At 58.3% G+C, this 56,953-nt stretch carries 52 protein-coding genes, 1 tRNA gene and 3 pseudogenes (1 of these 56 cut by a window edge); 30 read left to right on the top strand and 26 right to left on the bottom strand.

Features of this window, described 5'->3' with window-relative positions; translation table 11 throughout:
* A protein-coding gene (gene rlmE, locus KUL77_RS11285; protein WP_297147175.1) for a 23S rRNA (uridine(2552)-2'-O)-methyltransferase RlmE crosses the window boundary here: on the bottom strand, nt 1-408 show its 5' portion. 246 nt of this gene lie to the left of the window's left edge; the window shows 408 of its 654 coding nt (coding positions 1-408); it begins with the start codon at nt 406-408; its stop codon lies beyond the left edge, outside the window.
* 63 nt (nt 409-471) lie between these two features.
* Here rlmE and yhbY point away from each other — a divergent pair, with 63 nt between their 5' ends.
* The 6 genes from yhbY to KUL77_RS11255 all read left to right on the top strand — a co-directional run bounded on the left by yhbY (nt 472) and on the right by KUL77_RS11255 (nt 5,585).
* The gene (gene yhbY, locus KUL77_RS11280; RefSeq protein WP_297147172.1) at nt 472-777 is read left to right on the top strand and encodes a ribosome assembly RNA-binding protein YhbY; all 306 of its coding nucleotides are present in this window, start codon (nt 472-474) and stop codon (nt 775-777) included.
* A gap of 4 nt (nt 778-781) precedes the next feature.
* Nucleotides 782-1,156 (top strand): Mth938-like domain-containing protein, encoded by a 375-nt coding sequence (locus KUL77_RS11275; RefSeq protein WP_297147169.1) that lies wholly within the window; start codon nt 782-784, stop codon nt 1,154-1,156.
* A gap of 131 nt (nt 1,157-1,287) precedes the next feature.
* Nucleotides 1,288-1,716, top strand: coding sequence for a nucleoside diphosphate kinase regulator (gene rnk / locus KUL77_RS11270; protein ID WP_297147166.1), 429 nt, complete (start codon nt 1,288-1,290; stop codon nt 1,714-1,716).
* 134 nt (nt 1,717-1,850) lie between these two features.
* Nucleotides 1,851-4,034 carry a M1 family metallopeptidase gene (locus tag KUL77_RS11265; protein WP_297147163.1) on the top strand — a complete coding sequence of 728 codons (2,184 nt, stop codon included), beginning with the start codon at nt 1,851-1,853 and terminating at the stop codon, nt 4,032-4,034.
* An 11-nt stretch (nt 4,035-4,045) separates the two neighbouring features.
* Complete coding sequence (locus KUL77_RS11260) at nt 4,046-4,936, top strand: hypothetical protein (RefSeq protein ID WP_297147160.1); 891 nt, start codon at nt 4,046-4,048, stop codon at nt 4,934-4,936.
* A gap of 175 nt (nt 4,937-5,111) precedes the next feature.
* Entirely contained in the window at nt 5,112-5,585 is a 474-nt protein-coding gene (locus KUL77_RS11255) for a response regulator (RefSeq protein WP_297147158.1), read from the top strand.
* A gap of 3 nt (nt 5,586-5,588) precedes the next feature.
* On the opposite strand, the gene KUL77_RS11250 is transcribed toward KUL77_RS11255, so the two are convergent.
* A complete protein-coding gene (locus tag KUL77_RS11250) occupies nt 5,589-6,269 on the bottom strand; it encodes a glycine zipper 2TM domain-containing protein (RefSeq protein ID WP_297147155.1) in 681 nt (226 codons plus the stop codon).
* A 192-nt stretch (nt 6,270-6,461) separates the two neighbouring features.
* On the opposite strand from KUL77_RS11250, the gene fusA reads away from it, so the two are divergent.
* Nucleotides 6,462-8,510 (top strand): elongation factor G, encoded by a 2,049-nt coding sequence (gene fusA, locus KUL77_RS11245; protein WP_297147152.1) that lies wholly within the window; start codon nt 6,462-6,464, stop codon nt 8,508-8,510.
* 30 nt (nt 8,511-8,540) lie between these two features.
* On the opposite strand, the gene KUL77_RS11240 is transcribed toward fusA, so the two are convergent.
* Complete coding sequence (locus tag KUL77_RS11240) at nt 8,541-9,005, bottom strand: SET domain-containing protein-lysine N-methyltransferase (RefSeq protein ID WP_297147149.1); 465 nt, start codon at nt 9,003-9,005, stop codon at nt 8,541-8,543.
* Between the two features lie 179 nt (nt 9,006-9,184).
* Between KUL77_RS11240 and KUL77_RS11235 the strand changes: the two genes are divergently transcribed.
* Genes KUL77_RS11235 through KUL77_RS11215 form a run of 5 tightly spaced genes read left to right on the top strand, consistent with a single transcriptional unit; the run spans nt 9,185 to nt 14,386 of the window.
* On the top strand, nt 9,185-9,637 hold the full coding sequence (locus tag KUL77_RS11235) for an SUF system Fe-S cluster assembly regulator (protein WP_297147146.1): 453 nt from the start codon (nt 9,185-9,187) through the stop codon (nt 9,635-9,637).
* A 10-nt stretch (nt 9,638-9,647) separates the two neighbouring features.
* On the top strand, nt 9,648-11,093 hold the full coding sequence (gene sufB, locus KUL77_RS11230; protein WP_297147144.1) for a Fe-S cluster assembly protein SufB: 1,446 nt from the start codon (nt 9,648-9,650) through the stop codon (nt 11,091-11,093).
* 45 nt (nt 11,094-11,138) lie between these two features.
* Nucleotides 11,139-11,894, top strand: coding sequence for a Fe-S cluster assembly ATPase SufC (sufC, locus tag KUL77_RS11225; RefSeq protein WP_297147141.1), 756 nt, complete (start codon nt 11,139-11,141; stop codon nt 11,892-11,894).
* Entirely contained in the window at nt 11,891-13,147 is a 1,257-nt protein-coding gene (gene sufD, locus KUL77_RS11220) for a Fe-S cluster assembly protein SufD (RefSeq protein ID WP_297147139.1), read from the top strand. Before sufC ends, sufD begins: the two co-directional genes overlap by 4 nt.
* Before the next feature lie 3 nt (nt 13,148-13,150).
* On the top strand, nt 13,151-14,386 hold the full coding sequence (locus tag KUL77_RS11215) for a cysteine desulfurase (protein ID WP_297147136.1): 1,236 nt from the start codon (nt 13,151-13,153) through the stop codon (nt 14,384-14,386).
* Nucleotides 14,387-14,425: 39 nt separating this feature from the next.
* Here KUL77_RS11215 and KUL77_RS11210 read toward each other — a convergent pair whose 3' ends face one another.
* The 6 genes from KUL77_RS11210 to KUL77_RS11185 all read right to left on the bottom strand — a co-directional run bounded on the left by KUL77_RS11210 (nt 14,426) and on the right by KUL77_RS11185 (nt 24,462).
* Complete coding sequence (locus tag KUL77_RS11210; protein WP_297147133.1) at nt 14,426-16,522, bottom strand: methyl-accepting chemotaxis protein; 2,097 nt, start codon at nt 16,520-16,522, stop codon at nt 14,426-14,428.
* A gap of 122 nt (nt 16,523-16,644) precedes the next feature.
* A complete protein-coding gene (locus KUL77_RS11205) occupies nt 16,645-19,308 on the bottom strand; it encodes a methyl-accepting chemotaxis protein (RefSeq protein ID WP_297147130.1) in 2,664 nt (887 codons plus the stop codon).
* A gap of 188 nt (nt 19,309-19,496) precedes the next feature.
* Nucleotides 19,497-19,925 (bottom strand): phosphate ABC transporter substrate-binding protein, encoded by a 429-nt coding sequence (locus KUL77_RS11200; protein ID WP_297147127.1) that lies wholly within the window; start codon nt 19,923-19,925, stop codon nt 19,497-19,499.
* A gap of 13 nt (nt 19,926-19,938) precedes the next feature.
* Entirely contained in the window at nt 19,939-21,123 is a 1,185-nt protein-coding gene (locus KUL77_RS11195; RefSeq protein ID WP_297147124.1) for a hypothetical protein, read from the bottom strand.
* Between the two features lie 288 nt (nt 21,124-21,411).
* Nucleotides 21,412-23,049, bottom strand: a complete 1,638-nt coding sequence (locus KUL77_RS11190) for a phosphoethanolamine--lipid A transferase (protein WP_297147120.1) — start codon at nt 23,047-23,049, stop codon at nt 21,412-21,414.
* Between the two features lie 87 nt (nt 23,050-23,136).
* Nucleotides 23,137-24,462: a DEAD/DEAH box helicase gene (locus tag KUL77_RS11185; RefSeq protein WP_297147117.1), complete on the bottom strand. Its 1,326-nt coding sequence runs from the start codon at nt 24,460-24,462 to the stop codon at nt 23,137-23,139.
* A gap of 311 nt (nt 24,463-24,773) precedes the next feature.
* Here KUL77_RS11185 and KUL77_RS11180 point away from each other — a divergent pair, with 311 nt between their 5' ends.
* Nucleotides 24,774-25,124 carry a hypothetical protein gene (locus KUL77_RS11180; protein ID WP_297147115.1) on the top strand — a complete coding sequence of 117 codons (351 nt, stop codon included), beginning with the start codon at nt 24,774-24,776 and terminating at the stop codon, nt 25,122-25,124.
* 5 nt (nt 25,125-25,129) lie between these two features.
* Here KUL77_RS11180 and KUL77_RS11175 read toward each other — a convergent pair whose 3' ends face one another.
* Nucleotides 25,130-26,503, bottom strand: coding sequence for an MBL fold metallo-hydrolase (locus tag KUL77_RS11175; protein ID WP_297147112.1), 1,374 nt, complete (start codon nt 26,501-26,503; stop codon nt 25,130-25,132).
* 57 nt (nt 26,504-26,560) lie between these two features.
* The gene (uvrB, locus tag KUL77_RS11170; protein ID WP_297147108.1) at nt 26,561-28,609 is read right to left on the bottom strand and encodes an excinuclease ABC subunit UvrB; all 2,049 of its coding nucleotides are present in this window, start codon (nt 28,607-28,609) and stop codon (nt 26,561-26,563) included.
* A 177-nt stretch (nt 28,610-28,786) separates the two neighbouring features.
* On the opposite strand from uvrB, the gene KUL77_RS11165 reads away from it, so the two are divergent.
* Nucleotides 28,787-29,317, top strand: coding sequence for a GspH/FimT family pseudopilin (locus KUL77_RS11165; protein ID WP_297147105.1), 531 nt, complete (start codon nt 28,787-28,789; stop codon nt 29,315-29,317).
* Between the two features lie 68 nt (nt 29,318-29,385).
* Nucleotides 29,386-29,462: transfer RNA gene (locus KUL77_RS11160), tRNA-Asn, on the top strand.
* A gap of 43 nt (nt 29,463-29,505) precedes the next feature.
* Here the strand turns inward: KUL77_RS11160 and KUL77_RS11155 are convergent.
* The gene (locus tag KUL77_RS11155; RefSeq protein WP_297147102.1) at nt 29,506-29,841 is read right to left on the bottom strand and encodes a hypothetical protein; all 336 of its coding nucleotides are present in this window, start codon (nt 29,839-29,841) and stop codon (nt 29,506-29,508) included.
* The gene (locus KUL77_RS11150) at nt 29,838-30,380 is read right to left on the bottom strand and encodes a MarR family transcriptional regulator (protein ID WP_297147099.1); all 543 of its coding nucleotides are present in this window, start codon (nt 30,378-30,380) and stop codon (nt 29,838-29,840) included. The genes KUL77_RS11155 and KUL77_RS11150 overlap by 4 nt, the downstream gene beginning before the upstream one ends.
* Nucleotides 30,381-30,541: 161 nt before the next feature.
* On the opposite strand from KUL77_RS11150, the gene KUL77_RS11145 reads away from it, so the two are divergent.
* The 9 genes and pseudogenes from KUL77_RS11145 (at nt 30,542) to KUL77_RS11105 (ending at nt 34,882) form a co-directional block, all read left to right on the top strand.
* Entirely contained in the window at nt 30,542-30,790 is a 249-nt protein-coding gene (locus tag KUL77_RS11145; protein ID WP_297147096.1) for a DUF1778 domain-containing protein, read from the top strand.
* Nucleotides 30,787-31,194 (top strand): type II toxin-antitoxin system VapC family toxin, encoded by a 408-nt coding sequence (locus KUL77_RS11140; RefSeq protein ID WP_297147093.1) that lies wholly within the window; start codon nt 30,787-30,789, stop codon nt 31,192-31,194. The genes KUL77_RS11145 and KUL77_RS11140 overlap by 4 nt, the downstream gene beginning before the upstream one ends.
* Nucleotides 31,191-31,550 carry a hypothetical protein gene (locus tag KUL77_RS11135; RefSeq protein ID WP_297147090.1) on the top strand — a complete coding sequence of 120 codons (360 nt, stop codon included), beginning with the start codon at nt 31,191-31,193 and terminating at the stop codon, nt 31,548-31,550. The genes KUL77_RS11140 and KUL77_RS11135 overlap by 4 nt, the downstream gene beginning before the upstream one ends.
* 21 nt (nt 31,551-31,571) lie before the next feature.
* Nucleotides 31,572-32,228 (top strand): annotated as a pseudogene (locus tag KUL77_RS11130) (DNA methyltransferase); the annotation flags it as partial.
* Nucleotides 32,229-32,282: 54 nt separating this feature from the next.
* Nucleotides 32,283-32,675 (top strand): annotated as a pseudogene (locus tag KUL77_RS12615) (DNA methyltransferase); the annotation flags it as partial.
* A 335-nt stretch (nt 32,676-33,010) separates the two neighbouring features.
* Nucleotides 33,011-33,631 (top strand): hypothetical protein, encoded by a 621-nt coding sequence (locus KUL77_RS11120; RefSeq protein WP_297147084.1) that lies wholly within the window; start codon nt 33,011-33,013, stop codon nt 33,629-33,631.
* A 293-nt stretch (nt 33,632-33,924) separates the two neighbouring features.
* Nucleotides 33,925-34,092 (top strand): hypothetical protein, encoded by a 168-nt coding sequence (locus tag KUL77_RS11115; protein ID WP_297147081.1) that lies wholly within the window; start codon nt 33,925-33,927, stop codon nt 34,090-34,092.
* A 56-nt stretch (nt 34,093-34,148) separates the two neighbouring features.
* On the top strand, nt 34,149-34,478 hold the full coding sequence (locus KUL77_RS11110; RefSeq protein WP_297147079.1) for a hypothetical protein: 330 nt from the start codon (nt 34,149-34,151) through the stop codon (nt 34,476-34,478).
* On the top strand, nt 34,475-34,882 hold the full coding sequence (locus KUL77_RS11105; protein WP_297147076.1) for a type II toxin-antitoxin system VapC family toxin: 408 nt from the start codon (nt 34,475-34,477) through the stop codon (nt 34,880-34,882). Before KUL77_RS11110 ends, KUL77_RS11105 begins: the two co-directional genes overlap by 4 nt.
* A 48-nt stretch (nt 34,883-34,930) precedes the next feature.
* Here KUL77_RS11105 and KUL77_RS11100 read toward each other — a convergent pair whose 3' ends face one another.
* Nucleotides 34,931-35,893 (bottom strand): LysR substrate-binding domain-containing protein, encoded by a 963-nt coding sequence (locus KUL77_RS11100; protein WP_297147073.1) that lies wholly within the window; start codon nt 35,891-35,893, stop codon nt 34,931-34,933.
* Between the two features lie 150 nt (nt 35,894-36,043).
* Here KUL77_RS11100 and cysG point away from each other — a divergent pair, with 150 nt between their 5' ends.
* Complete coding sequence (cysG, locus tag KUL77_RS11095) at nt 36,044-37,501, top strand: siroheme synthase CysG (RefSeq protein ID WP_297147071.1); 1,458 nt, start codon at nt 36,044-36,046, stop codon at nt 37,499-37,501.
* Between the two features lie 28 nt (nt 37,502-37,529).
* On the top strand, nt 37,530-38,489 hold the full coding sequence (cysK, locus tag KUL77_RS11090; protein ID WP_297147068.1) for a cysteine synthase A: 960 nt from the start codon (nt 37,530-37,532) through the stop codon (nt 38,487-38,489).
* Between the two features lie 186 nt (nt 38,490-38,675).
* Here the strand turns inward: cysK and KUL77_RS11085 are convergent, their stop codons facing one another.
* Nucleotides 38,676-40,079, bottom strand: coding sequence for a mannose-1-phosphate guanylyltransferase/mannose-6-phosphate isomerase (locus KUL77_RS11085; protein ID WP_297147066.1), 1,404 nt, complete (start codon nt 40,077-40,079; stop codon nt 38,676-38,678).
* A 52-nt stretch (nt 40,080-40,131) separates the two neighbouring features.
* On the opposite strand from KUL77_RS11085, the gene KUL77_RS11080 reads away from it, so the two are divergent.
* Together KUL77_RS11080 and murU are read left to right on the top strand one after the other, a co-directional pair.
* A complete protein-coding gene (locus KUL77_RS11080; protein ID WP_297147063.1) occupies nt 40,132-41,139 on the top strand; it encodes a phosphotransferase in 1,008 nt (335 codons plus the stop codon).
* Nucleotides 41,136-41,840 carry an N-acetylmuramate alpha-1-phosphate uridylyltransferase MurU gene (murU, locus tag KUL77_RS11075; protein ID WP_297147061.1) on the top strand — a complete coding sequence of 235 codons (705 nt, stop codon included), beginning with the start codon at nt 41,136-41,138 and terminating at the stop codon, nt 41,838-41,840. The genes KUL77_RS11080 and murU overlap by 4 nt, the downstream gene beginning before the upstream one ends.
* Here the strand turns inward: murU and KUL77_RS11070 are convergent.
* The 7 genes from KUL77_RS11070 to KUL77_RS11040 all read right to left on the bottom strand — a co-directional run bounded on the left by KUL77_RS11070 (nt 41,837) and on the right by KUL77_RS11040 (nt 51,599).
* A complete protein-coding gene (locus tag KUL77_RS11070; RefSeq protein WP_297147058.1) occupies nt 41,837-42,634 on the bottom strand; it encodes a ferritin-like domain-containing protein in 798 nt (265 codons plus the stop codon). The two genes, murU and KUL77_RS11070, sit on opposite strands and share 4 nt — an antisense overlap.
* Nucleotides 42,631-44,088: an amidophosphoribosyltransferase gene (gene purF, locus KUL77_RS11065; RefSeq protein WP_297147056.1), complete on the bottom strand. Its 1,458-nt coding sequence runs from the start codon at nt 44,086-44,088 to the stop codon at nt 42,631-42,633. The genes KUL77_RS11070 and purF overlap by 4 nt, the downstream gene beginning before the upstream one ends.
* Before the next feature lie 27 nt (nt 44,089-44,115).
* Nucleotides 44,116-45,120, bottom strand: a complete 1,005-nt coding sequence (locus tag KUL77_RS11060; RefSeq protein ID WP_297147053.1) for an SPOR domain-containing protein — start codon at nt 45,118-45,120, stop codon at nt 44,116-44,118.
* Between the two features lie 61 nt (nt 45,121-45,181).
* Entirely contained in the window at nt 45,182-46,444 is a 1,263-nt protein-coding gene (gene folC / locus KUL77_RS11055) for a bifunctional tetrahydrofolate synthase/dihydrofolate synthase (protein ID WP_297147049.1), read from the bottom strand.
* A 15-nt stretch (nt 46,445-46,459) separates the two neighbouring features.
* Nucleotides 46,460-47,110, bottom strand: coding sequence for a histidine phosphatase family protein (locus KUL77_RS11050; RefSeq protein WP_297147046.1), 651 nt, complete (start codon nt 47,108-47,110; stop codon nt 46,460-46,462).
* Between the two features lie 121 nt (nt 47,111-47,231).
* Nucleotides 47,232-49,385: a S46 family peptidase gene (locus tag KUL77_RS11045; RefSeq protein ID WP_297147296.1), complete on the bottom strand. Its 2,154-nt coding sequence runs from the start codon at nt 49,383-49,385 to the stop codon at nt 47,232-47,234.
* Nucleotides 49,386-49,448: 63 nt separating this feature from the next.
* A complete protein-coding gene (locus KUL77_RS11040) occupies nt 49,449-51,599 on the bottom strand; it encodes a S46 family peptidase (RefSeq protein WP_297147043.1) in 2,151 nt (716 codons plus the stop codon).
* Between the two features lie 159 nt (nt 51,600-51,758).
* On the opposite strand from KUL77_RS11040, the gene tdh reads away from it, so the two are divergent.
* Nucleotides 51,759-52,781 carry an L-threonine 3-dehydrogenase gene (tdh, locus tag KUL77_RS11035; RefSeq protein ID WP_297147041.1) on the top strand — a complete coding sequence of 341 codons (1,023 nt, stop codon included), beginning with the start codon at nt 51,759-51,761 and terminating at the stop codon, nt 52,779-52,781.
* An 85-nt stretch (nt 52,782-52,866) separates the two neighbouring features.
* Here the strand turns inward: tdh and KUL77_RS11030 are convergent, their stop codons facing one another.
* Nucleotides 52,867-53,568, bottom strand: coding sequence for a TorF family putative porin (locus KUL77_RS11030; RefSeq protein ID WP_297147038.1), 702 nt, complete (start codon nt 53,566-53,568; stop codon nt 52,867-52,869).
* 147 nt (nt 53,569-53,715) lie between these two features.
* Here KUL77_RS11030 and kbl point away from each other — a divergent pair, with 147 nt between their 5' ends.
* Nucleotides 53,716-54,924, top strand: coding sequence for a glycine C-acetyltransferase (gene kbl, locus KUL77_RS11025; RefSeq protein ID WP_297147035.1), 1,209 nt, complete (start codon nt 53,716-53,718; stop codon nt 54,922-54,924).
* 3 nt (nt 54,925-54,927) lie between these two features.
* On the opposite strand, the gene KUL77_RS11020 is transcribed toward kbl, so the two are convergent.
* The 3 genes and pseudogenes from KUL77_RS11020 to KUL77_RS11010 all read right to left on the bottom strand — a co-directional run.
* Complete coding sequence (locus tag KUL77_RS11020; protein ID WP_297147032.1) at nt 54,928-55,677, bottom strand: pseudouridine synthase; 750 nt, start codon at nt 55,675-55,677, stop codon at nt 54,928-54,930.
* Nucleotides 55,674-56,150: a hypothetical protein gene (locus KUL77_RS11015; RefSeq protein WP_297147029.1), complete on the bottom strand. Its 477-nt coding sequence runs from the start codon at nt 56,148-56,150 to the stop codon at nt 55,674-55,676. Before KUL77_RS11015 ends, KUL77_RS11020 begins: the two co-directional genes overlap by 4 nt.
* A 208-nt stretch (nt 56,151-56,358) precedes the next feature.
* A pseudogene (locus KUL77_RS11010) lies at nt 56,359-56,953 on the bottom strand (OmpA family protein); the annotation flags it as partial.

Here is a 56,953-nt window from a genome sequence, read left to right as displayed (position 1 = left end):
AGTCATACCACTCTTATTGGGGGCCATATCGGATAACACAAGATCCACCGACTCACCATTCAGCATGGCCTGTAGCTGCGATAGAACGTCATCTTCCCTGAAGTCACCGTGAAGGAACTCCACCCCGGCCAGCGAGGGCATTTCCAAAATATCGCTGGCAATGATGCGGCCCGGGCGGTTGGCGTCTAGCCGGTCGAGCTCTTGGCGTACCCACTGCGACCACCCACCGGGGGCGGCCCCTAGGTCCACCACCACCATGCCGGGTTTGAGCAGATGATCGCGTTCAACCAACTCCTCCAGCTTGTACGCCGCGCGCGAGCGCATCCCTTCCGCCTGCGCTTTTTTGACGAAGGGGTCGGAAAAATGCTCTTTAAGCCAACGCTGACTGGATTTACTGCGGGTGGCCATGGCCGCTACACGGGGGAAGGCCCATCATGATAACCTGCAGGCCCCTTATAAGACGCTTATTGCATGCCAATTGCCCTAACTAACGCCCAAATCCGCTTTTTGCGCGGCCAGGCGCACGACCTGAACGCGATGCTGCAGGTTGGAGGCAAAGGTATTAGCGATGCACTGGTGGCCGAAGTGGCACTGGCACTGGAGCATCACGAGCTGATTAAAGTAAAGGTGGCCGCAGAAGACCGCGAGCAGCGCGACGCTATGATCGTCGATCTTGCCGCCCGCGCCGACGCCGTGCTGGTGCAGCGTATCGGCCACACCGCCGTGTTGTACCGCCCCTCCCAAGACAAACGTCGGATCGTTCTTCCGCGCACCTAACGCCATGCAGCTCAACCTCGAACGCCCGGACTATCAGTACACGCTGCGCGGTGCCAACGGCAGCAGCGCACTGGTGAACGCCCAGCGTTTACAGGCAAGTTTCATCATTTCGCCCAATCAGCTCATCGAAAACTGGCCGGTTCAAGACGCTACCGCGCTCACCTCCACCCATTTTGATGAATTGCTGGCACTCAATCCCGAACTGATTTTGCTAGGCACCGGCGCTCGCCAGGTCTTCCCGCCTGCTGCCGTTCTCGCTGCCTGCCTGCAGCACGGTATCGGCGTGGAAGTCATGGCCAACGATTCTGCTGCACGAACCTATACAATACTGGCAGGTGAAGGGCGGCGTGTTGTTGCCGCCTTCCTGTTTGCGGGCTAAGCCCGCAATCAATTACTCCGGGCAGTTGCTCCCGGCTTGAATCACCGCTATCGTTTCCCCATCTACCAAATTCCCGCGGGCGACGCGCCAGCCGCGCCGTCCGTTTTGCTTTGCAGGAGTTCTCTTCCATTATGAGCGCCGCCAACCAACGCCCAACCCTATTGCTATCCCGGATCGATGTCGAACGCATCGAAGATCTGCTGGAGCGCCAGGAATATCGCAACTTAAATACCGATGCCCTGCGCGAAGAACTTGACCGCGCCGAGCTGGTAGAGCCTTCTGCCGTGCCGAACGACCTCATCACCATGAACTCCACCGCGCAAGTTAAAGTGGTGGGCGAAGACGGTAACGAGCACGAATACGCGCTCACACTGGTGTACCCACGTGACGCCGACGGCAGCAGCGATAAAGTCTCCATCTTAGCCCCAGTGGGCAGTGCCCTGCTCGGCCTGCGCGTAGGCAGCAGTATCGACTGGCCGATGCCGGGCGGCCGCAAGGCGCGCCTGCATGTGCTCTCGATCCGCTACCAGCCGGAAGCCTCGGGCGAGCTGCACCGATAACGTGCTGCAATAACGTTATGCCCTAGCAGCATACTCATAAGCAATGATTCATGTGCCGTTTATGACTTGCGGCACATTTGGATAGCACCTTCGATCACGCACAGTAGTGGACTCTGTCCGCTACTGGAGCGACCATGCGCCGCCGCTACGCAGCTGCTTGCCTCTCGTTTTTATTCGCCATTCCCGCAGCCGCTAGCTTCGCCAAAGAACCCGCACCGCCGCCAGCGGCATGCCCCGCCATTCCACTGGCCGCGGCCAACGCCAGCGCCGTTCAGACCTCCAGTGCTGCCAATGCCTGGGGGGGCGCACGCGCGCCAAACGCCGCCACGCTCTCCGACCGTGTTGTCGATTACGTAATCGAAGCCGAGCTTGATCCGGTGAAACATACGATCACCGGCAAACAGCGGCTCACTTGGCGCAACCGCAGCGCGCAGCCGGTGTGCAGCATTTATGTCCACCTGTACCTAAACGGGTTCGACGGCCCCGGCAGCACCTTTATGACCGAAAAGCGCGCCAGCGCCTCGGGCTTCCGCAGCAATGTTTCCACCGGCGATGGCGAATACGGCTATATCCGGCTGAATAAAGTGCAGCAAGCAGGCGCTGCTGCGAAATGGGCTTTCGTGCAACCCGATAACGGCCCCAAGACCGACCGTAGCGTGGTGCGCATCGATCTACCGCAGCCGGTTGCCGCCGGCGCTAGCACCACGCTTGATATCGACTTCTTCGACCAGCTTCCACGCGTCGTTGCCCGTACGGGTTACTACGGCAGCTTCCACTTAGTGGGCCAGTGGTTTCCAAAAATTGGCGTCCTCGAACTTCCCGGCGAACGCGGCGCAACCGCACCGCGCTGGAACGCCCACGAATTCCATCTACATAGCGAGTTCTACGCCGATTACGGCAGCTATGACGTGCGCATCACCGTTCCCAAAGGTTATACGGTGGGCGCCACCGGCCAGCTAAACGGCGCGCCCGTGGAAAACAATGGCAAAACCACCCATCGCTATGTGCAGGCCGATGTCCACGATTTTGCATGGACGGCCGATAAGCGCTACGCCAAGCCGCTACTGAAAACTTGGCATGGCCCGCTCGGCCCGGTGGAAGTAAAAGTGCTCTACCACCCCGAATACGCCAGCAATGCCGAGCCTGTGGCACAAGCCACAATTGATTCTTTAGCCTATTTTTCTAAAACCTTAGGCGCGTATCCGTACAAGACCGTCACCGCTGTTGTGCCGCCCTATGGAGCCAAAGAAGCCGGGGGTATGGAATACCCCACCTTCTTCACCGCCGATAACACCACGCAAGTGACCCCCGGCAGTCTGGGCCGCTTCATGCTGGATTTTGTGACCGTGCATGAATTTGGCCACGGTTATTTTTACGGCATTCTAGGTTCTAATGAATTTGAAGAACCCGCACTCGATGAAGGCATGAACGAGTACTGGGATCAGCGCATGATGAGTGCGCGCAAACAGAACCTCAACCTCAGCACGCCTTGGTCAAAAAAATTTGGGCTCGGTTTTTCGATCACCCCGTTTGATATGGAACGGCTCGGCGCCGCACTCAGTGACCCGGCTGATCCGCTGGGTGGCAATAGTTGGGTGCGGATGTCCAGCGCGAGCTATAACACCGTGTATTCGCGCACGGCCACCACGATGCGTCAGATCGAAGCACTCGTTGGCACGCCTGCCATGGAACGGGGCATGCAGCTGTATTACGAACGCTGGAAGTTCCGCCACCCGTCGTTTGCCGATCTGCGCGATGCATTAGCGGAAGGCACTGGCAAGCCCGATATCGTGCGCGCTGCCTTCAACGCCAACATCTACGGCGCGCACAAAACAGACGACAGCATCGCCAGCATGCGTAGCTACGAAGTGCTGCCGCAGCCGGGGTACCACGACTATCACGGCCGACAAGTGCTGGTCAGCAGCAAGGCCATTGACAAAGCCATCAAGAAGAAACGCGATGCCTGGGCCGCCAAACACCCCCACGCGAAACCGGGTGAAGGCGCCTTCCCCTACCGCACCGTGATTATGGTGCGGCGCGAAGCCGCCAAACCGCCGCAAACGCTGCGCGTCAATTTTGCGGATGGCAGCCATCAAGACTATCCGGTCAACACGCAAGGCAGCTGGCAGCGTTTTGAATTTGTGACCCGCGCCAAAGCAACGTCCGCGCAGCTCGACCCGAACGACCTGATTCGTCTGGATGCCAACAAGCTCAATAACAGCTACACCCTAGAAGCCAAGCCACAAGCCACACGCCGTTGGTTCGGTGATATCACCGCACTGCTGCAAACCCTGTTCGCCTTCATCACCACACTGTAAAGGAGCGCGCTATGAGTACATCGATTCGCCCACTGCGCGCCCGCGCGGCCATTCCAAGTGCGCTCGCCAATGCTCTGCAATGGCGGCTGCTTGTGCTTTGGGTGCTTGCCAGCCTGGCCTGCGCACTCGCGGCCACCCTACCGCTACGCAGCTGGTTAACTGACCTGCTCAATCACTCCATCAGCGCGCAGGCCATCGCCGCTGGCCAAGCCCCCATGCGGCTACTGGATGCCGTGATGTCGCCCAGCGCGCCGTGGGCCGCTCTTAGCGCCAGCCAGCAAACGGCAACGTGGCTAATGCTGGCACTCTCGCCCTTACTCACCGGCGCCGCCGTTGCCGCCTCACGCTCTCGCACTAGCTTGGGTTTTGGCGACCTGCTGCGCGGGGGCATTGGTGAATATGGCCCCATGCTGCGCTTGCTGCTGTGGTCGGTCCTTCCACTTGGGGCCGCCATTCTTATCACGAGCGCGGCCGTTGGGTTTAATGCAAAAACCCACGAACACGCGATTTTGGCCAGCGAGATCAGCCAAGGCAGCAAGCTCATACTTTCCATTGGCGGCGTTCTCGTTCTGCTCGCCCATGCCAGCGTGGAAGCCGGGCGCGGCTGGCTCGCTGCCGACGTGCGCCTGCGCTCGGCGGTTAAAGCTTGGTGGCGTGGGCTGAAACTTTTGCTTAAGCGCCCTATTGCTGTGCTTTGCGCCTATTTGATCCCAACACTCTTGAGCTTCGCAGCCGCGCTTGGCCTCTTGTGGCTACGCCAGCATACCCACGGCGCGAGTCTGGCTGGCTTCTGGGGCGGGCTGCTGCTTGCCAGCGGCATTGCGGCTGCGCTGGCCTGGGGGCGGGTCGCTCGCCTATTTGCACTTAGCGCCCTTGCGGCCGACCGCAACATTAGGCGCTGACTGAATGGCCGGTTCGCGCTAAACTCCCCTCTGAAGACAACTCCGGGGGGACAGGGACGTGTCGTTCTTCGATTTTTTTAGACGTAAGCGGCCTGAAGTACCAGCAACGCCTGCAAGTGCTCCTGCACCGGCAGCACCCTCGCCTGCGCCCGGCGCAGACCCAACGGCAGTGCCCATGAGCAGCAGCGAGCGACGTGAGCACGACCGCCGCAATGCCAGCCCTGGTACGCGCGTGTTGGTGATCGACGACTCCCCCACCATTGTCGCGTTGCTCAAGCGCATGCTGCAGCAAAACCATTACGAAGTTTTGGTGGCCTACGACGGCGAGAGTGGGCTGGATATCGCCCAGCGTGAGCGTCCAGACTTGATCTTTCTCGATATCGTGCTGCCCGGCATCGATGGCTTTAGTGCGCTGCGTAAACTGCGCCGCCACCCGGTGACCAAAGACACACCCGTCATCATGATCAGCGGCAACGCACAGGCCACCGAGCAATTTTATGTGCAGCGTATTGGCGCGGACGACTTCATGAAGAAGCCATTCTCGCGCCCGGAAGTGTTTAGTCGCATCGAGGGCCTGCTTGACGAAAACGGCGTGCCGCGCCACTCGGCTCGCCCCGGCACGCGCCCGGAAACCAGTGACGGCCCATAACGCTTACTGCGGCATGACATCCACGCGCACGCGCAGACGATCACCCGGGTTGTAGTCCATGCGCCGGGTGTAACGGCGCCCGTTATATTCGTAGGTCACATCGTAGGCCGTGGCCGCCGTTGAACCGTAGCGCGAATAGCCGCCGTACACCGGCTCTGGCTCACACACGCGCACCGTACCCCCGCGCACATAACGATTGCGCTGGTTTTGATCATAAATCTCTCGCCCCGCGAGACTGCCTAATGCCGAACCGGCGACGGTGGCGATTGTCGTTCCCGTGCCGCCCCCTATTTTGCTGCCCAGCACAGCCCCGGCAATACCCCCCACGATCGTGGCCGCCGTGCGTCCGCCCGAGTTACCTCCGTAGGAGCGGCGCTCGTAACCATCATCATAGCCATCATTGCGGCTGTATCCGTCGTTACGGTAATAACCATCCGATTCGTAGCGTCCCGCCGTGGTCGTTTCACGGCAGCGCGCCGCGTTGGCCCCCGTTGACCGATAACCGTCCAGTACCGGATCAACACGAATCACGCGGGCATAGTCGTAATAGCTATCGTCGTTTGAATAGCTGCCGTTACGGGAGTACCCGTCATCGCCATATCGGTCATAAGACGATTGCGCGAATCCTGTTTGGCTCGTGGCCGCCAAGCCAAGTGCAAGCAAGCCCATTGCGATACGTTTCATGGTGATTCCCCGGCATCCCCGGAGACAAAGGCTCCGGCACAACGCCACACTGCAACGCGGCAGTTGACGCGAAGCTGAATATCCACGCGCGCCCCGCAATGGTTCAGCTGACTGACAGATTGCTGCATCGCAAGATCATCCTCACATGATTTGCGCTAAGGTGAGCCACGCAAGCGAAGGAGGAACGGGCTCATGTCCTACAGTACCCAACAGATTCGCAATGTGGCCCTCGCAGGCCACCCAGGCGCCGGCAAAACCACATTATTTGAAGCCCTGTTGCATGCCGGTGGCGCACTTCAGACGGCAGGCAGCGTAGAACGCGGCAACACAGTTTCCGATTTCGACCCCATCGAAAAAGAGCGCGGCCACTCGCTAGATATCGCCATTGCCAGCATCGACCGCGAAGGGTTACACCTCAACATCATCGACACCCCCGGCTATCAAGATTTTCGCGGCCCCGCACTCAGCGTGTTGGATGCCATTGAAACCGCAGTCATCGTGATTGGCACCGATACCGGCATCGCCCATGGCACCCGCCGCATGATGGAATACGCGAAAGCGCGCCATCTTTGCCGAGCCATTTTGATCAATAAAATCGACCACGCTGGCAGCAACTGCACTGCCTTGCTCGAAGCGCTGCGCGAAGAATTTGGCCCAGAAGTATTACCCGTTAACCTCCCCGCTGATGGCGGTACGCGCGTGGTCAACTGCTTCTTCGACCACAGCGGCGATAGTGACCTTGGCCCGGTGGCACAGTGGCATCAAAAAATTCTCGATCAAGTTGTTGAAATCAACGAAACCGTGATGGATCACTTCCTTGATCTTGGTGAAGACGGGGTAAGCGGGCAAGAACTTCACGATGCGTTTGAACAGTGCTTACGCGAAGGGCATTTGATCCCCGTGTGCTTTGCTTCAGCGCGCACAGGCGTGGGTATTTCTGAGTGGATCGCGATTGCAGAATCACTTATGCCGCATCCGGGTGAAGGCAATTCCGCGCCCTTCATCAAAGGCGTCGATCCACACACGCAGCCGCTTGAAGCTAAGCCCGACCCCAGCGCCCACGTCATCGCCGATGTGTTCAAAATTATCAACGATCCATTCGTGGGCAAGCTGGGTATTTTCCGTGTACACCAAGGCACCGTGCGCAAAGACGCGCAGCTATTGATTGATGACGGAAGAAAGCCATTCAAAGTGGCGCATCTGTTTAGGCTTCAAGGTAAAGAGCATATTGAAATTGGCCAAGCCATCCCCGGCGATATCGCGGCGGTGGCGAAAGTGGATGAGCTGCATTTCGAAGCCATCTTGCACGATGCCCAAGACGCTGAACGCATCCGCCTCACCGCAACACCGTTCCCGCGCCCAATGTTTGGGTTAGCGGTAGATCCAGCCAGCAAGGGGCAAGAGCAAAAACTTGCAACCTCACTCACGAAACTCGCAGAAGAAGACCCCGCCTTCGTGGTTGAACACAGTGCCGAGACCAATGAAACCGTGATCCGTGGGCTGTCTGATTTGCACTTGCGCATCATGCTGCAGCGTCTTAAAGATCGCTACGGCGTAGAAGTCACCACGCACCCCCCGCGCATTGCCTACCGCGAAACCATTAGCAGCAGTGCCGAAGGTCATCACCGCCACAAAAAGCAAACTGGCGGCGCGGGGCAGTTTGGCGAAGTGTTTTTACGCATCGAACCGCTGCCGCGCGGCAGTGGGTTTGAGTTTGTCGATGAGGTGAAGGGCGGCACTATTCCTGGGCAATTCTTGCCTGCGGTAGAAAAAGGCGTACGCCAAGTGCTGCATAGCGGCGCAGTGGCGGGATACCCCATGCAGGACCTGCGCGTGATCGTGTATGACGGTAAGCACCACCCGGTAGATAGCAAGGAAGTGGCGTTTGTTTCCGCGGGCAAACGCGCATTCCTCGATGCCATCAGCAAAGCCCAGCCGCAGCTATTAGAGCCTATCGTGGAAATGGAAGTCAGCGCACCCGAACAGTGCATGGGCGATGTCAGCGGCGGGCTTGCCTCTAAACGCGCGCGGATCAATGGCACCGATTCCGTGAAAGGTGGCGAGATCATCATTCACGCATTGGTGCCACTGTCCGAATTAGAAGGCTATGCCGCTGAACTAAAATCCAGCACCGCAGGACGCGGGCGCTACACCTTAGACTTCAGCCATTACGAGCCCGTTCCAGCACAGGTACAAAAGAAACTCGCAGAAGCATGGAAACCGCGTATCGAGGAGGATTGATCGCGATGTTCTTTTGCAAAGCGATACCGATTAGCGCTTAGGCTGCAGCATCGTTCCCGTGCATGTAGGCGCACCACAGAGGCAGGCCCAGATTTTTTTCAGCCGTGGCGTTTGCCGTTCGGCAAGGGTGATGCCGTAGTTATAGGTCAGTTCTTCACCCGCGGAGATATCCCGAATCGCTTCGATATACACTTTCGAGCGCTTCGGGTCTTCTTCGTTTTCAACCAGCACCGCTTCGCAATTTGGCGCGCAGCTATGATTGATCCAGCGCGCGGCATTGCCTTCAAAATTGGCGTCGATCACCCAATCATCATTAAGCGTAAATAAAAACGTGTGCCCGCTTTCGATGTCGCCGCTATCACCCGCGTCGACATCGTCATGACTGCGTCGCAGGCCTTTGTATTCGATCAACCGCTCGCCTTTCGTGATCGCCGCCGCTGCAAATACGCCGTTACCGTGAATAGCAGAACGATGAGTGATGATTTTTTTGGGCATTGAAAAACCAAGGCACGGGGATACCGCCATTCTGGCGGAAGTTCGCGCGGCCGTCACCGGCTTACGCCAAGACCGTAGATGAATGGATTCAGAAACACTTGACGCAAGTCAGCCTAGGAACTTGGCGGCGGCGGCGTTAAAACGTACAATTTCAGTCCAGATTAAGCACAGCCACCGCCATGCTCCGCGTCACCCGCCTTACCGACTATGCCACCGTCGTGCTGTCCGTGCTTGCCGCGCGGCCAGACGCCGTGCTGAGCGCACCGGAACTGGCGGAGCGTTCGGGCTTGGAGGCCCCCACCGTGGCCAAGGTGCTTAAACCACTCGCCGCTGCTGGCCTTGTGGAAGGTTTCCGTGGCGCAAATGGCGGCTACCGGCTGGCCCGCCCACCCGATTCCATCAGCGTGGTGGAAATCGTCGAGGCGATGGAAGGCCCGCTGGCCATGACCGAATGCAGCATCCCTAACGGCGCATGCACCATCGAGCACAGCTGCGGCGTCCGCGGCAACTGGCGCCGCATCAATGATGTGGTTGCCGAAGCGCTGGCCGGCATTTCGCTGACCCAGCTGCTCACCCCTGCTACCCCATCCTCCCCCCGTCAGCACACGCTGCCCCACACGGCGCGTGCCTGAGGAACTTGCTATGACTGAACAACAAAACGCCCAGATCCACGAGCAGTTAGGGCGCAAATACGACGCTGGTTTTATCACCGACATCGAAACCGACTCGCTGCCGCCCGGCTTGAATGAAGACATCATTCGCGCGCTGTCGGCCAAAAAGCATGAACCGGAATGGATGACGCAGTGGCGTCTTGATGCCTACCGGCACTTCCTCACCATGAAACAGCCAGACTGGGCCAAACTCAATATCGGCCCAATCGACCTGCAAGCGCTGTCGTACTACAGCGCGCCGAAGGGGCCGAAATACAAATCACTGGATGAGGTACCGCAAGAGTTGATCGACACATACGACAAACTCGGCGTGCCGCTACACGAGCGCGCCAAGCTGGCCGGTGTGGCGGTGGATGCGGTGTTCGACTCGGTGAGTGTGGGCACCACGTTCAAGAAAGAACTCGCCGCCGTTGGTGTGATCTTCACCTCAATGAGCGATGCCATCGTCAACCATCCGGAGTTGGTGAAGAAGTACCTCGGCACCGTAGTGCCAGTGGGCGATAACTACTTCGCCGCACTGAACTCGGCGGTGTTCTCCGACGGCAGCTTCGTGTTTATTCCAAAGGGTGTGCGCTGCCCGATGGAACTTTCGACCTATTTCCGCATCAACGCTGGGCATACCGGCCAGTTCGAACGCACCCTAATTATTTGCGAAGACAAGGGCCACGTTTCATATTTGGAAGGCTGCACCGCGCCGATGCGCGATGAAAACCAGCTGCACGCGGCGGTGGTGGAATTGGTTGCACTGGACGATGCCGAGATCAAATACAGCACGGTGCAAAACTGGTATCCGGGTGACGAAAACGGCGTGGGTGGTATTTATAACTTCGTCACCAAGCGCGCCGAGTGCCGTGGCGTACGCAGTAAGGTGACGTGGACGCAGGTAGAAACCGGCAGCGCCATCACTTGGAAGTACCCTTCATGCATCCTCACGGGTGATGACTCTAGTGGTGAATTCCACTCCGTTGCGCTAACCCATCATTTTCAGCAGGCCGACACCGGCACCAAGATGGTGCATATCGGCAAGCGCACCAAGAGCAAGATTGTCAGCAAGGGCATCAGTGCCGGGCGCGGACAGAACACCTATCGCGGCCTTGTAAAGGTTGCGTCGGGCGCGGAAGGCGCGCGCAACCATACCCAGTGCGACTCGCTGCTGATCGGTAAAAAATGCGGCGCGCACACCTTCCCTTATATCGAAGTGAAAAACCCCACTGCCACCGTCGAGCACGAGGCCACCACGTCGAAAATTTCCGACGACCAGCTGTTTTACTGCCGCAGCCGTGGCATCGACCAAGAAAACGCGGTGTCGATGATCGTAGACGGCTTTTGTAAATCGGTGTTCCGCGAGCTGCCGATGGAATTTGCCGTGGAAGCCAAAAAACTGTTGGACGTCACTTTGGAAGGCGCAGTGGGCTAACCGCCAGCGCCCTGCCCTCCCCCTTTATTTGAAGCGAATACGACTATGCTGAAGATCGACAACCTCCACGCCACCGTTGCGGGCAAAGAAATCCTCAAAGGCCTCACCCTCGACGTGAAACCGGGCGAGGTGCACGCCATCATGGGGCCGAACGGTGCGGGCAAATCGACACTGGGCAACGTATTGTCCGGGCGCGAAGGCTATGAACCCACCGCAGGCAGCGTACTGTTTGAAGGCAAGGATCTACTGGAGCTTGAACCCGAAGCACGCGCCGCAGCAGGCGTCTTTTTAGCCTTCCAATATCCGGTGGAAATTCCGGGTGTAAATAACACCTACTTCCTGCGCAGCGCGCTCAATGCGCAGCATAAAGCGCGCGGAGAGAAAGAACTCGACTCGATGGAGTTTTTGAAAGTCGTGCGGCAAAAGCTCTCGGTGCTACATCTAAAAGATGAGCTGCTACACCGTGGCGTCAACGAAGGGTTCTCCGGCGGCGAGAAAAAACGCAATGAAATTTTCCAGCTCGCAGTGCTTGAACCCAAGCTCGCAATCTTGGATGAAACCGATTCGGGGCTGGATATTGACGCGCTGAAATCGGTAGCCGATGGCGTGAACGCGCTGCGCAGCCCAGAGCGCTCATTCATCGTCATCACCCACTACCAGCGCTTGCTGGACTACATCAAGCCAGATGTGGTGCATGTATTGGCGAATGGCCGCATTGTAAAAACCGGCGGCCCGGAACTCGCGCTGGAACTTGAAGCGCACGGTTACGACTTCCTCGGCAAGGAGGCCGCAACCGCATGAGCGCCCTGCTCGATTCTTTAGCCGCGAGCTTTCACGGCGATGCCGCGCGCCGTGCTGAGCTTGACGCGCTGCTGCAAGACGGCCTGCCGCAGCGTGCGGAAAGCTGGAAGTACACCTCTCTACGTCAGCTCGATCGGCGCAGCTTTTGCGTCGCGCAGCGCGTCGACGTTGACCCGATGCTGCTGGCAGGTATCCCCGAGCCGCGCATCGTGTTCGTCAACGGCGCGTTTGATGCCGCACTGAGCAACTTGGCCGGTCTCCCGGGCGGGATCGACGTGCAGCCGCTCTCGCAGCTATTAGACGGGCACGATACGCATGCAATTGATTTTCTTGCCCGCCGCTACCAGCGTAGCGATGAGCCGTTTGCACGCCTCAATACGGCGCTTGCACGCGAAGGAGCCTGTATCCGTGTGGCCGCTGAAACCATGGTCGATACGCCGCTGCATTTGGTAAACATTGGTGCCGCACAAGAAGGCGATGCCGCTTGGCATCTGCGTCATTTTGTAGAGCTGCGCGAAGGTGCGGCGCTCACCTTGGTTGAACACACCTTCGCCAGTGGCGAGCACGCCCACCTCGACAACACTTTGCTGCAGCTCCACGTTGCCGCAAATGCCACGCTATCGCACGTGCACCTACAAGACGCGCCCACTCGCGCCAGCCTGTTTGCACGCACCGACGCCAGCTTGGCAGAAAACGCACAATACAAGCGCATTGATCTAGAGCTCGGCGCTGCACTCTCGCGGCACGAACTCAACGTGCGGCTCGAAGGTAACGGCGCATCACTTACCGCCAATGGCGTGTTATTGGCCGACGGTCGCCGCCATGTGGATACGCGCCTTGGCATCGAGCACATAGCACTCAATACCGAATCCAACCTCATTTGGCGCGGCCTTGCCGGGCAGCGTGGGCATACCGTGTTCCACGGCGGCATCACCATTCACTCCGGCGCAGACGGCACCAATGCCGATTTGTCCAACAAGAATTTACTACTCTCTGCAGATGCTGAGATCGACACCCAGCCTACGCTGGTGATCCACGCCGATGAAGTAAAAGCCGCGCACGGCGCTACCGTTGGCCAGCTCGATTCCACCGCACTGTTCTATTTGCGCTCACGCGGGATTCCTGAAGTACAGGCGCGCGCCCTACTCACCGGCGCGTTCTGCCGCGAAGTGGTGAACGGTATCGCCGATGAAAGCACACGCACACTCTGTGATGCAGCGCTCACACGTGCGCTCACCCGGCTAGGAGCTTAAAGCATGGATGGCAAGGTTTCTTCCGCTGTAGATTGGGCAAAGGTCCGTGCAGACTTCCCACTACTCACGCGGCAAGTACACGGTAAACCGCTGATCTATTTTGATTCGGCCAATACCGGGCAGAAACCGGCCAGCGTGATCGAAGCAACCGACGCCTTTTATCGCCACCATAACGCCAACGTCAGCCGCGCCGTGCATGCCCTCGGTACGGAGGCCACCGAAGCCTACGAAGGCGCACGCAGCAAGCTGGCAACATTTTTCAATGTGCGCAGCGATGAAGTGATTTTGTGCAGCGGCACCACGTTTGCAATCAATTTAGTGGCGTATTCGTGGGCACTTCCGCGCCTAAAAGTGGGCGACACCATCCTGATCAGCCGCATGGAGCACCACGCCAATATCGTGCCATGGCAGCTCATCGCGCAGCGCACCGGAGCAACCATCAAAGTTGCTGAGCTGCTGCCCGACGGCGCGCTCGATCTCGATGCACTGCGCAGCGCCATGACGCCCGACGTAAAGCTACTCGCGGTGACCCACGTCAGCAATGTGCTTGGCACCATCAACCCCGTGGCGGAGATTTGCAAAGAAGCGCACAAGCGCGGCATCGTCACCGTGGTAGATGGTTCACAGGCCGCGCCGCACATGCCCGTGGACATCGCCGCAATCGGCTGCGACTTTTACGCCGTCACCGGACACAAGATGAGTGGCCCCACCGGCACCGGCGTGCTCTGGGCTAAACGCGAGCACATCAACGCCATGCAGCCGTTCTTGGGTGGCGGCGAGATGATCAAAGAAGTGCGCTTTGATGGCACGATCTTTAACGAAGGGCCGCACAAATTTGAAGCGGGCACGCCCAATATCGCGGGCTTTGTCGGCCTCGGTGCGGCCACCGATTACCTAAGCCATATCGGCATGACCCAGATCGCTGCGCGTGAGCAGGCCCTGCTCCAACACGCCACCGAAGCCATGCAAAGTATCCCCGGCCTGCGTCTCTTCGGTACCGCGCCGCAGAAAGCGGCCGTGATTAGCTTTGCCATCGACGGCACGCATTCGCATGATCTTGCCACGCTGCTGGATCTGGAAGGCGTTGCGGTACGTTCGGGCCAGCACTGTGCCCACCCCTTGCTGCAATGGCTTGGCGTAGGTACCACCTGCCGCGCGTCACTGGCGTTTTACAACACGCATGAAGAAATTGAAGCGTTTGCAGCCGCATTACGCAAAGTCAAAACTCTGCTGGCTTAATCACCAGCAGAGCGTCCTTTGCGAAGAAACGAAACACCCTTAGCGCAGCCGGAACATCGCCACCGCATCTACCAGCTGGCGCGCTTGCTCTTCTAGCGAATGGGCCGAGGCCGTAGCCTCTTCCACTAATGCTGCGTTTTGCTGGGTAGTTTCATCCATCTGGGTAACGGTTTGATTCACCTGCTCAATGCCGCTGCTTTGTTCCTGCGACGCAGCAGAAATCTCGGCCATGATGTCGGTAACGCGCTGCACCGAGGTGACAATTTCATGCATGGTGCTGCCCGCTTGCTGCACAAGGCTTGAGCCGTCGGCCACCTTACCCACAGACTCTTCAATCAGCTCCTTGATCTCTTTTGCGGCACCAGCACTACGCTGCGCCAACGCGCGCACCTCGCTGGCCACCACCGCAAAACCGCGCCCCTGCTCACCTGCACGCGCTGCCTCTACGGCGGCGTTGAGTGCCAAGATATTGGTTTGGAAGGCAATCCCGTCGATCACCGTAATAATATCGGCAATGCGTTTGGAAGACGCTTCAATCGCGCTCATCGTCGTGACGACCTGCTCCACGACGCTGCCGCCCTGCGCCGCAACCCCCGCAGCACCTTGAGCAAGCTGGTTGGCTTGGCGGGCGTTATCGGCATTTTGCCTTACGGTGGAGGTGAGTTCTTCCATCGAAGAGGCCGTTTCCTCTAGCGCGGCTGCCTGCTGCTCGGTGCGGCGCGAAAGATCGTCATTGCCAGAAGCAATTTCGCTTGCTGCAGACCGGATATTTCCAGACGCCTCTTGAATACCACCAACAATCTCGGTGAGCTGCGCCACCGTGGCATTCGTATCATCACGCATTTGCGCGAACACGCCTTGGTAGTCGCCATCGATACGCCCGGTGAGATCCCCCTGTGCAATCGCGCGCAGCATCCGGGATACCTCCCCCAACCCCACATCCGCAGTGGCCATCAGCTTGTTGAGGCTCAGTACGATCTCACGAAAATCGTACTGATAGATCTGTGCATCACCGCGCATACTGAAATCGCCATTCGCGGCGGCATCACCCAACTTGCGAATGCCTTGGCTAATCGCGCTGAGATTGCGCTTGATCGTTGCCATAGTCTCAGTAATTTCAGCCTTCTCACCCGGCAGTTGCGGCATGTCTTGGCTTAAGTCACCAATGGCATAGCGCTGCGCAAGTGAAATGATCTGCATCTTGGTATTGATATGCCCCGCCACCAACCGGTTGCTACCTTCCACCATTGCCCCGTATTCGCCGGGGAAGTTTGACGCATTCATCCGATAACTAATTATGCCCGCATCGTGCTGTCGCTCCATTTCATCTTGCGCGGCGATCACTGCCTTGATCTGCGTTTGCATGCGCGCCATCGCCCCCAGCAGATGCCCGGTTTCATCACGGCTATCCGCCACAACACGGCGATCTAATTTCCCTGCGGCCACATCATCAGCCACCAATACCGCCGCATGCAGTGGCAGGCTGATGGCGCGAATAATGGCCCATCCCAGAAGCGCGGCCAGTGCAATGAGCAACAACAAACCCACCAACATCGCCGTGATCGATTGTCGATAGACTCGGTGCGATGCCTCAACCTCTTTCGTCAATTGCTTGACGTTGAATTCCGATAGCTTCTTGTAGGTATCAAATGCACTGATACGCAACTGCCTCGACTCTTCGCTGGAAATTTTGCGTGCAGTTGTAAAATCCTCTGCGTCAACTGCTGATTGGAGGCGTTTATGCGCTTCGAAGAATGCAGCCTCTTGTTTCTGCGCCTGTTGAAACAACGCTTCTTCTTCCGGAAGCGAATCTGGAAGAGCGTCGTACATCGTCTTGGCCGCCTGAATATCACCACGCGAACGCGTTAACAGGCTTTCAATTGCCTGTCGTTTTTCAGGGGCACCCTCCGTATTGACCAAAGCCGCTTCATCGATGCGAAACTCACCCAGATAAGCACGCATATCATTGACCGCACGCAATCCAGGCACCCAGTTATCGGTCACGGTGGTCATCTGCGCGTTGAACTGCGCCAAACGCCACAATGCGAAGCCCCCTAGTAAAAGGGCGAGTAGCGTAGTTGCGCTAAACGCCAGAATCAGCTTTTTTGCAATCGACAAATCCTTGAACCATTCCATCGGAACACTCCATTTATCGGGCAATAAGTAAGCTACCGCTCACGCAGTGTAATCACAGGCCTACATTCTAGAAATTGACCCTAATCAAATAATTAAGTAAGCACTCGCATGGCTGATTAAGGTCAGAACTCCTGCCAGTGATCCCCTTCAGCCGCTGGGCTGGCTGGCTTCGCTATGGGTGGTGTTGCCGCGCTGGATACGCGCTTGACTTGCGGCTTGGCTGCTATTGGTTTGACCACTGCCGCAGGAACAGGCTTTGCTGTGTGCGGCGCCGCAGCCGGATGCGGCGCGGCTACTGCCGTACGCGCCGCCCCTGCAAGACGGAACATCGCCACCGCCTCCACCAATTGGCGGGCCTGCTCTTCCATCGAACGTGCCGCCGCCGTGGCTTCTTCCACCAAAGCGGCGTTCTGTTGCGTGGTTTCATCCATTTGCGTGACGGTGGTATTCACCTGCTCAATACCATTGCTTTGTTCCTGCGACGCCGCGGAAATATCGGCCATGATGTCGGTGACGCGCTGTACCGAGGTCACAATGTCACGCATCGTGCTACCGGCTTGCTGCACCAAATTGGAGCCGTCGGCCACCTTATCTACCGACTCTTCAATTAGTGTTTTAATTTCCTTCGCCGCACCAGCACTGCGCTGCGCCAATGCGCGCACTTCACTGGCCACCACCGCAAAACCGCGTCCCTGCTCGCCCGCACGCGCGGCCTCTACGGCGGCGTTCAGTGCCAAGATATTAGTCTGGAAAGCAATCCCATCGATCACCGAAATAATATCGGCAATTTTCTTCGACGATGTTTCTATTGCCGCCATCGTCGTCACCACGTTTTCGACAACACTACCGCCCTGTGCGGCCACCTCTGCGGCCCCCTGTGACAGTTGATTCGCTTGACGCGCGTTGTCGGCGTTTTGCTTCACGGTGGACGTAAGCTCTTCCATCGACGCAGCAGTTTCTTCAAGCGAGGCTGCCTGCTGTTCGGTACGGCGCGATAGATCATCGTTTCCAGAAGCGATTTCCGCCGCGGCCGAATTGATCGCACCGGCCGCTTGCTGGATGCCGCCTACAATCGTCGTCAGCTGGGCCACCGTCGCATTTGCGTCATCGCGCATTTGCGCGAACACGCCTTGGTAATTGCCATCGATACGCCCGGTGAGATCGCCTTGTGCAATTGCGCGCAGCATCCGAGACACTTCACCCAGACCCACGTCAGCCGTGGTCATCAACTGGTTCAAGCTCACGACGATATCGCGGAACACAAATTGGTAATCGGCCTGATCACCGCGCTGGCTAAAATCACCCGCTGCCGCCGAAGCCGCAAGACGGTTGATCTCTCCACTGATCCTCAACAGGCTGGTTTTAACTGCATCGATGGTTTCATGCAGGATCGCTTTTTCTCCCGGCATGCGCTCAATATCGATCGACAAATCACCAAGCGCGTACCGTTTCATCACCTCAAGCGTACGCATCACTGCTTGAACATGCGATTTCACCAGCTCATTGGCGCCATGCGCCATTGCAGCGTATTCACCGGGAAAGGCTTTTTCATCAATATAGTGGCTGATGGCACCTTCTTCATGCTTCTGCGCCATCTCGGCCTGCGCCGCAATAACAGCACGAATTTGATCACGCATGCCGCGCATACTGCCCAGCAGACGCCCAAGTTCATCGTCACCCAAATTGGGAATTTGCGTATCAAGCTTGCCGTCTGCCACGTCACCAGACACCCGCACGGCTTCAGCCAACGGGCGCAGCACCAAGCCGCGTAACAAGAAATACAAGCCCGCGCACAGTGCTGCGGCGGCTAATACGCCAATCAGCGCAACCAATAGTAATTGCGCCCGTGCCTGTGCCGTGATGACCGTGCGTGGCACCATAAGACCAAGCGCAAAACGGCGGTTATTTTGCCCCACTTGTAGCGGTGCATACACCTTCACCATGCCATTGGCATCGGCATTAAAGTCGCTATAGAGCTTGTCTTGCGAAACCGCTTCCAAGATCGCTTTGCTGGTTGCGTCGTCGCGCGTTTTGCCAATGCTTGCGGTATCCGGCGCGGCCAAGACCGTGCCTAACGGTGTGATCAATTCTGCGCGCCCCACATTCATCGGGCGCAGTGCATTGACCTGCTGCTGCAGCGTCGTCAACTCAAAGTCAGACGTCATCACGCCCAGCACTTTATCGCCATCCATGATCGGAATTGCGATGGTGGTGAGCAGTAATTTTTTCCCACCCACCTCATACGGATAGGGCTCAATCACAACTGGGAACTTTTTGGTCTTCGGGGTAACGTACCAGCTGCCCAAATTAGGGTCTTCATAATCACGCAGCGGCTCGCTCACTAGCTTGCCGTCTACCCGCGCCCAATACACCATGAAGCGGCCCGTGGCATCGTGTCCAGGCGCATTGACATACTCCGCATCTTTGCCATCAAACGCATTGGGTTCAAATAACACCGACATCCCCGCACGCTCGGGGTGCAGCTCCATTTGCTCTTTCAATGTTTGGCTTATTGCTTCACGGCTAAGATGCCCGCGCTGCGCTTTCAAACTTTCGGCAAAGGTCTGCACCGCGTCATAGGTTTGAGTCATTCCTTTTGCCATTCGCTGGGCTTCCAGCTGGGCGAGGTTGTCCAGTGACGCGTGCGCTGAATCCAACAGCGCCGTACTGCTTTTCCAATAGCTAATCCCTGCGGTAAGGCCAAAAGCAGCGATGGCGATGAGTGCAACCCCCAGCATCAAGCGGGTAGCAACACTTTTATTGGCAGAAGAACGCGTTGTGTCCATGCAGCACCGATCCTTGGGGAGCCAGACGAGCCCCCATCTTTAACGAGGAAACTTCATACGCACGTTCAGTCTGGCGCAGATATTTCCTGTAGGCAATGGCTTATTTGCGGACTTTTGACTTTGTCATCCACAAAAAAGGCATGGCCTAATCAGACCATGCCTCACTGGGGGGAGAGCTACCGTATGAGTTACGGCTTAAACACAACCTTCACGCTGCCATCTACTGCGCCATCACTGATATAGCCAACGGCCGCTGGGTTATCGGCAAGCGCAGCCTTCACCGCCGCATCGCCAGAGACTTTACGCGGTGGCTGAGCCTTGCCGGTAAAGGTCAGCTGCGACCAGTACGCCTTCATCTGCGCCGCATCTTTTTCAGCAACCTTACTGTAGAACTCGTTGCGTACCGCAGCGCCATCGGCTTGGTCAATGGGCTTGGCAACACGGCCATTGGGAAGCGCATCGGACTTTGCCATATAAATCTGCGCCACCTGCGTTTTTGTCAGCGCAGACACGTCGCTTTTGGACGACATCACCACAACAACACCCGCTTGCGCAACAGCACTGGCCGCAAACAGTGACAGCAGCAAGGCCACTTGCCGAATGTTCGGAAATTTCATGGTCTCACCTCACTTAAAAAACAAAATCAACGGACGCTGACACTAAGTTGTAACCACGCCCCGGCACAAACCCGGGCTGCTGATTACCCAACCCACCAAATGAACCGGCATGGTTCTTAACGTGGTTGGCTTGGAACTTCACAGCAACATTAGAATGCACGTCCCAGCGCAACGCAGCGCCATAGCTGTGGCGGCTGGAGCGCTGACTGAGCACTGCAGCATTCAACAACCCGAGTGGATCCAAAGCGCCGGGCGCTTCAGGGTTGGGGCTGTCCACATGCGCCACTGTAAGCGAGGGAGTGAAATCCCCCACGCGCATTCCCGCGCTTAGATAGCCGGAGGTCGCCTTACCAATAATCGCCGCGCCGTAATCCGCCTGAATGACTTCCGTACGCATGAACCACTTGCCGGGGTCATAGCTATATCCAATACCGCTGAATTTGCCATCCACACCACGTGGGTCAAGCATCTTGGCATAATCAACCAGCGGCGGAATGGGCAGACTCTCGTATGCGTCGAACAGCGCATTGATGTCCTTGGTAGCGTAGTTGACCGTGCCACGGATATGGCTGATACGGAAGCTTGAAGCACCGGCATCAACGTTCAGCGCCACGCCGCGAAAGGCATTGACGTCAGATTTTTTGGAATCAATGCGGCCATAAAAGCCCTGCAAGCCAATTACAGCATCACCTGCATGGAAGTTGTACACGGCATCTACGCCGTCCATTGCCAGCAGGTAGTCATACACTTCAATCGGTGGACGCGCCCAAGGCATGGCATAGCCCACACGCTGGTATTCCGACAGCATATACAGCGGTGCAGTGATGCGCCCCAAGCGTGCGCTGAAGTTGGATGTAAACCGATACTTCACATGCGCCAAGGAGATCTTTGGCGAGTATTCCGATTCAACGCCATGCTCGCTGACGGCTTGCAGCACGCCGGTCAAATTGTCGGTGAAATTGGCATTGAGCTGCACCGCAATACGCGAATCCAGATTAAATGAAGTGCGGTCGCTCGCGCCCACACCGGTTGATGCTTGGAAATCAGGGCGAACATCCGCATTCCTTTCCGACGAATGGGCAACGCCAACCGTACCGAATCCACTCAGGGTGAAGCGGTCACTATCGTCTTGTGCCCACGCAGTCTGTGCCAGCGCCATACTGACCGCCAAGGCGATCCACTGTTTCTTCAATTTCATCGAAGCATCCTCAGTTGGGGAATGAAATGCGACCGCCTTCTATGACTCTAACGCTTTGTCGCAGTGTTTGCGGCCAGCGTGCAGACAACGATTTAATTCATCGCATACGTCTTACTTAGGCACTTAGCCCGAGCAGCAGCACCTATCGTGCTGCACCGCAACATTATAAGGATGGGCACAATGCAATTCTTCCAATACGCTCACAAAAATCTAATGAAATCATGCAGATGTGATTTCAGTCACATCGTCTAGTGGCGATTGGTTCAGAAAGTCTGATGTGCCCGTATATCAACGACAGGCCGCTAAAAGGTCCTGTTGTGGGCGATAAACATTGGTTTGAATATCGAAGATACCCAGCACCGTTGGGAATAGGGCGTCTTGGCTGGTAGGCTGCTTGCTCTTTGCCTGCAGGCAGGCGCCATTTATCTTGTCGTTGGCCAAAAACGCTGGTGATGCCCACAACACCAGCGGTACATGCAGCTGCGCTTTGGGCGCCACCGCATAGGGCGCGCCGTGTAAGTAGAGGCCGTATTCGCCCAAGGATTCACCGTGATCGGACACGTACAGCATGGCCGCGTCATGACCTTGCTGTTTCGCCAATAGATCGATCAACCGCCCAAGCACCGCGTCGGTATAAAGAATGGCATTGTCGTAGGCATTCACAATGCTCTGCTGCGCGCAACGACCCAACTCGGCCGTTTCGCAGACGGGTGTCCAACGCTGAAACTGCGGCGGATAGCGTTCGAAATAGTTGGGGCCGTGGTTGCCCAGCATGTGCAGCACGATCAGCGCATCGCCCGGCATGGTGTCAATCTTTGCTTGTAGCCCACTGAGCAAGATGTCATCGAAGCAGCGACCATTCGCGCAAAGTGTTGGGGCGTCTTGTTCTCCCAATGTTTCTGAAGGCTGGCGGATACATACCCCTTTGCAACCGGACTGGTTATCCCGCCAAAGCACGCCCACTCCGGCACGCGCTACGACATCCAATAAAGACTCATGGCTGCGGATGGCGTCACGGTCATAATTGGCACGCCCAAACGGCGAGAACATACACGGCAGCGATACTTCTGTACTGGTGCCGCAGGCGCTGACATCGGGGAAATTGATCACCGCTCGCGCAGCCAATTCCGGGGTTGTTTGCCGCGCATAGCCATTCAAGCCCCAGTGATCGCCGCGGACGGTTTCGCCCACCACCAAAACCAGCAGTCGTGGCTTCCGGTTCGCCGCTGCTGGTTGTTGTTGTGCATCTATCCCAACCGCTTGAATCACGTCGGAGCGCTGCTTAGAAGGTGTGACAACCCGCACCAAGGAGACGATGTAATTTCCTGGTGTGATTTTGTAGCGTAGTGCGGGGTCACTCCGCACCATCGAAAAAATGCCCTGTGAGGCCAGCCCCAGCGCCGCAACTGCGAGCAGCAGCATCCCCAGCACAAAACCAGCGCGCAACAGCAAAGTACGCTTCCAGCTACGCTCCGCCGAACGCGTCATGAGCACTAATAGTGCTGGTAATAGACCAAACAGCAGCACGTGCAGCAACATGCGCCAAGACAAGAGCTCGCGGCTCTCAGCCATATCCGTATGCAGCACGTTGCGGATCATCTCGGCATCAAAGACCACCGCATAGCGGGTCATATACCAATGTGCCAATGAAGTCACCACCAGTAATAACGCCAGTAGCGGGCGCGCTAAGCGGCCCCAGCAGAACAAACTCAATAGCAGCGCATGCAAAGCAAATACCGCCACGCCCATCGCCAGCAGCACGCGCAGCGAACCGGTATGCGCCTGCACGGAAGCCCACAGCGGGCCGTTCATCACCAGCACGAAATAGGCACAAACCAGCGTGATCAATATCTCTGTGGAAATCTGCGGCCGCCACCAGAGATGGCTATTTCCCTGCGCTTTAGGCTGTTTCAAATTCAATGTCATAGCTCAGTATCGCAAGCTATTTTGAAATTAAAAAGGGGCCTCGAAGGCCCCTTTTTTCACGCACTCGGCTGTAGCACCCGCAGGCAATTAACCTGCTTGTCGGTTACCGCTGCGGTGTGACTGGCGCTGGCCGTCGCGTACCGGTTTTTGCCCGGTCTGGACATGCGGGCGGGACTCTTGCCCGCGCGGCTTACCACTCTGCGGGCGACGGTTACGCTGCGGTGGGCGTGGACCGCGCGGCGCGTTGTCGAAAGGCTTGGCGTCGGTGCGAATTGCGCGTGAAGGCGCGTATTCCTGCACCACTTCCATCGCGATTTCGCGCCCTAAGACCTTTTGGATCTGGCGCAGCAGCCCACCTTCGTCCGGCGAAACTAGCGAGATCGCCTCTCCAGTTGCACCGTTGCGCCCAGTGCGACCAATGCGGTGGATATAGTCTTCCGCCACCATCGGCAGGTCATGATTGATCACCAACGGCAAGTCTGGAATGTCCAGCCCACGCGCCGCCACATCGGTGGCCACCAAGATGCGGGTCTTGCCTGACTTGAACTGGTTAAGTGCCTTCTGCCGCGCTGCTTGGCTCTTATTGCCGTGAATGGCAAGCGCGGGCAAACCCGCATTTTCCAATTGTTCGGCCAACCGGTTGCAGCCGTGCTTGGTTTTACCGAACACCAGCACCTGCTCGGTGTGACGCTTGGCCAAGATGTCGATCAGCAAATCACGCTTCTTGGCACCATCCACCGGGTGGGCACGATGGGTAATGGTCTCGGCCACTGCGTTTTGCGCTGCTACCTGCACTTGCTGCGGATCTTTCATGAATTCAAGTGCCAGTGCCTTGATGCGCGGCTCGAATGTCGCAGAGAACAGCAGCGTCTGCCGCTGGTGCGGGACGTGCTTCATGATCCGCTTGATCGACGGCAAGAAGCCCATGTCCAGCATTCGGTCGGCTTCATCCAGCACCAGCATTTGCACCTCACCCAGCTTGCAGGTGCCGCGGTCCAAGTGATCGATCAAACGCCCCGGACAGGCCACCAATACGTCAACGCCGCGACGAAACGCTTCCACCTGCGGCTGCATGCCCACGCCACCAAACAGCGCCGTGACGTTCAAACGCAGGTTCTTTGCGTAGCTACGCAGGTTGTCGCTCACCTGCACGGCCAGCTCGCGTGTGGGGGTTAATACCAGCACGCGCGGGCGGTGCAGCCCCTGCGGCTTTGGCAGTTCGGCCAGTTTTTGCAGCAGCGGCAGACCAAACGCAGCGGTTTTGCCGGTGCCGGTTTGTGCGCCGCCAAGGACGTCGTGACCGGCTAACACGAGAGGAATTGCCTGCGCCTGAATCGGCGTAGGGGTTTCATAGCCATAGTCGGCTAAGGCGCGCAGCAGCGCAGGGGCAAGGCCCAGTTGTTCGAATGTCATAATTTGCTCCAAAGGCATTTACCGCGCACAGGCGCGGGCAAACCCGAGCGTTTCCCAAAACCGCGCGCGAGTAAGCGAAGGCACGACGCCGGAAGCCGGGCCGCGTCTGCGCAACGAAAGGCGTAGGGGATGACAAGCCGCATAGAGGCGGCGGGCGTGACCGGGAAAACGATCCGCCGTGCGCAGAATCTCACCATAATACGCGAGCGCCAGTGCAGTATTGCCAGCAAACTGAATATCGGTTCAGCCTTGCTTTTCTAATTCGTCACAACGTGCGACGCTTATAGGCGTCTTTGTCGCTGTGGTTGCCCATGAAAATCGAAGTTCGCCTTGCCCAGTGGCTACTCGCCAGCGTATTTATTGTGATGGGTGGGTTTCGGCTATGGCAGGCGTTACACGGCATCCCCACATCCAATAACACACTGCTGATGAGCACCGGCGAAGTGCTCCTTGGCGTTTTAATGATTGCAGGCTGGCAACTACGCGCAATCACACTTTTGGCCGCAGCAGCGCTCATTGCAGATGCTGCACTCTCGCATCCGTTCTGGCGCTATTCCGGTGGCACCGTTTTGGCCACTGAACTACTGCAATTTATGAAAAATATGGGTCTCGTTGGCGGCCTTGTGCTGCTCTCAACCGCCGGTGGCGCCAAGCGGCGCTAACGACATCAAACGTCTTGTTGCATCTCCGGCCGCGCCAAAACTGCCTGCACACCAAAGCGTTCGCTAATTTCCCCTGCTAGTGCTTCGCGTGCAAGGTCTTCCCCGTGCACAAGGGCCAGCGGTGGCGGTACCGAGAACCCTGCGTACCACTCTAATAACGCCTGTTGATCGGCATGGGCAGACAACCCACCTACGGTATGCCGATGCGCATTGACGCGTACATCATGGCCATGAATGCGCACCCAGCGCGCGCCATCCACAAGCCGCCGCCCAATTGTTCCTTCGGCTTGGTAGCCCACAAACACCATGCGTGTCTGTCGCTTGGGAAGATTCTGCCGCATATGGTGAAGAATGCGGCCACCACTGGCCATGCCATTGCCCGCAATGATGATCGCGCCACTATGAATCCGATTGATCGCCATCGACTCTTCAGCGGTTTCGGTGACACGAAGGTTAGGAAGGCGAAACGGGTTTGGTGTGCCGCGCCACAGCGCGCGCGCTTCGGCGTCAAATAATTCATGGTGTTTGTCGTACACCTGCACTACGCGATTCGCCATTGGGCTATCGAGGTGAATTCGCCAACGCGCCATGTCCCAATCGCTCCAATGCCGCGCAAACCAATACAGCATTTCTTGTGTGCGACCGACGGCAAACGCAGGAATTAGCACGTTCCCCCCATCGCGCCAAGCGGAGTCCAGAATCTCGCCAAGCTCCTGTACCGTCTCGCTACGCTGCCGGTGGTTGCGGTTGCCGTAGGTTGACTCCATCAGCAGCAGGTCGGCCTCTTCAACCTGCTCGGGATCGCGCAAAATCGGCGTTCCTTTCATGCCCAAGTCGCCGGAGAACACCAGTTTTTTGCCTTCCGCCCATAGCTCAATAATGGCCGAGCCGAGAATATGGCCCGCATCACGCAATGTGATTTCAACACCGTCAAACAACTTCACGCGCGTCCCGTAGGGCAAGGCGCGCACCTGCGCGAGCGTGTCGCGCACATCTTCTTTGGTATAGAGCGGCACCGCCTTGGGCTGCCCCGGCTTGCGTTTGCGGTTCGTGCGTTCGGCATCATTTTCTTGCAGCGAAGCCGAGTCCATCAGCATGATCGGCAGCAAATCGGCGCTCGCATGCTGGGTATAGATCGGCCCGGCGAATCCCGCCAGCGTTAGCCGTGGCACGCGTCCTACGTGGTCGATATGGGCGTGGCTGAGAATCAGCGCATCAATTTTGGCAGCGTCGAAAGGAAACGACGCAAAATTACGCGCATCGGCCTCAGGGCTGCCTTGCACCAGGCCGCAATCGATCAAAATGCGTCGCCCTGCCGCCTCCACCAAATGCATGGAACCCGTGACTTCACCCGCTGCACCATGAAAATGCACCCGCATACCGTCTCTCCCTGATCCGAATGGGCAGAGTACCGCAGAGTGCAGGCCTAATGAAGTTTAGAGCGTTGCCTCGCGCAGCTTGCGAATTTGGTCGCGCACCTGCGCCGCTTCTTCAAACTCAAGATCACGTGCATGCTGCTGCATTTTCTGCTCCAGCTCACTGATTTTGGCCTCTTGCTGTTGCGGAGACAGGCGCAAATACTCTTGTATCGGCTCGGCCACGCGCTTCGTTTTACCGCGTCCTTTCAATTCACCGGGTTCTGCGCGCGCACCTTCCATCACATCACGCACAGCACGCTGTACCGATTGCGGCGTGATGCCATGTGCGGCGTTGTACTCCACCTGCTTCTGCCGACGGCGGTCGGTCTCGTCTATCGCCGCCTGCATCGACTTGGTGATTCTGTCGGCATACAAAATGGCCTTACCCCGTACATTACGTGCAGCGCGGCCAATGGTCTGGATCAGCGAGCCGGTGCTGCGCAAGAAACCTTCCTTATCGGCATCAAGAATCGCAACCAGAGAAACCTCTGGCATATCTAGCCCTTCACGCAGCAGGTTGATCCCCACCAGCACATCGAACACACCAAGGCGCAGGTCGCGAATAATTTCGACGCGCTCCACCGTCTCCACATCTGAGTGTAGATAGCGCACTTTGACGCCGTGTTCCCCCAGATATTCGGTGAGGTTTTCCGCCATTTTTTTGGTCAGCGTCGTTACCAATACGCGGTCTTCTTGTGCAACGCGTTTGTGGATCTCTGAAAGCAGGTCATCCACCTGCGTTGCCACCGGACGAATTTCCACTTCCGGATCAATCAGGCCCGTGGGGCGCACCACCAGTTCGATGATTTCATCACCGGCTTCACGCAGCTCGTAAGGGCCTGGCGTTGCCGACACATACACGCTACGCGGTGTGCGCTCTTCCCATTCTTCAAACCGCAGAGGCCGGTTATCCAATGCCGACGGCAGGCGGAACCCAAACTCCACCAAGGTCTCTTTGCGCGAACGATCACCTTTGAACATCGCACCAATTTGCGGAATGGTTACGTGCGATTCGTCGATCACCAGCAGCGAATCAGCTGGGAGGTAATCGAACAACGTCGGCGGCGCCTCACCCGGCGCGCGCCCAGTAAGGTGGCGCGAGTAATTTTCAATGCCGCTACAAAAACCTACTTCGGCCATCATTTCCAAATCAAACTGGGTGCGCTGTTGCAAACGCTGCGCTTCTACCAGTTTGTTGTTTGCATATAGGTATTCAAGCCGCTCGCGCAGTTCGATCTTGATTGTTTCAATTGCCGTGAGTGTGCGCTCACGCGGCGTGGCGTAGTGCGTTTTTGGGTACACCACATAACGTGGCAGCTTGCGCAAAATCTGCCCGGTGAGCGGATCAAACATGGAGAGCTGCTCTACTTCGCCATCGAACAATTCGATCCGCAGTGCTTCAAGATCCGATTCCGCTGGAAACACATCCACCGTTTCCCCGCGCACGCGAAACGTACCGCGATCGAGCACCATCTCATTGCGTGTGTACTGCAGCGTGGTGAGGTGACGCAACAGCTCTCGCTGATCAATACGCTCGCCGCGCGACAGAATCAGCCGCATCGCCAAATAATCTTCTGGTGCACCCAAACCATAAATGGCCGACACCGACGCCACTACAATCGTATCCCGCCGTGACAGCAGCGCTTTGGTTGCAGCCAAACGCATCTGTTCGATATGGTCGTTGATCGAGCTGTCTTTTTCGATAAACGTATCGCTGGCAGGTACGTAAGCCTCGGGCTGGTAGTAATCGTAATAACTCACGAAATACTCCACCGCGTTATGCGGGAAAAACGCCTTGAACTCACCGTATAACTGGGCAGCCAGGGTTTTATTAGGTGCCATCACCAGCGTGGGCTTTTGCACGCGCTGAATCATGTTGGCTACGGTATACGTTTTGCCTGAGCCCGTAACACCCAGCAGCACCTGCTTGGCCACGCCGTTATCAAACCCTGCCACCAACTTCTCAATCGCCTGCGGCTGATCGCCCGCCGGCTGGTAGGGCGATACCAGTTGGAACTGATCGGATGCTGTGGCGAGGTCAAGATCAGAAGGGGCGGTCTGGCTCATGGGGTGCAACGGCTTGAAGTAACTGCTTAGTTTACGCGGTGCGGATCATCCGACCGTTCACTGACAGGAACACTGAATCACCCACACCGCTTTTTCTGACATGTAACAGCTACAAACGCTGATCGTGATGGTGCGCACATTTTTCAACACTATCCGCACCCCTTTAGGAGCCCCATCATGGCCCAGCGTGCAAGCGGTTTCACTCTTGTTGAACTCATGATCACGCTTGCCATTACGGGTATTTTGGCTGGTGTGAGCATTCCGTCAATGCAGGCATTTATCGAGCATCAACGTACCTCTTCCGCCATTAGCACCCTGAATAGTCATATAGCATTGGCGCGAATTTCCGCGGTGACGCACAACCAGCGTACTGTGCTTTGCCCCACCACCAATGGCCAAACGTGCGCAGGAGGCACCGATTGGAGCCTAGGTTGGATGGTGTTCGCGGATAAAAACAACAACCGCAAGCTAGATGCCAAAGACGAGGTTTTGCAAACGGATCTTGCGCCCAGCAACCGCCACCTGCGCATTGTCAGCAGCATCGGACGGCAGCAACTACGCTATCTGCCCGACGGACGCAGCGCGGGCAGCAACTTGACGCTATCGGTGTGCAACGCCAAAGGCGAAGTCTTAGGCCGGGTCATTGTGAACAACGTCGGCAGACCGCGCAGCGAGCGCCCAAAGCAGCCCACAGCCTGCCCTGCCTGAGTAAAAGTTAAAATTTTCCGCCCGAACACTTGCTCATTTTGGATAAGCCCCCTAAAATGCGCAGCTCAGCCCGAATAGCTCAGCCGGTTAGAGCACTTGACTGTTAATCAGGGGGTCGTTGGTTCGAGTCCAACTTCGGGCGCCATATTAGTGAACAAAAACGCTACCTTCGGGTGGCGTTTTTCATTTCAGCGTAGCCAAATCGTAGCTAGGCTAATTTCACGTCCACTGGGAAGTTGTGTCCGTACTGGTGTTTCCAACGCCAGCGGGTACCAACGATTGGAAAAACCAAGAATGCTTTCTAAGGTCGGCATCACGTCCACGATAACCGAGCGCATATCCGTCACGCGCCAGCGGCAAATCACGTCCACGTCTTCGGTGGGACGAATTGCTGGCATCGCCGGATCGCTAATGAGCAGGCCTGTGACTGCGCCGCCTACGAAAACCAGTTCACTGCGCAACGCATCACCAAGGCGTTCGGCAACGATTTCGAGCAGTTGGATGTTTGGGTCGTTGGGATTCATGCGGCCAGTTTCTTTTCTAGCAGTTCGGACGCCAATGCACGCTCGCGTGCGCTGCCTGCACGCACGCCGTCGAACAAGGCCAGCAATTCGTACAGTTCCGGGTTACGCATTGCTGCGTGCGGCACGCTTGGATACAAGGGATAAAGTGCAATGCCGCGTGCCGTGCCGTCTTTGCTCGGCCACACTGGGATCGGGTCATTGCCAGCCCGAATCAGCTCGTTCAGTGGCGATGCGGCATAGCCTGTTGGTATGCCACGCGAAAGACTGCCCTGCGTTGCTGGGAAGGCATAGCGGGCGCCATGTAGCAGAAACGTGCGCAGCGCTGCCAGAATTACGGTTGGCTTGCCGTTTTCCTTGCGTGCCAGCTGCGCAGCGACGGCGCGCTCGACAGCGGCGTGAACTTCCGAAGCTGTCATCCCCAGTTCCGTTGCCAGCGCGGCATAGCTGGGCACCTCGTCTTTTGCCAAGAACAGGCGCAGCAGAACAACCGCGTCCTGCGGACGAAGTAAAAGTTGCGGATTGGAAGCTGATCGAGCCATAACGGGAAATACATTCGCTATTTGCGAATAGCGAATGTATATCGATCTAGGCACCACTGCAACTCGCAGTGGAAAGCCTTTATATCCCCCACAGTGGCGGCCAGCGCAATCAGTTGACCCAACCCATCTTGTACGGTATACCTCCGTACAAGGAGGACGCCATGACCACTGCTGCTGCCCGTCTCGATCTGCGCCTAAACCCTGCGGACAAGGCGCGTATTACCCGTGCCGCCGACCTGCGGGGCGTGCCGTTGTCTGCATTCGTGCGCGATGCGGTGCTGCGTGAGGCCGACAACGTCATCGCAAATCCCCCGCGCTTAGATGGTCATTCACTTGCCGCCCGCTTACGCGGCCGCGCCACCACGCGCATGAGCACCGATGACATCATGAAGCTGACACGCAGCGCATGAGCCGCATTCTGGTGGACGCCAACGTCCTGTTGGATGTACTCACTAACGACCCAAATTGGTACGCATGGTCTGCCACACAGCTCGACGCCTGCGCCGCCCGCGCGAAGCTGTGCATCAACCCCATCATCTATGCCGAAGTGTCGGTGGGGTTTGATCGCATTGAGACCTTGGATGATGCCTTATCGAACGACGCGTTTACCCGCGTCGATTTGCCGTGGGAAGCCGGGTTCCTCGCCGGCAAGGCGTTCTTGCACTATCGCCGCGCCAAAGGTGCACGCACCTCACCGCTGCCGGATTTCTACATCGGTGCACATGCGGCGATTGAAGGCATGCCCCTGTTGACGCGCGATGCAAAACGCTACCGCACGTACTTCCCCGCCCTTGACCTGATTTGCCCGCCATGAGCCAAGCCACACACTCTCTGCTTGCCCGCCTAGAAGGGCTAGGTGCACCTGAACTACGCCGCCTTCTGGTCGAGCACCTCACCAAGCGCAAGCTGGGGCTGTATTGGGAAAGCGATGCCATCGCCCGCGATACCGCATTGAACGCAGACGTGGTGCTGCCCCAGCATGTGCCGGAATTGAGCCACCGCGCCACCGATATGGCCGAAGGCGCGCCGCATCGCAACATCATCATCGAGGGTGACAATTTCGATGCCCTGCGCTTGCTCAAATCCACTCACGCGGGCCGCATCCGCGTGATCTATATCGACCCGCCGTACAACACCGGCAACAAGGATTGGGTGTACAACGACCGCTAGGTCGGCGCCAACGACCGTTGGCGGCATTCGCAGTGGTTGGAGTTTCTCTATCAGCGTTTGACCTTGGCGCGGGATTTATTGACGCCAGATGGCGTGATTCTGGTGTCGATCAATGACGAGAACCGCTCGCGGTTAGAGTTATTGATGGATGAAGTGTTGCCGGGGCGGCGGCTGGGCAGCATCGTCTGGCGAACACGCCAAGGCTCAAACGCAGATCGAGACTGTTTCCTGTCCGTCGATCACGAGCATGTATTGGTGTATGGCAATGGCGGTTTTGCGTTCAATGGGTTCGAGAAAAGCTATGAGATGTACAGCAATCCGGACAACGACCCGCGTGGAGATTGGAGAACAAGTGATTTAACGCTGGGCTTTTCCTTCAAGGAACGCCCTAACCTTTACTATCCATTGGTGGACGCGGAAACAGGAATTCACTATCCACCCAACCCGGATCGCATCTGGGTGTACGCCAGCGAATCACGTTTGAAAACAGGGCAAACACTGCAAGCAAAAAGTATGGAAGAGTTTGTGCGTTTGGGACAAATCTTGTTTCCCCAAGAGCAACGGGTAGAAACTTGGAACACGTTGGAAGACTTGCTGGCTGCAATCGATGCGGGTGATGTACCCAAGAGCGGAAAAACGCCTATTTTGCGCCGCGACTTGCCAGACTTGGAGCAGTGAGTAGGCAAACCCGTCGGTTTTGGTCGCCCGCAGTTCAAGCGTTACAAGGCCGATTTGCGCAACCAAACTCAACCGTTGTCCAGTTGGATCGTGCCGTCTTTTGAAGAAGGCACTTACGAGGCCGACGACAGTCTAGTGTCATCCACAAATCAGGAGGGTGCGCGACAGGTGGCGCAAATTTTTGGTGACCGGGCATTCAATTACGCCAAACCGGCATCCCTCATCAAAGGTCTGCTCGCCCAAGCCTCCCGCCCCGGCGACATCGTTCTCGACTTCTTCGCAGGCTCCGGCACCACCGGCCAGGCCGTGCTGGAACTCAATGCTGAAGACGATGGCGCACGCCGCTACATCCTGTGCTCCAGCACCGAAGCCACGAGCAAAGAACCGAACAAAAACATCTGCCGCGATGTCTGCGCCGAACGCCTGCGCCGCGTGAGCGCAGGTTATGCAGGCAAGCCCGGCTTCACTGCCGCACAAGGCGGTGAGTTCGCCTACTTGCAACTGAAGAAAATTGCACCAGCGGATATCCCCTTCGAGGCCGCCCCCGCCGACGCCCATCCCTTGCTCAGCCTGAGACTGACCCACACCATCACCGGCTTCCGCAATGAAGCGGTGCAACGGATTGCCCGCGCTGGCGATTGCGACATTAGGTTGCCACACCGCCTACGGAAGTTGGCGAAGCGGTACAGGATGAAAAGCAACTGGCACGTCTGGCCCGTGACGCCGCTTGTTGGGTCATCCGCCGACAAGCGCAGGCCTTGGCCGAGCTGGTGCAGGAAACCGTGGCGAAGTTTGCAACGGTCAACGATGCAAGCCCGCTGCCGGATGCCATGCTGTATCCACTGCAACATGCCCTGAAGCCGTCGCGCAAGAACTTGTATGGCGTGGTGCCGCCACTCAAAGACAACATTGAATCAGAGCGCGAGGCGTTGAGCATTGACGCCAGAACCAGCATGGCCGCTACTGCTCTGCACTTCAATGGTGGCAAGCTGCTCGTCGGTAGCTACGACGGTGCAACCGCCGCCAATATGGAAGAGCGTGATTTCATCGACTCGCTTGACCGCGACGAAGCCGTGCTCTGGTGGCATCGAAACCCGGATCGCAAGCCTTGGTCGGTGCGTCTGGTACGCAGCGAGCACGGCAATTACTTCTACCCGGACTTTGTGGTGTGCTTGGAATACCCCACAGGCAAGCCCGCCATGACGCGCCTAATTGAGACCAAGGAAAGCACCAAAGACGCCAGCCGGAAAGCGCGGCGCGTGCCGAAAATCTACGGCAAAGTCATGTTCGTCACCAAGGACAACGACAAGCTGCGCATCGTCAATGATGACGGAAGCCTTGGCGTTACCTTCGATTGGGGCGACTTGAATCCAGCTTGGAACTGGATGGCGGAATTGTCGTAAGCGCTTCATGCCACCTTGAACGCGAACCATGATCGCCGAGGTGTTGCCCTGCGGGATTTGGGGATCGTTCGATCTTTTTCGAGCCGACCGCGCACAGAGATCATCGCGTTCCGGCTTGCTAGTTTGGGGGCGACCGCCACCAACATGACGATTGCCTTTGCCAACAGACCCGCCAATACGCTCTGCGGCGCTCCCTGCGGACTGCTGGGTATTGGCCCAGTTCGTGGAAGGATAGCGGCGGGAGCCGCCACATCAGGCCCGGCAAGCCTCCTGATCCGTGCGGAAACCATACCATGACCGACACCTTCACCACCACGGTCGATGACGCCCAGATACAGCCGACGATTGAATCTACGGGCGCAGATGAGGTTTATCTTGCCCCCCATAGTGGCGGCCAGTACAGCCGATTTCACCCAGCGCGGCTTGCGCTTCTCTACGGGGCAATAACGATTTTGACTTGATCACTTGGCTAGCCATAAAATAGATACGGTTCCGTAGATACACAAAGAGGCCAACCATGACCGCGACCGCCAAGGTGTTCACCACAGGTCACAGCCAGGCCATCCGCTTGCCCAAGGCGTACCGGGTGGACGTGGAGGAAATGTGGATCTCGCGCAACGAGGTAACGGGCGAGATCACCTTGCGCCCCAAGGACACGGGACTGCTGCGCCAGCAGCGGTTGGAAGCATTGGTATCGGCCATTGCCGAAAACCCGTTGCCCCATGACTTTCTGTCCGAATCCCAGCGTCGCAACGCACCACCAATCGATCCTTTTGCGCAGCCGGCATCGGCCGCAGCTAAAAAGCTCCCTACTAGGCGCGACGACAAGCCCAAGGGGCGGAAGTGATCAAGTTTCTGCTTGACACAAATATCTTGGGCTACTTCGTCCGCAACAGCTCACCCGTGCTGCAAAAGCGCGTATTGCACGCGCTGCAACATCAGGAGGCCGCCATTTCCGTTGTCACTCGTGCGGAGGTACGGTTCGAACTGGCGCTACTGGCAGAAGACGATAAGCGCCGCCGCAATGTCGACCTGCTGCTTCAAGAGCTACCGGCCCTACCGTGGTCCGTGGAAGCTGCCGACTGTTATGGCCAGATTGCCGCAAAGCTACAACAGACCGGCAAAGCCATCGGCGCGATGGATACTCAGATCGCCGCCCATGCGTTGGCACTAGACCTGCCGCTGGTCACCCACAACACCCGCCACTTCAAGCGCGTACCCGGCTTGAAACTTGATGATTGGATGGCCTGATGCTTAAACAAATCGGGCGCGCGCTTCATCAATATTCTAGGAACCACCTTACGCCTTCCAGCGCGGCAGCTCCGGCCAATGCGGTTCGAGGTTGCCTTCCAAAATCCGCCGCAGATCACGTGCGTCCACCTGTGGGGCTAGGGCGTGCAGCAGCGCCAGCGCGTATTCGCGTAACACGCGGCCACGCGGCACAACGGCCCAAGTAATGCATTCCGGCAACTCTTGCGGCGCTTCAATCACACGCAAATCATCATCTTCATGCGCCCCCACCGCCATCTCAGCGAGTACTCCCGCGCCTAGGCCGGTGCGCACATAGGTCTTGATGAGGTTAGCGTCGCGCGCGGTCATCGCAATTTGTGGCCGCACACCCGCGGCTGCGAACGTGCGCTGCAGCGACGATTCGGGCAGTGTTGAGGACTCATAGGAAATCAGCGGATAGCGTGCCAACTCTTCAACCGTAGGGGCGCGCCCCAGCACTGCGAGCGGATGTGTTTTAGGTACCAACAACACGCGCTTCCAGCGGAATAGTGGGACCGCAATACCTTGCGTAGATGGCACGCTGCCGGCCGTACTAATTAGGCCAAAATCGGCTTCATCTAATTTCTCCAGCACTTCGGCATCGCCTGCAGCGAACAAGTCCACGCTAACTTGTGGATAGCGGCGGGTAATATCGGCCAGCACGCGCGGCAACACATAGCGTGCTTGCGTATGGGTGGTTGCCAGCAGTAGCCGCCCACTGAATTCACCGCGCTCATTGGCCGCGTAGCTGCGGATATTGGCCGCCTCAGCAAGAATCCGGCGCGCGTGTTCGATCACCTTGGCCCCCGCGGGTGCCACACCTTCTAAGCTGCGTCCTTTGCGCAGAAATAGCTGAAACCCAAGCTCGTCTTCAAGCTGCTTGAGCTGCTTGGACAGACCCGGCTGGGTGGCATGTACCTTTTCAGCCGCTTGGGTAATGTTGAAACCGGAGTCGGCAATGGCAACGAGGTAGCGAAGCTGGGTGAGCGTCATGACTTGGCCTTTTATATCGCTTAATCTGTATATAGCGATGGATTATAACGAGTAGTGCAGCCCTGTCTATAGCTTGCTTATGCCAACGAGGAATAACAAAACATCCGGCCACTATTTCCAGAAACTCGGAATGAAGCCTAGCGTTAGCCCATGCCTTCTTCCGCCTCCCCTGCCCTGTTTCCGCTATTTCTCGACCTGCGCGGCCGCCGCGTATTGGTGGTTGGCGGCGGCAGTATTGCCACACGCAAAGTGCCTGCACTGCTTGAAGCCGGGGCCGAGGTCATCGTTGGCGCGCCCGATCTCACGGACAACTTGCGCAACCTGAAGCAGCAAGCGCACATCACCCATCTCGTCGGCTCTTTCACCCCCGAATGGCTCAACGATGTTTGGCTGGTGATTGCCGCCACCAACCACCGCTCCGTCAACCAAGTTATTGCCGATGCCGCGCATGCGCGCAAACTCTGGGTGAATGTGGTTGACGATGCCGAACTCACCAGCGCCCAGCTTTCGGCACGGGTGCAACGCGGCCCACTGCAGGTGGCAATATCCAGCGGCGGCGCATCCCCCATGCTGGCGCGGCACCTACGCGAACAGCTTGAACAACAGTTGGATGAATCTTTAGGCGCACTCGCGGAGCGGCTTGCTGGCCTGCGTGCGCGCATTCGCCAGCGTTTCCCCAATCTTGCAACACGGCGCGCATTTTTTGAACGCATCCTCCGTGGCCCTGTGCCAACCCTGCTGCGCCGTGGCCAAACGCTGGCGGCGCAGCACGCGATCGAAAGCGAACTGCACGCAACCCCCACACCGCCACGCGGTAGTGTGGCACTGGTGGGCGCTGGCCCCGGCGATGCTGGGCTACTTACCCTGCGCGCCCTACGCGTTTTGAATGAAGCCGATGTCATCTTATATGACCGTCTTGTCAGCCAAGATGTGCTCGCCCTCGCTCGGCGCGATGCTCTGCAGATTGAAGTAGGCAAACGTGTCGGCGAGGACCACGACGCCACCCAGCAGCATATTCATCGTTTGATGATCGAACACGCCAACACGGGTAAGCGCGTGGTGCGTCTGAAGGGTGGCGACTCGTTTGTATTCGGGCGCGGCGGCGAAGAGCTTGAAGCACTGCAGGCCGAAGGCATTGCGTTTGAAGTCGTTCCTGGCATCACGGCTGCCACCGCCTGCGCGGCTTATGCAGGCATTCCACTGACCCACCGCGAGTACGCGCAATCGCTGCATATTCTGACTGCGCGCGCGCGCAATGGTGAAGCGGAACACGACTGGGCGGCGCTGGCCAAGGCTCAACAAACGCTGGTGTTTTATATGGGCGTGAGCGGGCTGTCGCATGTGCGCGAGCGGCTGATCGCACATGGTCGCAGCAGCGACACACCGTTTGCACTAGTAGAAAACGGCAGCCGCCCGCAGCAGCGCGTCATCACCGGTACGTTGGCGCAGCTTCCAGAGCTTGCGCAACAGCATGCCGTGCAAGCCCCCGCGCTTTTGATCATCGGCGAAGTTGCCGCACTCGCACAACGGCTGCACTGGTTCGGTAGCCCGCCTCTCGTTGACACACACGAGCGATGTTCGCCATCACCGCTCGCACGTGCCGCCTGATTCATTTCCATATTCAAAGGATTTCGCAATGACCATTTACAACTCGATCCTCGATGCCGTTGGCAACACCCCCATCATCAAACTGCAGCGCATCGCGCCAAAACATGTGGATGTTTATGTCAAAGCCGAGGCGTTTAACCCCGGTGGCTCGGTGAAAGATCGCCTTGGCCTTGGCATCATCTTAGATGCCGAACGTCGCGGTCTGCTCAAGCCCGGCGACACCATTGTGGAAGCCACCTCGGGTAATACCGGCATTGCGCTGGCCATGATCGCTGCAGCGCGCGGCTATAAATTTGTTGCAGTGATGACCGAAACCTTCTCCATCGAGCGCCGTCAAGCCATGCGCGCGTATGGCGCGAAGGTCATCCTTACCCCCGCTGCTGCACGCGGCGTTGGCATGGTGGAAAAAGCCAAGGAACTGGCGGAAAAACACGGCTGGTTCTGGGCCAGCCAATTCACCAACCCCGCCAACCCGGCCTACCACCGCCAGACCACTGCCGCCGAAATTCTGCGCGATTTTGCAGGCAAGCGCTTGGATTACTTTGTCAGCGGCTGGGGCAGCGGCGGTACGCTCACCGGCGTGGGTGAAGTGCTGAAGGTAGCGCGCCCCGCCACCAAGATCATCGGCACTGAACCCGCGGCTGCGCCACTGCTGGCCAAGAACGAATGGAACTCGCACAAAATTCAAGGCTGGACGCCAGACTTCGTGCCCGAAGTCATCAACCGCCAGGCTTATGACGAACTGCGCACCGTGGGCGATGAAGAAGCGTTTGAAACCGCGCGCCGCCTAGCTGCCGAAGAAGGCATCTTGGTGGGTATTTCCTCCGGCGCCACCGCGGCCACCGCGCTGAAAATTGCCGAAACCGCCCCCGCAGGCTCGGTGCTGTTGGCCATGCTGCCAGACACCGGAACGCGCTACTTCTCTTCGCCGCTGTTCTCTGGCCTCAACCAAGGCAGCGACGACGAGTGGCTGGCAAGCCTCGGCTAATCAAAACGTTTTCGCAGTACACACAAACCCCGTCTCATCATGCAGACGGGGTTTGTACTTCAAGACTAACCTTCTACCGTCGGGTACTATCTGGAGCAGAATCAAGGAGGAGGCATTGGTCACAGACCAATGCCGGAGGACATCTGCGGAAGGCAGTACCCGACGGTAGAAGGTGGCAGTTCAAGACTATGAGCGCCCGTACACATCCTCATAGCGCACGATGTCGTCTTCACCTAAATAATCGCCCGACTGCACCTCGATCAACTCCAGCATCTCCTTACCCGGGTTTTCCAAGCGGTGCTTAGCACCAATCGGGATATAGGTGGACTGGTTTGCGAACAGTTCAAACACATCATTATCACGCGTGACCCGCGCCGTGCCGCGCACCACCACCCAGTGCTCGGCGCGCTGCCGGTGTGACTGTAGCGACAGCCGCGCACCCGGCTTCACCTTGATGCGCTTCACTTGAAACCCATCGGCCATGTCGATGGAATCGTAACTGCCCCACGGGCGATGCACTTCGCGGTGCAGCACCGCTTGGCTGCGCTGCTCGGCCTTCAGCCGCGCTACCACATCCTTCACCTGCTGCACTTTATCTTTGCGCGCCACCAGCACTGCGTCATCGGTTTCCACTACCACCAAATCATCTACACCCACTAAAGCCACAAGCCGCTGTGCATAGGCGTAGCTGTTGCGGGTATCAATCGCGATCACATCACCACGGTGGGCATTGCCGTCACCGTCTTGTTCGCTTACTTCCCATAGCGCCGACCACGAGCCGACGTCGTTCCAGCCAATATCCACCGGCAACACCATCGCCGCTGCGGTTTTTTCCATCACCGCGTAGTCGATAGAATCCGACGGACACGCAGCAAAGTCGGTTTTGTCTAGACGAATAAAATCACCATCGCGTGCGGCGCTTTCAAACGCTTTGCGCACAGCCGCCACCATATCCGGGTGGAAGCGCTCAAGCTCTTCTAAATAACGCGAAGCCCGCAGCAGGAACATCCCGCTATTCCAGTAATACCCGCCTGCATCGAGATAGCCTTGGGCGGTGGCCGCATCGGGCTTTTCCACAAAGCGCAGCACCTTCTGCACGCCTTCACCCGGCGCAGCTTGGATATAACCAAAGCCGGTTTCCGGTGCGTCGGGTACGGTACCAAACGTTACCAGCGCCCCTGCTTCGGCCGCGGGCATCGCCTGCTGCACCGCTGCACAAAACGCCTGCGCATTGCGAACGACATGATCCGAAGGCAACACCAGTAGTAGCGGATCTTCTCCACCTGCAAGGGCCTGCAGCGCCGCCGCGGCGATGGCCGGTGCAGTATTGCGCCCCACCGGCTCCAGCACGATGGCCGGGGTTGGCGCGCCAATTTGGCGCAACTGCTCGGCCACCAAAAACCGATGTTCTTCCCCAGCCACCACGATAGGAGCCGCACCTGCAATCGCGGCAACCCGCTGCCAAGTGGCCTGCAGCATGGTGTCTTTACCCGCCAGTGGCAAAAATTGTTTGGGATAGGCCTCGCGCGAGAGCGGCCAAAGCCGCGTACCGGAGCCCCCAGAAAGTAAAACCGGCTGCAATTTCGTCACAAAAACCTCGCTACAGCTGCGCAAATTCAACGCTGCAGTTTACCCTTTACACATGAGCGCATCCGCAACCGACGACATCCGCAGCCAATCTCGCCTAATTTGGGCGCAAACCGCACTGCACTCTTCCACACTGACATTGGAAAGTGCTTCTTCCGATGCGGGTTTCCGTAGCTATTGGCGCACCTTGGGGCACGCGCCCTCGCATATCGTGATGGACGCACCTCCCGGCAAAGAAGACGTGCGCCCGTGGTTGCGCGTGCATGACTTACTCCACCAGCACGGCGTGCGCGTGCCACAGGTATTGGCCCGCGATATTGAGCACGGCTTTTTACTGCTGGAAGACTTAGGCGGCCCCAACGTGGCGCAAATTGTTACCGCTGAGTCGGTTGAACACGTCATGGCGGCGGCCATCCAGCAGCTTGTTTGCCTGCAAACACTGCCGCTCCCTGCAGATTTCCCTGCGTTTGGTGAAGCACTATTACAGCGCGATGCAGGCCTGTTTGAAGAATGGTTTATTCGCCGCCACCTTGGCCTTGAACTGAGCTGCGCCGATGCCGAACGCCTGGAACTTGTGCAGCGTAGGCTGATGGACAACGCCTTAGCGCAAGCGCAGGTACCCACACATCGAGACTTCATGCTGCGTAATCTGATGCCTAGTACGCACGGGCTTGCGGTGCTGGATTTCCAAGATCTCGTGCGCGGCCCGATTGCATACGACCCCGTGAGCCTGATGCGCGATGCTTTCCTCAGCTGGCCAGAGCCACGCGTCAACACATGGTTACAGCACTATCACGCAGCCGCACAGCATGCAGGGCTGCCTGTGCCATCACTGCCCACGTTTTTGCGCGATGCAGACTGGCTCGGCGTACAGCGCCACCTCAAGATTCTTGGCATTTTTGCGCGGCTACACCATCGTGATGAAAAGCCGCGCTACCTTGCCGATGCGCCACGCTTTATGGCGTATCTCGACGCGGTTGTTCCCAAATATCCAGAACTCACGCCATTGGCAGAGTTACTGGAATACACACTCAAACCTGCCCTTGCCAAGGTGCACGCATGAAGGCATTGATCTTTGCTGCTGGCTTGGGTGAACGCATGCGCCCACTGACGAACCATACGCCCAAGCCACTACTCGTCGCTGGCGGAAAGCCTTTGATCGTTTGGCATTTAGAACGCCTAGCCGAACTTGGCGTTGAAGATGTGGTTATCAACACGTCGTGGCTGGCCGAGCAGTTTCCGCAAACACTAGGCAACGGCAGCCGCTGGGGGCTTCGCCTGCACTACGTTTATGAAGGCGAAACACCACTTGAAACCGGCGGCGGCATGTTGAATGCACTTTCTAGCTTGGGTGACGCGCCATTTCTTGCCATCAACGGCGATATTTGGTGCGACTTCGACTTCCGCACACTGCCCCAATCACTTAACGGCGAAGCGCATTTGGTACTGGTGAATAACCCTACCCACCATCCCAATGGGGATTTCGCCCTCATGCTAAACGGCCAACTGCTTGCAGAAGGCGCTTCGCAATTCACCTTTGCGGGCATCGGCATGTATCAGCCAGCACTGCTTCAAAATTGGCGCGATGTGATCGGCACAGCGGCAGGCGCAGATGAAACACCGCCGCGCTTCAAACTGGCACCGTTACTGCGCGCAGCAATGGCGCGTGCTGCCGTGAGCGGACAACTCCATAACGGGCACTGGACCGACGTAGGCACGCCAGAGCGGCTGAGCCAGCTCAATCGCGAACTCAGCGCAAGCTAGTCTGCTTCTTCCAGCAAGCTTTCAAGCTCATCTAAATCGAAGCCTGCTTGCAAGCGCGCCTCTGTATTGAAGGGCTTATGCAGCACCCCTCCCGCGTATTCCCGAAGCAGTTCGCGAAAACGCGTGCGGTGATCGACACCTGCACGCTCGCAGTACCAACGATACCAGCGCGAACCGGCGGCCACATGCGCCACTTCCTCGCGCAAAATGACTTCAAGAATATCGGCGGTTGTGTCGTCGTTTAATTGCCGCAATTTGACGATCATCCCCGGCGTGACATCCAGCCCGCGCGCTTCTAAGACGCGCGGCACCAACGCCATGCGCGCAAGGCCGTCGTGCGCAGTTTTCTCGGCCATTTCCCATAGCCCGTTATGGGCATCGAAATCGCCGTAGTCGTAACCCAGTGCTTGCAGGCGTGAGCGCACCATCATGAAATGCCGCGCTTCATCGCGCGCCACGCCTACCCAGTCGGCATAAAACTGCGCGGGTAGTCCGCGAAAGCGATAGACCGCGTCCCACGCTAGATCAATCGCATTGAATTCGATATGCGCTACGGCGTGGATAAACGCGGCTCGCCCTTCCACACTACCAAAACCACGCCGAGGCAGATCGCGGGGATGCACGAGCACAGGCTTGGCAGGCCGCCCCGGCATGCAAATGGGCTCTGGTGGTGCGCCTGCCTCAAGCAGAAGCTCGCCGCGTGCAAACGCATCGCTTAGCTGCAACGTAAGCGCGGGTTTCGCTTCCGACGTAGCGGCATCTAAGCAAGCACGCGCAGCTTCGAATAAGTTCAAGAGGCGCGCCGTTTTTTCTTTGCATCGTCCGAACGCTGCTGTTTGATACGTTCGAAATAATCGGGAGCAATCCCGGTGATGTATTCGCCATTGAAGCACGAGCTATCAAACTTACGACCCGGGAATTTTGGCCCCGCAACAGCAGCTTCTAAATCGGCTAGATCTTGGTAAATCAGCCAATCGCAGCCCAACAATTCTTCAACGTCCTTTTCTGTCCGGTTATGCGCCACCAATTCTTCGCGCGATGGCATGTCGATGCCATACACATTTGGATGACGCACCGGCGGCGCAGCTGAGGCCAGATATACCTTCTTGGCACCCGCATCACGCGCCATCTGCACGATCTGCTGCGAAGTGGTGCCGCGCACGATGGAGTCGTCCACCAAGAGCACCACGCGGTTGCGAAACTCTAACGGAATGGGGTTTAGCTTGCGCTTGACCGACTTCGCCCGTTCACCCTGCCCAGGCATGATGAAGGTGCGCCCCACGTAGCGGTTTTTGATGAAGCCCTCGCGATACTTCACGCCTAATACGTTGGCCAGTTCCAGCGCAGAGTCGCGGCTGGTATCTGGGATAGGGATCACCACATCAATATCGTGCTGCGGGCGTTCACGCAGAATTTTTTCGCCCAAGGTGACACCCATGCGCATGCGCGCTTTATGCACCGAAATATTTTCGATCATCGAATCCGGGCGTGCGAAATACACGTACTCGAAAATGCAGGTGGCGTGCTCGGCCTGCGGCGCACACTGGCGCGCATGCAACTGACCGTCGTCAGTAATCACCACGCCCTCGCCCGGCTCTACATCACGCACACGCTCAAAACCCAGTACGTCCAGCGCAACCGATTCCGACGCCACGATGTATTCATTACCACGCTTCCCAAGCACTAAGGGGCGAATACCGTGCGGATCACGGAAGGCCACCAAGCCCAGCCCAAGCACCGCACAGACTACGGCGTAGCCACCCTTGGCGCGGCGGTTGACACCTTCCAATGCGACAAAAGCCGCTTCCGGCGAGAGTGCCTTCTGCATATCCAGCTCGTGTGCGAACACATTGAGCAAGACTTCCGAATCCGAGCCGGTATTGATATTGCGACGATCCTGCTCAAATACTTCCTGCCGCAGCGCTTCGGTATTAGTCAGGTTGCCGTTATGCGCCAGCGCGATGCCATAAGGCGAGTTGACATAGAACGGTTGCGCTTCGTCGCTACCCTCGCTACCTGCGGTGGGATAGCGGCAGTGGGCAATACCGACCTTGCCTTCCAACAGCGCCATCGACTTGGAGTCGAACACGTCGCGCACGAGACCATTACCTTTGTGCACACGCAAGTGCGAGCCGTGCACGGTGGCGATACCGGCGGCGTCTTGGCCACGGTGCTGCAGCATGGTGAGCCCGTCATACAGCAGCCCAGCCACTTCGGTTTGACCTACGATTCCCACAATGCCGCACATACGAAGAGTCCTAATTGATCAATAAAATCAGGGATGCGGGCGTACTTGCCCGTCTTTCCCTGTTTGCGCGCTGAGTTTGGCTTTCAAGGCATCCGCTTCAGCGCGCGTCATCACCGGCCCCACGCGCACGCGCGTCAAACTTCCCGACGCACCCGAAACGGTGTCGGTAAAGGCGTTGAAACCGGCTTTACGGATGGCATCGCGCTGCGCTGTGGCATCAGCACTTGAGGTGAATGCACCAATTTGCACCACGAACCCAGTCCCCGCCGGGTTGGCAGGTTTTGCCGGTGTGGGCTCAGGTTTCGCTGCAGGGGGCGCAGGCTTTGCCGGAGCGGGCTCGGGTTTCGCTGCCGGAGCGGCTGGTTTTACTGGCGGCACTGGCGCTGGCTTGCTAACCGCGACTTCTTTTTCTGGTTTCATCTGCGCAGGTGCAGGTGCCGCGGCCGGCTTAGCCTCTGGAACGGCCGCTGGTGTAGCTTGCGCATCTCCAGCATTGAGTGCAATGACTTTTGCGTTTAAGTCACTGCGCACTCGGCCCGCACGCAGGCGCGCAGACTCGGCCATCGCTTGGTCGGCAAACGGGCCAATGCGCACTCGCTGCGCTTGGCGGCTGCCCAAAGTCACCGGCTCTTGATACGCAGGCAGGCCCACACCTTGGAGCGCGGCAATCACTTTTTCAGCATCGGCAGGTGTGGCGTAGCTGCCAAAGCTCACCGCAAAATCACCAGCGGCTACAGCCGATAACGGCACGTCTTCATCCGCAGGGGTTTCTTCTGCAGGCTCAGATGCTGGGGCTTGCACTGCAGCAGGCATGCCCGCTGCACCGCCTGCAGGTACGGCTCCCGGCACGGCCAGCGGCAAGTCTTGCGTCATTACGCCATTGATTTCTTTCGGCTCAGGCGGAATGGTGAGCGATACCCCCGACACACCGCTTGCCGGTGCCGGGCCTTTCACCAAAAGAGGCAAGAAAATGACCGCCAATAAAACCAGCACAGCCGCGCCGATGAGGCGCTGTTTCAGCGAAGCATCCATTGAGGTTCCGTGGCAACAGGCGCGGGTGAAGAAGGGAGATTATACCGGGAGCGGAGAACGGTCAGTTCAGTTCGCGTAATGCTTGTTCAACCACGTGAAAGGAACCGAACGCCAACACCCGTCCATCGGGTTTAGCCGCTTCCAGTGCAGCGCGCAGCGCCGCTTGCACATCCACATGCTGCGCGCCTTCTTGCGCGGCAGTACCCTGCAGACGCTGCGCAAGCGCGGCCGCATCCGTACCGCGTGGCCCTGCCGACTCTAATCCGGCCAAATGCCAGGCCGACACCCAGCCTTCCAGCGCCTGCACAACGCCTTTTGCGTCTTTATCGGCCAATGCGGCGTACACCGCCAAGGTGCGTCGCGGCGGCTGGCCTTGCAGCCACTGCGCCAGCGCGCGCGCCGCCTGCGGGTTATGGCCTACATCGACCAACACCTCAACGCCGTCTTGTTCAAAACGTTGCAACCGCCCAGCCGCCTGCGTGTTGAGCAAGCCTTGCTCAATCGCTCCACGCTCAACCCGCAGGCGCAGTGCACGCAGCGCGGCAATCGCGCAGGCGGCGTTACGCAGCTGCACAGGTGCTACCAGCGCAGGCATCGGCAGCGTCATCGAACAGCCTACTTCACGCCAGCGCCAATGCTCTGCATCAATTGTTTCGGCAAAAAAATCATTCGCAATCCGCCACGCCGGTGCGCCAATGGCATAGGCATGCCGCAGCACGCCGGCGGGCGGGTCGTCATCGCCCAATATCAGCGGTTTGAACGGGCGCGCGATGCCGGCCTTCTCCAGCCCAATCGTTTCAATATCGCTGCCCAGCCAGTCTTGGTGGTCTAAATCGACCGTGGTGATGATGGCGGCATCGGCATCGACCAGATTGACCGCATCCAAACGCCCACCCAGCCCCACTTCTAACACCACCAGATCCAACGGCTGCTGCGCAAACACCCATAGCGCGCACAGCGTGCCGTATTCAAAATAGGTCAATGGTGTGTTTGCGCGTGCGGCTTCAACAGCTTCAAACCCGGCAACGAGCTGGGTATCACTGACTTCAGCCGCATCCACGCGCACGCGCTCGTTATAGCGGTGCAAATGTGGCGAGGTGTACGCACCCACGCGTAACCCCTGCGCGCGCGCGATGGCTTCCATAAACGCCACCGTTGACCCTTTGCCATTGGTGCCGCCTACCGTCACCACACGGCGGGCCGGTTTACCCAAGCCCATCCGCGCGGCGACTTCACGCACGCGATCTAAGCCGAGTGCAATCGTTTTGGGGTGCTGAAGCTCGATATAGGCGAGCCAATCGGAAAGTGAACGCGACATAGCCATAGTGTAACGGGCGATTTACAGCGCTCGGTGTTTCGCCTCACCAAAAAATGCGGTGTGGTGCGCGCAGTCGTTGAGGCGCACGACTTCCAACGCCGCAACACTGGGGCCTTCGAGCAGGTTCAAAGTGGCGGGGGCCTGCCGGTATGTCCACATCCGCGCCAGCGACATGCCAAGTAGTTTGCACAGGAGCACGCGATTTACTGCATCGTGCGCCACGATCAACAGCGTTTCGGCATCGCCAAGCCCCGCACAGGCGCGCTCCAAGGCAGGCCATGCGCGGTCTTGCACTTGCTGAATCGACTCTCCGCCTTTGCCCGGCATTTGCACCACATCGGGCGACTGCCGCCACGCGCGTAGGCGTTCCGGGTCTTGTGCTTCAATTTCAGGCGTAGTCAGGCCTTCCCAATCGCCGTGGCCGATTTCCAAGAAGCCTTCGTCGAAGCTGAGCATCGGCGCACGCGCTTCCCCAAGTGCTAGCTGCGCGGTGCGCGTGGCACGGGAAAGCGGCGAGGCAATAGCGCGATCAATCCGTAGCCCTTTTAGACGTTCACCCAGCGCCGTTGCCTGTGCGACGCCCACCTCGGACAGAGGAATGTCCACCTGACCTTGATAGCGGCCTTCGGCATTCCACGGGGTTTCTCCATGACGGGCAAGCAGGATTCGCATAGCAAGGAAAGCCTCGATATTGTGCAGCGCACAAGACTAACAGAACCCAACGCACTCTGCCCTTCCAGAAACGGCAAACGCCGACACGAGGCCGGCGTTTGCACGAAACAACACGCTGCGCTTACTTCTTCGCAGGCACACCCAGCTCTTGCAGCAGGCGCGGCGCGGGCATCACTTCTTGCATGATCCAACGCATATAGCGCTGATCCACCGAGATCATGCGGGTGATGACCGGGTCGAACACCCAGTTGGAAGAGACAGATTCGATAGTGCCATCGAACGCCAAACCCACCAATTTACCCTGTGCGTCGAGCACCGGTGAGCCGGAGTTACCGCCGGTGATGTCGAGGTCAGATAGAAAGTTCACCGGCACCGTACTCAGACGCTTGTCTTCCAGACCACCGTAGCGCTTGGCCTTCACCGCATCGAGTAGCGCTTTGGGGTTATCGAACGGCTCAGCGCCGGTTTCCTTCGCTGCCACTTCTTCCAGCTTGGTGAACGGTGCGTACTGCTCGCCCTTCAGGCTGGTATAGCCCTTCACATTGCCGAAGGTGATACGCAGCGACGAGTTAGCGTCGGGGTACACGAACTCACCCTTGCTATGCTTGTAGTCGGCAATCGCCTTGAGATACAGCGGGCGCGCCATCAGCGCCTTGCCGTAGCTCACCTTGCTCTGCTCTTCCATCTGCAGCAGGGTGGGCATCACCGCCACTGCATATTGAATGGCCGGGTCTTGGCTGGCTTCAAATGTAGCGCGGTCGGCATTCAGCCACTTCAGGCGTTCATCGAGATTCCCGAGTTTGCTGCCATCCAGCCGCTGCAGGGCTTTATCGGCGGCGACCTTATCGCTTCCACCCAGCCATGCATCCACAGCTGCAACGTGCTGCGCCGTAGGCAGCGCCACGTAGCGCTCCAACCAGTACTGCTGGAACTGGCGATCCATCGACGCCACATAACGGCGCTCCATCTGCTTCAGCCCGCCTTCAATCCCCGGCAGGTCACGCTGCTGATAACCCGCTTCGCGTTCGGCATCGGGCTTTTGCTTTTCAATCGCAAGGCGATACAGATTCACCGCAGTTCCCAGCACGCTGGTACGGTTGAAACTCCCTAGCACCATATCGCGCGCTTGGGTTTGCTTGCCCTGCTCCACCAGCTGTACCAGTGCATCGTGCGCCGCCAGCGCGGGCTTACCTGCCTCTCCCTGCGCGCGCAGCCACGCCAACACGGCGGCCTCTTCTTTCTGCTTAATGCCGAGCACGTCATTGCGTTTGAAGCCTTCCAGCTGACCAGCGAAATTTTTACTGGTGTTGTTCCAGCCCGCCATATTGCTGGCGTACTTCACTTCTACTTGCTTATCGGTTTTGCTGGCCGCTTCCACCATCGCAATTTGGTCGTTATAGGCCTGCACAATAGCCGGGTAGCGCCAGTCTTGGGTGTTTTCAAACTCCGCCGCCAGCGCGTAACGATCGGTGCGGCCCGGATAGCCCGCCACCATCACAAAATCACCCGCGCCTAATGGCTTGTCGGCGATCTTCAGCCAATGCTTAGGCTGGTAAGGCACGTTGTCTTGGCTGTACGCCGCAGGCTTGCCATCTTTGCCCACATAAGCACGGTAGAAGCTGAAATCACCGGTGTGACGCGGCCACATCCAGTTGTCGATATCGCCACCAAACTTACCCACGGACGACGGTGGTGCATACGCTAAGCGCACGTCTTTGATTTCCAAATTTTTGAAGAGACGGTAAGTATTGCCGCCCATAAAGCTGTACACGCGGCAGCGGTAGCCCGCTTCTGACTCACACGCACTGGTGGTCTTTTTATCGAAGGCTTCTAGCGCATTTACGCGCGCTACCGGGTCATTGCCCGCTGCATCCATCGCTGCTTTGGCCTGCTCGGTAACGTCGGTGATGTCCTCAAGCACATAGATGCGCGCATTCGGCCCGGCGGAGAGTTCCTCTGCCTGCGTAGCAGGGTTAAAACCGTCGCGAATTAAATTCTTTTCGGGGGTGGAATTGAGCTGGATCGCGCCGTAAGCGCAGTGGTGGTTGGTCGCCACCAAGCCCTGCGGGGAAACAAAGCTCGCCGTACAGCCGCCTAGCGAGACCACCGCACCCATCGGATCGCCAGTGAGATTGGCGAGCTGCTGCGGGTTGAGCTTAAGCCCCGCTTTCTTCAGCGGGCCAGCGATTTCTGGCAGCTGCTGAGGCACCCACATGCCTTCACCGGCCACGGCCGAACCCATTCCCGCGACGGCCAGGGCTACCCCAATGGCCATAGTTGTTTTACGCATTACATCGTCCTTTTTGTGAGGGTCTTACTGTCAATAGTGTCCAGCGGATCATTCCGCTGGAAGGTTCATTTCTTTCAGCAGCTGCGGCGCCGGATACACCTTGGCCAGCAGCCAGCGCAGATAGCGCATGTCCACATGAATCGCGCGCTTATAGCGTGGGTCGTACATCCAACTGGCGCTCACCGCCTCCCAGTTGGAATCGAAGTTCAGCCCAATCAATTTGCCTTGCGCATCTAACACCGGCGAACCCGAGTTACCGCCGGTGGTATCGAGATTGGTCATGAAGTCCACCGTCTGCGTGCCCAGCGCAGCATCGGCAGTACTACCAAAGTCACCTTTGACAATCGCATCGAGCAAGGGCTTAGGTGCGTTAAATGGCACCACGCCGGTATTTTTCTCCACAATTCCTGCCACCGTTGTGAGTGGGCGATAGTCCACACCATCGCGCGGTGTGAGCGCGCTCACCTTGCCGTAGCTCACGCGCAAGGTGGAGTTTGCATCCGGATACACCGCACGTCCCTGCGATTTGCGATACGCAATGAGCGTTTGCATATACGCCGGACGCAGTCGCAATAATTCCCCTGCGCGCTGCTTATCTTGAGCCTCCAGCCGCAGCAGGGCTGGCAGCAAAGTTGCCGCGGCTTTTAGCAACGTATCGTTTGAGGCCGACAGCTCCGCCGCATTTTGTTGCATCGCGTCCAGACGCTTGGCTTCAACACCAAGCTGGGTTCCCGCATATAACGCCCGTAGGCGTGATTCTGCCTGCAGTGGCGTACCGCCAAACACGGTTTCAAATTCCGGCACACGCATGTCCCGAGGCAGCGCGAAGTAGCGCTTCAAGGCGTACCGCAGAATGTCCTTTTCAACCTCAGGATCAAAGCGCCGCTGCAGCTGCTTGAGCCCGCCTTCAATCATCGCCTCGTCGCGCTGCTGATAGCCAGATTCACGCTGCGCATCCGGCTTACCCCGCTCCAACGCCAAGCGCTGTAACTGCACCGCCGCACCCAGCAGGCCGGGGCGCAGGAAGGGCAAAATAAAATCGCGCGCACGGGTGGCGTCTTCCATATCCAGCTGGGCCTGCATCGCGGCAATATCCGCCTGCAGCTGCGCAGCATGGGGCTGCTTCACAAGCCACGCCAGCATCGCCTTTTCATCTGCGCTGCGCACATGCACCGCATCGCTGCGGCGCAAGCCTTCAAGCTCCCCTTGTGCCCGTTTGAGCGTGTTTTTATAACCGGCCACCGTCGAGGCATACAGCACCTCTTTAGCCTTATTGCCCGCGCTGCCGCGTTCAATCGTTTGAATCAGCCCCTCATACATCGCCACACGGTTAGGCAGCAGCCAGTCGATCTGGCCTGCAAACTCAGACGCCGTGCGGTGGCGGAAGGTGCGCCCCGGATAGCCTGCCAGCATCGCAAAGTCACCGGCTTTCACCGGCGCGGTGGATACCGTCAGATGCGCGGGTGGTGCGTAGGGGACATTGTCCTTGCTATAGGCCGCGGGTTTTCCGTCTTGGCCTACATAAGCGCGGTAGAAGGTGAAATCCCCCACGTGGCGGGGCCACATGAAGTTATCAATCTCATCGCCGTAATTGCCAATTGACACGGGCGGCGCGTACACCAAACGAATATCTTTCAGCTCCAACTGCTTGATACGATAAAACGCGCTGCCGTAGTACATATCTGCCACGCTGCAGCGGTGCCCAGCGTCCTGCTCGCACGCGGCCACGGCCGCTTTCTTTGCCGCATCCACTGCATCAAAATACGCGCGCCCAGTTTTGCCCTTTGCACCTGCCAGAATTTGCGCAGTGATGTCATCAAACGCCACCGTTACAAACATGCGTGCGCCCGGCCCAGCCGACACTTCTTCGCCGCGATTAGCCGCAATAAAGCCGTTTTCAATCAGATTGTTTTCCGGCGTGGAATTGAGCTGGATCGCCCCCATCGCGCAGTGATGGTTGGTCACAGCTAACCCTTCGGGTGAAACAAAGCTCGCGGTGCAGCCGCCCAGCGACACCACCGCCGATAGCGGCGCTTTCGTCACATCAGCCAATTGCGCAGGATCACCCGCAAACCCAGCCGCTTTGAGCTGCGGCGCCAGTTGTGGCAATTGCGAAGGCATCCACATCCCTTCATCGGCGTGGGCTAAACCACCAGTTAGCGTCAGGGCCAGTGCAGCAGTTAACGATTGGCGGCGCATACGGCAGCTCCTTATTCAAACAGAATTGCGTATTAGACCATCCTTCGCCGTGACTTGCCCCTGACCTCAGTCACAAGCCGTAAACCCTTCAGCACAGTAAAATGGCCGCCCCCACCCGCTGTTATGCACACGAGATCAGGCATGTCACACGCAACTACGATGCGCGCGTTAGTCAAACGCGAAGCCAGCAAAGGTATTTGGATGGAAGACGTTCCGGTACCCACACCGGGCCCGAACGAGGTCCTGGTCAAGCTGGAGAAGACCGCCATCTGCGGCACCGACCTGCACATCTACCTGTGGGACGAATGGAGCCAGCGCACCATCCAGCCGGGCCTGACCATCGGCCACGAGTTCGTCGGCCGCATCGCCCAGCTGGGGTCGGCGGTGACCGGCTACGAAGTGGGCCAACGCGTCTCGGCCGAGGGCCATATCGTCTGCGGACATTGCCGCAACTGCCGCGGCGGCCGTCCGCACCTGTGCCCGAACACGGTGGGCATCGGCGTGAACCGCAACGGCGCATTCGCCGAATACATGACCATGCCGGCCAGCAACCTGTGGCCGATCCCCGACCAGATCCCCTCGGAATTGGCCGCGTTCTTCGACCCCTACGGCAACGCCGCCCACTGCGCGCTGGAATTCGACGTGATCGGCGAGGACGTGCTGATCACCGGCGCCGGCCCGATCGGCATCATCGCCGCCGGCATCTGCAAGCACATCGGCGCACGCAACGTGGTGGTCACCGACGTCAACGACTACCGCCTGAAGCTGGCCGCCGACATGGGCGCCACCCGCGTGGTCAACGTCGCCAACACTTCGCTGAAGGACGTGATGGCCGACCTGCACATGGAAGGCTTCGACGTGGGCCTGGAGATGAGCGGCAACCCGCGCGCCTTCAACGACATGCTCGACTGCATGTACCACGGCGGCAAGATCGCGATGCTCGGCATCATGCCCAAGGGCGCCGGCTGCGACTGGGACAAGATCATCTTCAAAGGCCTCACCGTGCAGGGCATCTACGGCCGCAAGATGTACGAGACTTGGTACAAAATGACCCAGCTCGTGCTATCTGGCTTCCCGCTGGGCAAGGTGCTCACCCACCAGTTGCCGGTGGAACGCTTCCAAGAAGGCTTTGACCTGATGGAAGCAGGCAAAGCAGGGAAAGTGGTACTGAACTGGACGTAATCATCCGTTCGCTGCGTAATAAAAAAGGCACCCCCAGTTATAGGGAGCTAGGGTGCCTTTTTTATTTCACGCAATGCCGCCGTGTTTAGTTCGAAAACGCCACAGTCAGCATCACGCGGTTGTCTGCCGTTTTACCCAACATCGCGCGCGCCGTGCTGTCGGTGCCGTAATAGCCTAGGGAAATCTTCGCAGGCCCCAGCGTGCGGCTTAGCGCCACACCCCAGTCGGTGTAATTGTCGAGTTCCACCGCGTCTGGATCACGGAAGATGCTGCGGCCCACGTTTGCACTCACGCTAAACTCCTGCGGCAACGCCCACTCTGCGCCAACGCCGTAGTACAGCCCAACGCTCCCGCTGTTCCATACGTTGCTGCTGTAGCCAACCGTGACGTTATACGTATCGGCAAATGTCGCCGTGGTAATCAGCTCGTTGTAATTTAGCTCACGCGCGCCTAGATAGGTATAGCGATTAAGCGATACATCCAGCGCCACCGATTCACCCACACTGCGGCCATAACCAACGGTGTAATCCAGCTCGGTAGCGGGTGCGCCCGGCCCAAAATTCACGCCGGCCGCAGCCACACCCACGTACACGCCCACTGGGGCCGTCCACGTCAAATTACCCTGCAGAGTCGGCTTTTCATCGGTCTGCGACACGCCACGGAAGAGGTAGTCCGAAGCAGCGCTGATTTCCCAGCTAATAGGCGACTCTGCCTCTTCTTCAGCGGCGTTCGCAGCAAGCGGAAGCACAAGGAGGGACAACGCAAAAGAGAGGGCGGCGAGTTTCATGGGCGGAGGCGAGTGATTGAATTCACCACATTTTAACTAATTTCATCGTCATGCAAGCTCCTACTGCAAGGTTTCTTCAGCCGCCGTTGCCTGCAGGGTTCACACGCTCTCGCTAAACTTAGCGTTTTACCCCTGCGAAGACCCACCATGACCGCTACTTCTTCTGATTTGACCCGCCGCTACGCCGACACACTGGATGAAATCCGCGCTGCCGGCCTGTTCAAGTCCGAGCGCATCATCACCAGCCCGCAGTCGGCCGAAATCACCCTAGAAGACGGCCGCAAGGTGCTGAACTTCTGCGCCAACAACTACTTGGGCCTGGCCGACCATCCGGATGTGATCGCCGCAGCCAAGGCCGCGCTGGACAGCCACGGCTTCGGCATGGCCTCGGTGCGCTTCATCTGCGGCACCCAAGACCTGCACAAGCAGCTGGAGCGCACCATTTCCAACTTCTTCGGCAAGCAGGACACCATCCTCTACGCCGCCTGCTTCGACGCCAACGGCGGCCTGTTCGAGCCGCTGCTGGATGAAAACGACGCGATCATTTCCGACGCCCTCAACCACGCCTCGATCATCGACGGCGTGCGCCTATGCAAGGCCAAGCGCTATCGCTACGCCAATTGCGACATGGCCGATCTCGAAGCGCAGCTCAAGCAGGCGAAAGCCGACGGCGCGCGCACCATCCTGATCACCACCGATGGCGTGTTCTCGATGGACGGCTTCATCGCCCCGCTGGATGAAATCACCGCGCTGGCGGAAAAATACGGCGCGCTGGTGCATATCGACGAATGCCATGCCACCGGCTTCCTCGGCGCAACCGGCCGCGGCAGCGCCGAGGTCAAGGGCGTGCTGGACAAGATCGACATCATCACCGGCACCCTCGGCAAGGCGATGGGCGGCGCGCTGGGCGGCTTCACTACCGCCCGCAGCGAGGTGATCGAACTGCTGCGCCAGCGCTCGCGCCCCTATCTGTTCTCCAACTCGCTGCCGCCGCATGTGGCCGCCGCCGGCACCAAGGCCTTCGAAATGCTGGCCGCGGCCGGCGAGCTGCGCACCCGCCTGCAGGAGAACACTGCCTATTTCCGCGAAAAGATGGGCGCCGCCGGTTTCGAGATCAAACCCGGCGTGCACCCGATCTGCCCGGTGATGCTGTACGACGCGCCGCTGGCGCAGCGCTTTGCCGAGCGCCTGCTGGAAGAAGGCATCTACGCGATCGGCTTCTTCTTCCCGGTGGTGGCCAAGGGCCAGGCCCGCATCCGCACCCAGATGAGCGCGGCGCATACCCGCGAGCAGCTCGACCACGCGATCGACGCCTTCACCCGCATCGGTCGTGAACTGGGCGTGCTGAAGGTCTAAAGTTTATGCGCCACTAAGGGCGGCGGCTTCGGCCGCCGTCAATGCGCGCCATTGTCCTTTCGGTAATTCGCCCAAGACCAGTGGCCCAATCGCTACCCGCACGAGCCGCAACACGCCAATCTCAAGCGCGGCTAATAACCGGCGAATCTGTCGGTTTCGCCCTTCATCCAACACAATTTCCAGCCACGCGTACTTCTCACCGGCGCGCAATAAGCGTACCGACTTCGCGCGTAATAGCTCCCCTTCCGCAGTAACACCCGCTTGCATGGCCTGCAGCATGTTCGCTGTAGGAATGCACGTCACCTGTACATGATAGGTCTTACATAGCGCACTTTCTGGCGAAGTAATACGCGCAGCCCATTGCGGGTCATTGGTAAACAGCAATAACCCTTCGCTAGCTTTATCCAAACGCCCCACAGGTGCGATCCAACCTAAATCTGCGCCATCAAAACAGCGATACACGGTGTCACGCCCGTGCTCATCTTGCGTCGTTGTCACCAACCCGCGCGGCTTGTTGAGCATCAGGTATTGCGGAGCCGCACGTGCGACTTGCTGCGCGTCAATCTCGATCCGCGCCCGCTGCAGATCTGCGGGAAATTCAGGATCATTGACGCAGCGCCCGTCCACACGCACGCGTCCTGCACGAATCAGTTGCTCTGCCTCACTGCGCGAACACAGACCACGCTTCGAGAGAATGCGCGCCAGCCCATAGCGTGGCGCTCTTGCAACAGGCGGCTGCCTGCGCAGACTCACTTGGCCGCCGCTGGTGCCTCGGCTGCGGGGGCGTCCTTCTTCCCCACCACGCGTACGCCGCGCGACTTCATCCACGCATCAAATTCATCGGCCGTCATGCGCTTGCCTTCTTGGGTCATATTGAAGCGCCAAGGCGTATTGTCGAACGCCGTCTGTGGCTTATACGCCGCGTCGGTCGCACCTGCTGCGGCGGGAGCCTGCTGCTTGCTTGAAGCGCGGCAACCATCCACACGAATGCGCGCCAACACGCTATCAACCGATAACACCTCGTCGAACGACTGCGCCAGTACGCCGCTTGCTCCGCCCAACTGGGTGGACGCCGACGCAAACTCAACCGCCACCGGCGTCAATATCGTCGGCCGCATCGTGACCGTGGCCAGCGCCTCTGCACGACAAACATCGCCCGCCGCATGCGCCATCAATGGCAGAAAGCCCAGCGAGACAGTACAGATTGCATAACGCACAGACAGCATAGCCACACTCCACTAAGAACCGCGACAGTGTAGGCGCAGCGCAGCAGAATGCCAATCCATCCGATAGCATTTCCCTATAAGAAAAGCCCGGCGAATGCCGGGCTTTTCAAAGCTACAGGGATGAACGGCCTAATTACAGGCTGTTCAACTCGGTGCGGCGGTTCTTCTCGCTCTTGCAACCCGGCAGCTTGTTGGTGCCCTTATCTTCCAGCGGACGGCTGAAGCCGTAACCGTTCGGGCCCGACAGACGTGCGGCGTCCACACCATTGCTGGTCAGGAAGTCATACACGGTCTTGGCGCGCTTCTCAGACAGAGTCTGGTTGTAGCCTTCCTTACCGCACTGGTCGGTATGGCCAGCCACTTCCACCTTCAGGTCAGGGTAGCGCTTCAGGATCTCAGCGGCTTCGTTCAAGATCGCCACAGCGTCAGGACGCAGGCTTGCTTTATCGAAGTCGAAGTTCACGCCCTTCAGGTCGATCGACACCGGCACCGGGCAACCGTCCGGACCGATCGTCTGGCCAGGCTGCGAATCCGGGCACTTGTCGTCGCAATCGTTCACGCCGTCGCCGTCGCTGTCGCTGTCGGCACAGCTCGGTGCCGCCGGCGCCGGGGCGACCGGGGCGGTCGGCTCCGGGCCCAGCGGAATCACCACGCCCACCGAGGCAAGCACGTCGCCGAACCAGTCTTCGTCCGGCGCGGCGACGCTGCTGTCGTCGAAATCGGCGCGGTAGGCCAGTTCGGTGCGGATCTTGACGCGCTCGCCACCACCCTGGATACCGACGCCGACCTTGGCGGCGAAGTTG

Origin of the sequence: Thermomonas sp., assembly GCF_019104945.1 — a bacterium.
Classification (GTDB): Bacteria; Pseudomonadota; Gammaproteobacteria; order Xanthomonadales; family Xanthomonadaceae; genus Thermomonas.
The sequence above is the reverse complement of the archived record's forward strand: the minus strand, read 5'-3'. Positions and strand labels throughout refer to the sequence as shown.

Excerpts from the sequence above, each read along its gene's own strand:
- yhbY (WP_297147172.1), top strand. The coding sequence starts at position 472 with ATGCCAATTGCCCTAACTAACGCCCAAATCCGCTTTTTGCGCGGCCAG.
- KUL77_RS11275 (WP_297147169.1), top strand. The coding sequence starts at position 782 with ATGCAGCTCAACCTCGAACGCCCGGACTATCAGTACACGCTGCGCGGT.
- rnk (WP_297147166.1), top strand. The coding sequence starts at position 1,288 with ATGAGCGCCGCCAACCAACGCCCAACCCTATTGCTATCCCGGATCGAT.
- KUL77_RS11265 (WP_297147163.1), top strand. The coding sequence starts at position 1,851 with ATGCGCCGCCGCTACGCAGCTGCTTGCCTCTCGTTTTTATTCGCCATT.
- KUL77_RS11260 (WP_297147160.1), top strand. The coding sequence starts at position 4,046 with ATGAGTACATCGATTCGCCCACTGCGCGCCCGCGCGGCCATTCCAAGT.
- KUL77_RS11255 (WP_297147158.1), top strand. The coding sequence starts at position 5,112 with ATGAGCAGCAGCGAGCGACGTGAGCACGACCGCCGCAATGCCAGCCCT.
- KUL77_RS11250 (WP_297147155.1), bottom strand. The coding sequence starts at position 6,269 with ATGAAACGTATCGCAATGGGCTTGCTTGCACTTGGCTTGGCGGCCACG.
- fusA (WP_297147152.1), top strand. The coding sequence starts at position 6,462 with ATGTCCTACAGTACCCAACAGATTCGCAATGTGGCCCTCGCAGGCCAC.
- KUL77_RS11240 (WP_297147149.1), bottom strand. The coding sequence starts at position 9,005 with ATGCCCAAAAAAATCATCACTCATCGTTCTGCTATTCACGGTAACGGC.
- KUL77_RS11235 (WP_297147146.1), top strand. The coding sequence starts at position 9,185 with ATGCTCCGCGTCACCCGCCTTACCGACTATGCCACCGTCGTGCTGTCC.
- sufB (WP_297147144.1), top strand. The coding sequence starts at position 9,648 with ATGACTGAACAACAAAACGCCCAGATCCACGAGCAGTTAGGGCGCAAA.
- sufC (WP_297147141.1), top strand. The coding sequence starts at position 11,139 with ATGCTGAAGATCGACAACCTCCACGCCACCGTTGCGGGCAAAGAAATC.
- sufD (WP_297147139.1), top strand. The coding sequence starts at position 11,891 with ATGAGCGCCCTGCTCGATTCTTTAGCCGCGAGCTTTCACGGCGATGCC.
- KUL77_RS11215 (WP_297147136.1), top strand. The coding sequence starts at position 13,151 with ATGGATGGCAAGGTTTCTTCCGCTGTAGATTGGGCAAAGGTCCGTGCA.
- KUL77_RS11210 (WP_297147133.1), bottom strand. The coding sequence starts at position 16,522 with ATGGAATGGTTCAAGGATTTGTCGATTGCAAAAAAGCTGATTCTGGCG.
- KUL77_RS11205 (WP_297147130.1), bottom strand. The coding sequence starts at position 19,308 with ATGGACACAACGCGTTCTTCTGCCAATAAAAGTGTTGCTACCCGCTTG.
- KUL77_RS11200 (WP_297147127.1), bottom strand. The coding sequence starts at position 19,925 with ATGAAATTTCCGAACATTCGGCAAGTGGCCTTGCTGCTGTCACTGTTT.
- KUL77_RS11195 (WP_297147124.1), bottom strand. The coding sequence starts at position 21,123 with ATGAAATTGAAGAAACAGTGGATCGCCTTGGCGGTCAGTATGGCGCTG.
- KUL77_RS11190 (WP_297147120.1), bottom strand. The coding sequence starts at position 23,049 with ATGACATTGAATTTGAAACAGCCTAAAGCGCAGGGAAATAGCCATCTC.
- KUL77_RS11185 (WP_297147117.1), bottom strand. The coding sequence starts at position 24,462 with ATGACATTCGAACAACTGGGCCTTGCCCCTGCGCTGCTGCGCGCCTTA.
- KUL77_RS11180 (WP_297147115.1), top strand. The coding sequence starts at position 24,774 with ATGAAAATCGAAGTTCGCCTTGCCCAGTGGCTACTCGCCAGCGTATTT.
- KUL77_RS11175 (WP_297147112.1), bottom strand. The coding sequence starts at position 26,503 with ATGCGGGTGCATTTTCATGGTGCAGCGGGTGAAGTCACGGGTTCCATG.
- uvrB (WP_297147108.1), bottom strand. The coding sequence starts at position 28,609 with ATGAGCCAGACCGCCCCTTCTGATCTTGACCTCGCCACAGCATCCGAT.
- KUL77_RS11165 (WP_297147105.1), top strand. The coding sequence starts at position 28,787 with ATGGCCCAGCGTGCAAGCGGTTTCACTCTTGTTGAACTCATGATCACG.
- KUL77_RS11155 (WP_297147102.1), bottom strand. The coding sequence starts at position 29,841 with ATGAATCCCAACGACCCAAACATCCAACTGCTCGAAATCGTTGCCGAA.
- KUL77_RS11150 (WP_297147099.1), bottom strand. The coding sequence starts at position 30,380 with ATGGCTCGATCAGCTTCCAATCCGCAACTTTTACTTCGTCCGCAGGAC.
- KUL77_RS11145 (WP_297147096.1), top strand. The coding sequence starts at position 30,542 with ATGACCACTGCTGCTGCCCGTCTCGATCTGCGCCTAAACCCTGCGGAC.
- KUL77_RS11140 (WP_297147093.1), top strand. The coding sequence starts at position 30,787 with ATGAGCCGCATTCTGGTGGACGCCAACGTCCTGTTGGATGTACTCACT.
- KUL77_RS11135 (WP_297147090.1), top strand. The coding sequence starts at position 31,191 with ATGAGCCAAGCCACACACTCTCTGCTTGCCCGCCTAGAAGGGCTAGGT.
- KUL77_RS11115 (WP_297147081.1), top strand. The coding sequence starts at position 33,925 with ATGACCGACACCTTCACCACCACGGTCGATGACGCCCAGATACAGCCG.
- KUL77_RS11110 (WP_297147079.1), top strand. The coding sequence starts at position 34,149 with ATGACCGCGACCGCCAAGGTGTTCACCACAGGTCACAGCCAGGCCATC.
- KUL77_RS11100 (WP_297147073.1), bottom strand. The coding sequence starts at position 35,893 with ATGACGCTCACCCAGCTTCGCTACCTCGTTGCCATTGCCGACTCCGGT.
- cysG (WP_297147071.1), top strand. The coding sequence starts at position 36,044 with ATGCCTTCTTCCGCCTCCCCTGCCCTGTTTCCGCTATTTCTCGACCTG.
- cysK (WP_297147068.1), top strand. The coding sequence starts at position 37,530 with ATGACCATTTACAACTCGATCCTCGATGCCGTTGGCAACACCCCCATC.
- KUL77_RS11080 (WP_297147063.1), top strand. The coding sequence starts at position 40,132 with ATGAGCGCATCCGCAACCGACGACATCCGCAGCCAATCTCGCCTAATT.
- murU (WP_297147061.1), top strand. The coding sequence starts at position 41,136 with ATGAAGGCATTGATCTTTGCTGCTGGCTTGGGTGAACGCATGCGCCCA.
- purF (WP_297147056.1), bottom strand. The coding sequence starts at position 44,088 with ATGTGCGGCATTGTGGGAATCGTAGGTCAAACCGAAGTGGCTGGGCTG.
- KUL77_RS11060 (WP_297147053.1), bottom strand. The coding sequence starts at position 45,120 with ATGGATGCTTCGCTGAAACAGCGCCTCATCGGCGCGGCTGTGCTGGTT.
- folC (WP_297147049.1), bottom strand. The coding sequence starts at position 46,444 with ATGGCTATGTCGCGTTCACTTTCCGATTGGCTCGCCTATATCGAGCTT.
- KUL77_RS11050 (WP_297147046.1), bottom strand. The coding sequence starts at position 47,110 with ATGCGAATCCTGCTTGCCCGTCATGGAGAAACCCCGTGGAATGCCGAA.
- KUL77_RS11045 (WP_297147296.1), bottom strand. The coding sequence starts at position 49,385 with ATGGCCATTGGGGTAGCCCTGGCCGTCGCGGGAATGGGTTCGGCCGTG.
- KUL77_RS11040 (WP_297147043.1), bottom strand. The coding sequence starts at position 51,599 with ATGCGCCGCCAATCGTTAACTGCTGCACTGGCCCTGACGCTAACTGGT.
- tdh (WP_297147041.1), top strand. The coding sequence starts at position 51,759 with ATGCGCGCGTTAGTCAAACGCGAAGCCAGCAAAGGTATTTGGATGGAA.
- KUL77_RS11030 (WP_297147038.1), bottom strand. The coding sequence starts at position 53,568 with ATGAAACTCGCCGCCCTCTCTTTTGCGTTGTCCCTCCTTGTGCTTCCG.
- kbl (WP_297147035.1), top strand. The coding sequence starts at position 53,716 with ATGACCGCTACTTCTTCTGATTTGACCCGCCGCTACGCCGACACACTG.
- KUL77_RS11015 (WP_297147029.1), bottom strand. The coding sequence starts at position 56,150 with ATGCTGTCTGTGCGTTATGCAATCTGTACTGTCTCGCTGGGCTTTCTG.